This is a genomic window from Bradyrhizobium sp. 149 (genome assembly GCF_023073915.1).
In the GTDB taxonomy this organism is placed as follows: Bacteria; Pseudomonadota; Alphaproteobacteria; order Rhizobiales; family Xanthobacteraceae; genus Bradyrhizobium.
In genome coordinates this window covers 219,901-274,453 of sequence record NZ_JADPKK010000019.1, presented here as the reverse complement: position 1 = coordinate 274,453, position 54,553 = coordinate 219,901, and the positions used below count along the sequence as shown (strand labels likewise).

Below are 54,553 nucleotides of genomic sequence, written 5' to 3'. Positions count from 1 at the left end.
TCGAGCCGGCCAGCCGCATAGAGGCCGCCGACCACCGCACCGATCGAGGTGCCGACGACGACGTCAGGCACGATACCGTTGGCAAGCAGGGTTCTGATAATGCCGATATGAGCGAAGCCGCGCGCGGCGCCGCCGCCGAGGGCAAGGCCAATGACCGGCCGGCGGATACTACCCAAGCCAACTTTCTCGCCGCCCTTCTCGCTGTTCGAGCCCCGACCCTTCAATATGTCCAGCACCGAAACTCTCCTACGCCGGGACCCGCCATCAGACTAGGCACCGCACTCGCGCTCCGCCAGAACCCGGCCGAAGCATGGTTTATGCCGGTTTGGGAAGCGCACGGGGCAGGAGTATGGCGAGGCGCGGTTGCCTCCGGGGTAATCACGCAAGGGTAATCACGCAGGCGTCAACCGGGTTCCAAAAACCGTCCTGGACCGTATTTCTTGGGGTTTCAGAGGCTTGAATTTGCCGCGTTTTCGGTGAAAAGCAGATGGCATGACTCTCGGGGGTGACGGCATCATGGGATGGCGGCGCAGCGCATTGCTGCTGCCGACGCTGATCCTTGTTGCCTGCCTTTATACCTTCGGCCAAAATGCTGCGCAGGCGCAGCTTTTCTCCGATCGCCCGCCGCCGGTGCCGCCCGCTTCGGTGCCCGATCCCGGCGGTGCCGTCAGCCTGGCGCCGCCCTCGGGCCCGGGTGCCGGACCCCCGAGCCTGCCGCCGACCCTGATGCAGCCGACCACGCCCAGCATGCCGCCGCCCGCGGTCACGACGGTGCCGCCCGCCCCGCCGCTCAACGCGGCCGTGCCCGGACAGGGCGTGCTGTCGCTGACGGCGAAATACGGCAAGGATACCCCCCCGATCACCAGCGGTCTGGTCTGGCGTGTGTTTGCCGATCGTCCGGACGAGAATGGCACCTTCAAGCTGATCCGCGAGGACCGCAATGCCACGCCCAATATCGTGCTGCCGCCCGGCAATTACGTCGTGCACGTCGCCTTTGGCCTCGTCAGCGCGGTGCGCACCGTCAGCCTGAAGGCCGAGACCGACCGCGAGTCGTTCGTGCTGCCGGCCGGCGGCTTGCGCATCGAGGGCCGCGTCGGCACCAGCCGCATTCCGCAGAATCAGATCTCGTTCGCGATTTACAAGGGCAGCCAGTTCGAATCCGGCGAGCGCGCCTCCTTGGTGCCGAACGTCGCCGCCGGCGACGTCGTGCTGCTGCCGGAGGGCACCTACTACATCATCTCGAACTACGGCGACGCCAATTCGGTGGTGCGCTCGGACATCCGCGTCCAGGCCAGCAAGCTCACCGACGTCACCATCACCCACCGTGCCGCCGTCATCACGCTCAAGCTCGTCAGCGACCGGGGCGGCGAGGCGCTCGCCAACACCGCCTGGTCGGTGCTGACCCCGGGCGGCGACGTCATCAAGGAATCGATCGGCGCCTTCCCGCGCGTCGTTCTCTCCGAAGGCGAATACCGCGCCATCGCCAAGAACGAGGGCAAGGTCTACGAGCGCGGCTTCAACGTCGTCAACGGCGTCGACGGCGAAGTGGAAGTGGTTGCGCGGTAGGGCTTAAGCGGTGATGCCGCATGCGGCTCGACGCTGGCCTTCGTGCCTGGCGAACACTTCTCATTCAGCGCACGAATGTCCCATATCTCATTACCGCCAGTCCCCTCGCGTGTGCGGGAAGCATGCTCTTCACTACTCCTTTTGGTGGTCCGAGAATGCCCCTGTCAGCGCTATCAAGCCGGGTCGAAGCGCAGACGAACACCGGCACCACCGGCTTATTCCAGCGGCATCGCGACTTCGTGACTGCCAGTGCAAGATACCTGTTTCCGATAATCAATTTTATTCTCTTTCCATCCTGCTGCGTTATATGTCGGGCATCCCTCCAACGGAGGAGGCCGGAGTAGGCTCGCGCGTCTGCGAGACCGGCAAGGAGCAGGGGACCAAGCTCGTCGGCATGTTCGAAGTGATCCTCACCAGGCGTAAGCGGTTCGGCTGGCGGTGGCAGGTGTGCGACCAGTCAGGCAAGAAATTTGCCGACGGCTTCGAGCGGACCCGGCCATCCGCCAAATATCATGGCGAGCGCGCATTGTTTTTCCTGTTATCGCAGGCCCACCTCCGCAACCGCTCCGCGGCCTCCAGCGAGGACTAGCGGCATCCGCACGTGCAGCGCTCCGTAGCCCGAATTGCGCTTCGCTCCATGCGGGCTACGAGCTCCGCGAGAGCCGTCAGATATCGACGACCAGCTTGCCCCTGGTGGCACGATCGCGGATCAGCGCATAGGCATCGCCGGCGTTCTCCAGGGTGAAGCGCCGGGCATCGAGCGTCGGCACGAGCTTGCCGGCCTCAACCAGGCCCGTGGCTTCCGCCATGATCTCTCCGTGATGCGCGCGGCCTTTGCCAGACAGCAGCGGCAGCAGCGTGAACACGCCGGAATAGGTGGCGGCGCGGAACGACAGCGGTGCAAGCGAATGCATGCCCCATCCGAGCGCGCTCACGACGTGGCCGAAGCGGCGTACCGCCTCGAAGGAGGCGTCGAGCACCTTGCCGCCGACGGTGTCGTACACAATGTCGAAGCCGCGGCCGCCCGAATGCTCTGCAACATAAGTCGGGATGGCGGTATCGCGATCAATGAAGGTCGCGCCAAAGCCTTCGATGCTGGCGCGGTGCGATACCGAGCCGGTCGCGAACACATCTGCTCCGAACGCGCGCGCGATCTGGATCGCGATGTGGCCGACGCCGCCTGCGCCGCCATGGATCAACACCTTCTGGCCGGCCTTCAGCGCCGCGCGGTCAATCAGCCCTTCCCAGGCCGTGATGAAGATGAGGGGCAGGGCGGCTGCCTCCCGCATGCTGAGATTGACAGGCTTCAACGACAGCAGGTCGGCGTCGACAGCCCCGTATTCGGCGAGCGATCCCTGAACACCGCCGACGCCTCCGGTCATACCATAGACCTCGTCGCCCCGCTTGAACCGTGAGACGTCACGCCCGGTCTGTTCGACCACCCCGGCGAGATCGAGCCCGAGAATTGCGGGCAGCGGATGACGCGCATGCGCCGCCGCGCCGGCGTGAATCTTGGTGTCGAGCGGATTGACTCCGCTCGCGCGTATCCGCACCAGCACCTCGCGCGGGCCGATCTCGGGCGTGGAGATGGTTGAGAGGCGCAGCGGCGCGTTGTGGGTCTCCAGGACGGCCGCGCGCATTGTCGATTGTCTCGTCATGATCGTCTTGCTCCGTTGTCGGCCTCCAATATGCTCATGAGTTTTTGCATGGGAAGGAGCAAGAATGTACGATTGTCGTGCGTTTTTGTATGAGGGGTCTCCGATGGACTGGAGCGATCTGCGCATCTTCCTGGCGATTGCGCGCGAAGGCACGCTCGGCGCGGCCGCACGGAAGATCGGCCAGACCCAGCCGACGATGGGGCGGCGGCTTCGTGCGCTCGAACAGTCGCTCGGACAGACGCTATTCCAGCGTACGACGGATGGTTTCGTGCTGACCGACGAGGGCACAGCTGTGCTGCACCATGCCGAGCGGATTGAAGAGGAGGCGCTCGCTTTGGAGCGGCGTGCGTCCGGCGCGGCGACGCAGCTTGGTGGCTTGTTGCGCCTGTCGTCGTCGGACTGGTTCGGGACGGTGATGCTGTCGCCGGTGATCGCGGCCTTCGGCAAGCGCCATCCCAAGGTGACTATCGAGCTTCTGACCGATGCACGCCTCTACAGCCTGCCGCGTCGCGAGGCCGATCTCGTCTTTCGCATCAAACCGTTCGACGAGCCCGAAGTGATCTCCCGCAAGCTGCTCCACATTCCCTACGCGCTCTACGGCAAGAAGGGCAGCAAGCCGCCACGCGCCGGCAACGGAAGCGGTGTCCGCGTCGTGACCATGAATGCAGAATTTGCCGACATGCCCGATGCCCTCTGGCTGAAGCGCGTGCTGCCCAATGCGAACGTCGCCGCACGTAGCAACAACAGGCAGGCGCAGGCGGAGCTCTGTGCGAACGGCGGCGGGTTGGCGGTGCTGCCGCGTCCGCTCGGTGACAGCGATCGCCGGCTAGTCGCGCTCGATATCGGCGCGGCGCCGCCCGGCCGCGACACGTTTGTGGGCTATCACCGCGATCTCAAGCGCCTCGCCCGCCTGCGCGCGTTGCTCGATCTCGTGATCGAGCGATTGGCAGGGTAGTCCGGGTCAGCGAAGCGATACCCGGGACTGTGCTTAGCGAGAATCCCGGATGTCGCTTCGCACATCCGGCCCCAAGATATCGCGTTGCCCGTCGGGCAAAACACCCAAATTGTCGGTCAACGCACACCATAAAAAATATTCCGCTTTACCGAAATTCGGAAACGGCGTATGTGTCGCCGCAACCCGGCCCAAGGAAGAGGGGCGTATCGCGATCGTCACGAACGCGGGCCGGACGGCTGTGGACGTGGGTCACATCGGCGCGAATGGTTTCGCAGGGCGGAGAGCCGTGAGCGAAGGCGTCGCGCGCACGACCGGTGTGATCGGCGTACGGCGAAATCGTGTGGTCCTGGCGCCCGGGGTCTGTGCGCCAAGTGTTGCGGTGATGTGGCGGCCCGACCGGGCGCGCGCATCAGCCATCCGCAAGGCGACGGGGGCAATAGTGCATCGCTCCCCGGGGAGAGCACGACATAAGTCGTAAAGCCACTACGCAGGGAAGGTCGGATGTTGGGCTTCACCTGTATGCCGCTGTGCAATTTTGTTACGACAACTTCGCACAGTGGACCGCGGGTGCCAGCCGGCACCCGGTCTTCCCTGCGCCCTCTTTCAATTTCGAGGGTGAGACGACGAAGCAAAGCTCGGGCGAACAAGCCGCGAGAATGCGAAGGTGTGTCCGCGATTGGGAATGCGAATTGAAAGCGCGACGCTGCCGCCCACAAACTCCGTCATTGCGAGCGCAGCGAAGCAATCCAGACTGCCACTGCGGGAAGATTCTGGATTTGCTTCGCTGCGCTCGCAATGACGATGCTTGAAGCAGCTATGCGCCGAAAACTTCGCCCTCGTGCCGCGGACGCAGCGCAGCGCCTCTTGGCGGTGCGCTGCAGGGCCGGGGCCCATGCAACAGCGAACGGCGTGGCTTTCTGGGGTCCGGCTCTGCGCAGCAGCGTAAGGCGCTGCAGCGCGTCCGGGGACACGAGAGCAGAGGACGCTGTTGCGACACACTCGGTCATTGCGCTCGCAATGACGATGTTGATGCAGTTGAGCGCGGACGCGCTCGGCGCATTTGCACAACCGGATCAGCCCGACTGGCTGCGCGCCGAAGCCAGCAACGAGGTGCAGGGCTTCTTGTTCAGCGCGGCGCGGTCCGCCGCCGAGATCCCAAAGCTGCTCGCCGATTTCGGCCAGCGGGCTTCACGGGCGGCGTAACCCGGACGGATAACAGTCATAGACCAGCGCCTTGAAGGCAGGCGTGATGCGGCTACGCTCGTTCTGGGTCTGCTGCATCAGAAGGTAGACCATATCGAGCTTGGGATCGACGCCGAAATAGGTGCCGCTGCCACTGTCCCATTTCAACTCGCCGAGCGAGCCCGGTGGCGGCGGTTTGGCGTTGCCGGGATCGGTCCGCACCGCGAGGCCATAACCATAGCCGAAGCCGTCCCCCGGAAAATAGAAGTAATCGCGTCCGACGCCCGAGCCCGGCCCGACGTGATCGGTAGTCATGGCCTTGAAGGCCGCAGGGCTCAGATAGCGCTTGCCGTCGAACTCGCCGCCGTCGAGCAGCATCTGCGAGAAGCGCCGATAGTCGGTGATGGTCGAGAGCAGCCCGCCGCCGCCGGACTGCCATTCGGGATGGTCGAGCCGGTCGCGCTCGGCGGCAAGCAGGATGTGGTCGTTCGGCAGCGGCCGCGCCATCCGCGCAAGCTCGTCCTCGGTCGCCAGAACGAACTTGGTGCTGCTCATGCCGAGCGGATCGAAGATGCGCTGCTTGAGGAATTCGTACAGCGTCTGGCCCGAGATGATTTCGATGACGCTGCCGAGCACGTCGGTGGAATGACCGTAGCGCCACAGCGTCCCCGGCTGCCGCGCCAGCGGCAGCTTCGCGACGCGTTGGGCGAATTCCCGGTTGTTGAATTGACCTTCGAAGATGTTGGCGGCCTTGTAGGCCTGCTCGACCCATTTGCCGCCGATATAATCGTAGCTGATGCCCGAGGTGTGCCGAAGCAGATCCTCGATGTTGACGGGCCGGACCGGGGCCACGAGATCCACCTTCAGCGTGCCGTCGGGGTTGGTGACCTCGAGGCCCACCTTGGTGCCCGCAAAGAGGGGAATGTATTTCGACACGGGGTCGGTGAGCGCAAGCTTGCCCTCGTCGATCAGCATCATCGCGCCGAGGCACGTGATCGGCTTGGTCATCGAGTGGATGGCGAAGATCGTATCGGGCGTCATCGCGAGGCCCGTCCTGGTGTCGCGCACGCCAAAATTCTTCAGATAGATCGGCTTGCCGTGCTGCTGAACCAGGATCACGGCGCCCGGCAACCGGCCGCTCGTGACCTCGTTGTCAAAGTACGCTGTGATGCGGTCGAGCCCGTCGGACGACGGCGCGGGGATGTCGGCGGCGCGGCTTCGCGCCATCGTGCCGGCCAGCAGCGCGGCTCCGACCAGAAATTCACGACGCTTCATCCGGCTTCCTCCCTCGCCGGGATCAAAGCCGCAAGACCTCGAAGGCGTCAACAAGCCTTCGATTAAAATCGCGTCACGATTTCAGAAAGGACCGGTCGCGGACGGTCTTCGCTCGGCTTGGTCGGCTTGCCAATATGGACGAAGCCGGCGAGTTTCTCGTCCGGTTTGAGGCCGAGGCCATCCAGCACGTCGCGATCAAATGAGAACCAGCCGGTCAACCAGCAGGCGCCGTAGCCGAGCGCGGTCGCGGCCGTGACGATGTTCATGACGCTGGCGCCGGCCGACAATTCCTGCTCGAACGCCGGCACCTTCGGATGCGGCTTGGTGAAGCTGACGATGCCGATCACCAGCGGCGCATCCGTGAGGCGTTTGCGCTCGGTTTCGACATCGGCCGCAGGCGCACCCGGATTCTTCCGGGCAAACACTTTCGCGATCACCTCGCCGGCGCGCTGGCGCGCATCGCCCTCGAAGATGATGAAGCGCCAGGGCGCAAGCTTGCCATGGTCGGGCACGCGTGCCCCGATGGTGAGGATCGTCTCGAGATCGGCCGGGGAGGGGCCGGGTCCGGACATCTCGCGCGGCTTGACCGAGCGGCGGGTCTTCAGGAGTTCGATGGCGTCGGGCACTGCGGTTTCCTCTTCGGCTGGTCGTCGGGCGTGCAGTCCCCACATAGGAATGCACGCCCGCAACCGAAAGCGAGTTTAGACCGATTTCAGAAGTCAGGCCGCGTCCCGCGCCCGCTTCACATCCGGCGGGGTGGCCTCCTCGACCAGCGCGGCGAGCGCCTCCACCGTCGTCATCACGCTCTGCCCGTCGCTGCCGAGCCGCCGGATCGAGACCGACTGCGTCTCGGCCTCTTTCTTGCCGACGACGAGCAGCGCCGGGATCTTGGCCAGCGAGTGCTCGCGGACCTTGTAGTTGATCTTTTCGTTGCGCAGGTCGATCTCGGCCCGAAGCCCCGCACGCCGGACCTGTTCCAGAACCTGTTTGGCGTATTCGTCGGCTTCCGAGGTGATGGTGGTGACCACCACCTGCACCGGCGACAGCCAGAGCGGGAAGTTGCCGGCATAGTGCTCGATCAGGATGCCGATGAAGCGCTCCATCGAACCGCAGATCGCGCGGTGCACCATGACCGGCGGCTTCTTGCCGCTGTCGTGGTCGATGTAGAACGCACCGAATCGTTCCGGCAGGTTGAAGTCGACCTGCGTGGTGCCGCACTGCCAGTCGCGGCCGATCGCATCGCGCAGCACATATTCGAACTTCGGCCCGTAGAAGGCGCCTTCGCCCGGATTGATCTCTGTCTTGATGTGATTGTTCTGCGACTGGATCTCGCGCAGCACCGTCGCCATCACGCGCTCGGCGTGATCCCACATCGCGTCGGTGCCGACGCGCTTTTCCGGCCGGGTCGACAGCTTCACGGTGAGATCGCCGGTGAAGCCGAAATCGGCGTAGGTCGACAGGATCAGCTCGTTGATCTTCAGGCATTCGTCGGCGAGCTGGTCCTCCATGCAGAAGATGTGGGCGTCGTCCTGGGTGAAGCCGCGCACGCGCATCAAGCCATGCATCGCGCCGGACGGCTCGTAGCGGTGTACCACGCCGAACTCGGCGAGGCGCAGCGGCAGGTCGCGGTAGCTCTTCAGGCCGTGCTTGAAGATCTGCACGTGGCCGGGGCAGTTCATCGGCTTCAGCGCAAACCAGCGCTTGTCCTCGGCCTCGTCGCCGGCCGACTGCGCCGCGAACATGTTCTCGCGGTACCAGCCCCAATGGCCGGAGGTCTCCCACAGCGACTTGTCGAGGATCTGCGGGGCGTTGACCTCGCTGTAGTCGCCGGTCAGGCGCCGCCGCATATAGGCGATCAGCTGCTGGAAGATGGTCCAGCCCTTGGCGTGCCAGAACACGACGCCCGGGCCTTCCTCCTGGAAGTGGAAGAGGTCGAGCTCGCGCCCGAGCTTGCGATGGTCGCGCTTTTCCGCTTCCTCGATCTGCTTCAGATACGCATCGAGGTCCTCCTGCTTGGCGAACGCCGTGCCGTAGATGCGGGTCAGCATCGGGTTGTTGCTGTCGCCGCGCCAATAGGCACCGGCCACCTTCATCAGCTTGAAGGCGTTGCCGACCTTGCCGGTCGAGGTCATGTGCGGGCCGCGGCAAAGATCGAACCAGTCGCCCTGGTAATAGATCTTGATCGGCTCGTTGCCGGGGATGGCGTCGACCAGCTCGACCTTGAACGCCTCGCCCTTGTCGCGGAACACCTGCTTGGTCTTTTCGCGATCCCAAACCTCCTTCGTAAAAGGTTTGTCCCGCGCGATGAGCTCGCGCATCTTCTTCTCGATCGCGGCAAAGTCTTCCGGCGTGAACGGCTCGTTGCGGAAGAAATCGTAGTAGAAGCCGTTCTCGATCACGGGACCGATGGTGACCTGGGTGCCCGGCCACAGCGTCTGCACGGCTTCGGCGAGCACGTGGGCGCAGTCATGGCGGATCAGCTCGAGCGCGCGCGGATCGTCGCGGTTGATCAGCTCGATCCTGGCATCAGCTTCGATGGGATCATCGAGGTCGCAGACCACGCCGTCGAGCGCCATCGCGACCGTACGCTTGGCCAGCGACGGCGAAATGCCCTTGGCGAGTTCGAGGCCGGTGATGCTCTTGGCGTATTCGCGCCGGGCGCCGTCCGGAAAGGTGAGAGTGATTTTTTCCGGTGGCGTCACGGGCCTCAAATTGCTGAGGCTGTACTGGAAGCCGGATTCGGACTTGGGCTGTTCGGGCTTGGACGGGTCCTTGGACGAGTCCTGGGGCTGGTCGGTCATGGCTTTCTCCTGAGGCTCACTCCTGCGAACGAGCGCAGGTAAGCGGGAACGAGCGATATATCAGGCGATTCGGCCTGCGCAATCCGGCATTTCCAAGAAACTGGCGCGCAAAAGCCGGGGCGCCGCACGAACTATTCCGGGCGACGCCCTTTAACCGGTCGCGGGCCTGCTCTACATGCGTTTGCATGGAAAATACACGTGCCGGCCGTTTCGCCCCAACCGCCCTGATGCTCGGCAATCTCGTCACTGGCTGCTCGGTATTGGCACCGGCGGGAATGCTGCCGGAATTGGCGACCGGGCTCGACGTCAGCATCCATGCGGCCGGGCTCCTGATCACCTTCGGCGCCATCATCCTGTGCATCGGCTCGCCGCTGACGGCCTGGCTCACCAGCCGGATCGAGCGCCGGACGCTACTCACCACGACGCTGGCGGTGCTCGCTATTGGCAATCTCGCCTCTGCCTTTGCGCCCGACTATGCAAGCCTCCTCGTCATCCGCCTGGTGATGCTCGCGGTCGGCGCGCTCTATACGCCACAGGCCGCCGGCACGGCGGCGTTGATCGTGCCGGCGGCGCGTCGCGGCAGTACGATAGCCTACATTTTTCTCGGCTGGTCGCTCGCAGCCGCCGTCGGCCTGCCGCTGATCACCTTCATCGCCAGCCGCTATGGCTGGCGCGCGGCCTATGGCGGGATCGGCGCCCTCGGTTGCGTCAGCTTGCTGCTGTTGCTGATGCGGCTGCCGGCCGGGTTGAAGGGGACGCCGGTGGACCTGAAGACCTGGAGCGCGGTCAGCCGCAATAGGATGATCCTGATGCTGCTTGCGATCACGATGTTGCAGATGTCCGGGCAGTTCGTGGTGTTCACCTTCATGGGCCCGTTGCTCAAGAAGCTGACCGGCGCAGGGCCCGATGCAATCGGCATGGTGTTCGCTCTCTATGGCGTCTGCGGCTTCCTCGGCGTTGTCATCGCGACGCGCATCGTCGACACCTCGGGACCCTATCGCACCTCGCTGCTGTTCACCTGCTTGCTGCTTGCGGGAATCACGGGCTGGGCACTCGGCGCCGGCACGTTCGTGTTGATGGCGGGGGCAGTCGCGATCTGGGGCCTCGGCTTTGCCTCGACCAACTCGATGCAGCAGGTGCGGCTGGTCTCGGCCGCGCCACAGCTCGCATCGGCGACCGTCGCACTCAACACCTCCGTCCTCTATATCGGCCAGGTGGTCGGCTCTGCCGTCGGCGGACTGCTGTTCGCCCGCGAGCTCCTGCATACGCTCGGCTTCGTCGCGGTCGGGTTCGTCGTGCTGGCGCTGATCCTGGTGATCATGACCCGCAGCCGGCCGGCAACTGCCGCCCCGGCCTGAACGGAAGCGTGTTCGTGTGCGCAAGGTGCTTGGCAAACGGCGCGCCGGGGCGCTAGAAGGCCGGTCATGGGACCAAAGAGAGTTGACTGAGATGAGGATGATTCTGGCGGTTGCCGCGGTGCTCTATTCAGCCTCCGCTTTCGCGCAAGCCGACAAGCCACCAATGGTCGGGGACAAGCCGTTGGTGCAGGTCAAGCCCAAGGGGGCTAAAGCGGGCACTCCGGCGGGCACCAAGGAGGCCGCGGCGAAGCCGGCTGCGGCGTCGAAGGGCAAGCCGCAATCGATCGCGGCGCGGCTCCAGGCCTGCCTCGATCTCGATGACGGCACCAAGGACCGGCTCAATTGCTACGACGCGGTGATCGCACCGGCGCCGAAGCCGAAGCCGGCGAAGGCCAAGGGCTACGCCGATTGCCGTTTCTTCAAGGAAGAGGACGAGCGGCTGGCCTGCTTCAACGGCTTTGCCGAGAGCATTCCGAAGCTGCCAAAAACCTGAGCCAGATCAGGGGTTGGGACAGTTGTAGGCAGGCTTGGCTAAATACCGACTGGCGCAATACCGTGAGCTTACCGGCTCGATGCAGACGGATTGGTGGAGGCCACGCGCGTGAGCGCGAGTGATGGCGTCGCCGACATCTTCACCAGGATGTCCTTGAGCGGGTCGCGCGTCCAGGCTCGGGTCACATACTCGCGGTGGGTGATGCCGTCCCCGGTTTCGACGAACACCACGCTGCCCGGGCGCAACGGGCCGTCCATGTCCTCGGAGACGCTGATGCCCTTCTGCCGCAGCATGCTCATCAGCTCGCGGTCGCGCCGCGCGGTGTGGCGGGTGTAGGAGCTGACGAAGAAGCCGGAGCGGTGGCTCTCGATCCATGAGGCGAACTTGTCCATTTCGCCGTAGACGGCGTCGAGCAGCACGACGCCGCGGACCCGGTCGCTGATACCGCCGACCTCGAGGCTCCAGGCCGTCGGCAGGAAGCCGCCGCTGTAGCCAACGATCACGACCGGCATGTCGGCGAAGGCGCGGGCGCTGTTCGGATCGCCGGTGAGCCGGGCCAGATGGTTCGCGGATTCTTCCAGGAAGCGCTTGAGGCCGCCGGCCTGCCAGAATTTGCCGGCGCTGGAATCGGCGGCGTCAACCGCCATTTGCGGCGCAAGCAGGATGGCGTTGGCGCCGGAATCGGTGACCTGCTGCGGCACCAGCTGCCGATCACGCACGTCGCGCTCGAGCGTTGCGCCATTGCCGTGGAAGAACACCACGATCACGCCTGGCTTTCGCACGTCGAAATGTTCGGGCACGTGCATCAGGACGCGGTTATCGCTGTAGGTCTCGTCCTGCCAGAACACGCGTCCGGAATAGCTGCGGTGGCCGCGGCGGTTGCCCTTGGAGATGTTGAGGAACGGCGCGTCGGAGGCGGGGTTGTTGCCGAAATAGGGGAAGGCTGACGACTTCATGCTGACGAGCGTTGTCAGGTCCTCGCGCGCCGGTCGCTGGTAGGGGGCCTGCGGCGCGAGCGAAGCGACTTTGTAAGGCGCCTGCTCCGGCTGTGGCTGCTGCTGTACGGCGCGCTTCGGTGAGAAGTCGGACATCTGCCGCTGCAGAAAACCTTCGCTCGCGGATGGGAAGCGCTCCCTGAACTGGGGGGCCGGGAAGCGATCCTCGAACGTGTCGCTGCTTGCGACGTGCTGGTTTGTCTTCGCAACGACCTGGACGTTGGCCTGTGAGTTCGCTGCGAGCGCTGCCGGATTGGGCGCCTGGCCGCATTGAACCAGTGTGAGCGACAGCGGCACCAAGCCTGAGATCAGAGCCATCCGAAGCGCACGACCGCGCGCGCCGGACCTGGTCCGGTCGGCGCGAATGTCAGCTCTCAGTTTCGGAACGGCCCCGACCATCCACCCATGACCCCAAGTCATGACCACAAGTCCATCGGCAATCATTAAAGGCAATTGAGCCGATGGGCGTTTAGGCGACGTTAAGTGTCCGGAGAAACTTCCCCACATCCGGAACGCTCAAAGGGACCACGCAATCGTGTCGTGATTGTGGGGAAGGGAAACGGGGTATCCCGGTGTTTACGAAGGTTTATCGCCCAAGATCGTGCAGTAATGGTGTTTAACTACCGATTTTGTGCGCCTCATTTAACCCTTGTTAACCCTGCTTGAATTGACTGGACCAAACTGCACGATGCCTTCCCACGAGGCGTTACGCCTGAGGTTGAGGACCCCAATGACGGCATCAGATGCGGGTGCTGCGCCCTGGACCGGCCGGCTGACCGGAAGCGGGGCGGGGGTCTCCGTTCTGGTCGCAACCGCCATCGTCGTGGCCGATATGATTGGGGTCGGCGTCTTCACCAGCCTCGGCTTCCAGGTCAAGGACATCCCGTCCGGTTTTTCGATCCTCTTGCTGTGGACCGTCGGCGGCATCGTCGCGCTGTGCGGGGTGTTCTCCTACAGCGAGCTCGGCGCGATGTTTCCGCGCTCGAGCGGCGAGTACAATTTCCTCGGCCGCGCCTATCATCCCGCCTTCGGCTTTCTCGCCGGCTGGGTGTCGGCGACGGTCGGCTTTGCAGCACCCGTCGCGCTCGCCGCGATGGCCTTTGGCGAATACGCCAAATCGGTCATCCCCGATCTGCCGCCGATCCCGCTCGCCATCGCCGTGGTGTGGCTGGTCTCGCTAGTGCAATTGACCGGCGTCAGGCACTCCTCGTCGTTCCAGTTGATCTCGACCATCCTGAAGGTCGTGCTGATCGTTGCCTTCCTGGTTGCCGGCTTCATCGTCGGCGTGCCGCAGCCGATCGCCTTCACGCCGCAGGCGGGCGATCTTGCGCATATCGTCAGCGCGCCCTTCGCGATCGGGCTCGTATTCGTGATGTATTCGTTCTCGGGCTGGAATGCCGCAACCTACATCATCGGCGAGATGAACATGCCGCAGCGGGACCTGCCGCGTGCGCTGCTCGCGGGCACGCTGATCGTGCTCGTGCTCTACGTGGCGCTGAATGCGGTGTTTCTCTATTCTACACCGGTCGGCGCGCTTGCCGGTCAGATCGACGTCGCCAGCGTCGCCGGCAGCGCGATCTTCGGCAATCTCGGCGGCCGGATCGTCGGCGCGATGATCTGTTTTGGCCTGATCTCCTCGATCAGCGCGATGATGTGGATCGGTCCGCGCGTGATGATGACGATGGGGGAGGATATTCCGGCGCTGCGCGTGTTCTCGCAGAGGTCGGTGCGCGGCGCGCCTGCCTATGCCATCCTGTTTCAGCTCGCCGTGGCCAATCTGCTGCTGTTCACGCGCAGCTTCGAGGCGGTACTCGATTTCATCCAGTTTGCGTTGCTGTTCTGCTCGTTCTTCACGGTCGCCGGCGTCATCAAGCTGCGCATTACGGATCCCGATTTGCCGCGGCCCTATCGCGCTTGGGGATACCCGTTCACGCCGCTCGTTTTCCTGCTCGTGACCGCGTTCATGATGTACTATTTGTTGACCGAGCGGCCCGTGCAGTCGCTGGCGGGGATGCTGGTCATGCTCTCGGGCCTGTTGATTTATGCTGTTTTCCGCAGGCGGCCGGTCGCCGCTGGCACTTCATCACATCGCGAATAGACATGTTTCGACCCATGAGAATTGCGGCCGTCGCCCTCGTCTTGCTGGCTGCGGCCGTTTCGTCCGCGCGTGCCGCCGACGCAACCTTCGACGACATCGCGCGCTTCCTCGCGGGCATGCAGCCTTCGGCGGATTCGCCGCTGGTGCCACTCACGAAGGATCCGGGCTGGCAGCGCCACGCAAGGTTCCTCGACGGCGCCTTCGCCCAGCTCGAGCAGCGCCAGCTCTCGAAGATCCGCAACTGGGCCGACGTCAATCTGGCGGCGCCCAGGCCGACCATGTTTTATTTGTTCAGTGGCCCCGACTTCCTCTATGCCAACGCCTTTTATTCGAAGGCCAGCACTTACGTGCTCGGCGCGCTGGAGCCGGTCGGTGCGGTGCCTGACCTGACGCGGCTGCCGCGCGGTTCGGTCGGCGCCGCGCTCTACAATGTCGAGCGCTCGCTCGGCTCGATCCTGAGTTTTTCCTTCTTCATCACGAAGCAGATGAAGGTCGACCTGCACGCCAACCAGGTCAACGGCACCTTGCCGATCCTCTATGTCTTCCTCGCCCGCTCCGGCAAGACCATCCGCAACGTCGAGATGGTCGCGCTCGACGACAAGGGCCGGATGCATGTCGGCAACGACAATCCAGGACCGAACGCGACGCGCGGCGCCCGCATCACCTTTGCAGGCCCCGACGGGGAAGCGCGCACCCTGTATTATTTCTCGACCGATCTCTCCAATTCAGGTGCACGCGCAGCCGGCTTCCTGAAATTCTGCGAGACGCTCGGCCCCGGCAACAGCCTGATCAAGAGTGCATCCTATCTCTTGCACTCCGGCAACTTCACCGTCGCGCGCGACTGGTTGCTCGCCAACAGCGCGACCATCGTCCAGGACGATTCCGGCATTCCGCTTTCGAACTACAACGCGCGGCAATGGCGGTTCTTCCCGTTCGGCCGCTATCTCGGACCGATCGGCGAATTCCCCGGCCGCTATCAGGAGCGCTACGCCGCGCTGTTCACGCGCGCCCAGCCGATCGATTTCGGCGTCGGCTACCGCTGGCGGATGCACGAATCGAACTTGCTGCTGGCGGTGAAGGTGCCGGGAAGCGAGACGGCGCCCGGCGCGGAGACGACCTCATCCGCCGAGCCGTCGCCGAAACCGCCGCGTCCGAAGCGGCCACGTCCGCCTGAGCCGATCCCGCCGCCCGGGCGCTTTTTCTGGTCCCGCTGATTACCAGTGCACGCTCTGGCTTGGCACGATGAACGCCGTCGTGCTTGGCGGCGTGGCGAAACTCGTCGCCAGATACCAGCCAGAGCCGGCCACGAGCACCAGCAGGGCTATGATCGCGAGCATATCGAGTGTTCTGGGGTCGTGGCTTCTCGAACCACCCCGGGAATCCGGTCCAGGCCTGAAGTCAAAATGAGGGCTGATTTTCCAGCGCATTGTTGTTTCCTCCCGCGGGAGCATCACATCAACGCGAGGGAAGAGTTTCGGTTCCACTCAAGGTAGCGACGCGTAACGCGCCGCATCATGCCTGGGACGCGTTGACGCCGCGCCAGCGCGCGTAACGCCAGGGCAAGTACCAGCGTGCGCCTTGTGGCGCGGTGAGGGGCACGTTGTCGATGCCGGACGTGCCGAAGGGGTTGCAACGGAGCAGGCGCGCCAGCGTCATCCAGCCGCCGGCCCACAGCCCGAACCGTTCGATCGCCTCGTCACCATAGGCGGAGCAGGTCGGTAAGTGCCGGCAATTGTAACCAACCAGCGGCGAGAGCGTGTGGCGGTAGAGCCAGATCAGCGCGCGGCCGAATCTGCGCGGAAGCCGGAGCGCGCCTGCGACGGGATTAGAACAGTGCTCGCAGACTGAATGCTTCATGGGCGCTTTGCTGCGATCCTGGGCGAGATATTGCCTGGTTCCGGTGCAGGGAACTGTAAGCTGTTGTTTGTACGCCATATTTTGCGTGTTTTTTGGGAGCAGTGCAGCAAGTACCTATGGACGATCTGTATTCCCCCGGATACCATTTTTGTGACGCCCATGTGAGACTCATGGAACGTCAGAACGGGGCTTGCCTGAATCGCTTTGGCTTGGGGCTTGGGGAAGGGACCAGTTTGAAATTTCTGAAGGCGCTCAATCTTCGCGGCTGGTTGCTGGTGGGAACCGCCGCTTGTGGAGTCGTGCTGGCTGGCGCCGTCGCGACATTCGGGTCATCGGCCCGAGCCGGTGCTGCCCTCGAAGAGCGCAAACTGCCGATGAAGTTCGGCTGGGTCGCCTGCGAGCCGAATTGCCGGGGCTGGGTCAGCGCGATCGGCGTCATCACCGCTGACACGCCCAGAGAGTTCGAAGAGTTCTCCCGCGGGCGCCAGCTCGGCGGCGCCACCGTGGTGCTCGATTCCAGCGGCGGTTCCGTCAACGACGCGATCACGCTCGGCAGACGCTTCCGCAATCTCGGACTTTTGACCACGGTCGGCATCAGCATTCAGAACCGCAGCGGGCAGTCGGCCCGTCCGGCGGTCGCGCCTGAGGCCTATTGCGAATCCATGTGCGTGTTCCTGCTGCTGGCAGGCAAAAAGCGCTACGTGCCGGAAGCGGCCCATGTCCGCGTCCACCAGATCTGGATGGGTGATCGCGCCGACGACGCCAAGGCGGCGAGCTACAGCGCGCAGGACCTGATGATCGTGGAGCGCGACATCGGCCGGCTCGCCAAATACACGTTCGACATGGGCGGTACCGGCGATCTGCTGTCGCTCGCGCTCAGCGTCCCGCCGTGGGAAGATTTGCACGAGCTCGATGCGGGCGAGCTCAAGCTCACCAATCTCGTGACGACTGATCTCGTGGCCGACGTGCTGCCGCATGTTGACATCTCGGCGCCGGCAATGGCGGAGCTTGCACCGAAGACCCAGGCGAGGTTCGGTGTGGAACCGGAGCAGTCTGCCAAGTCGACCAAGACGGCGGAAGCCTTGGTGCCGACGGGCGGCGTGGCCACGCCCGGCACGGCGTCGCCGAAGTAGCCTTAATCTCTGATTCTTCCGGGCCCGGCGATGGGCGCGGAATCAGCTCCGGAATTAGCCTTGCGCCGCAACCGGCTGCTTCGCCTTCGCTTCGACCTGACCGATGGCATCGACCACGGCATCGAAGGTCAGGAGCGTCGAGGCGTGGCGCGCCTTGTAGTCGCGGACCGGCTCGAGGAACTTGATCTCTTCCCATTTGCCTTGAGGAGGCGCGCCGTTCTCCTTCAGCATCTTGCGAACAGTTTCGCGTAACTCACGGAGTTCGCTCGCAGTCGATCCGACGATTTGACTTGCCATGATGGACGAAGAGGCTTGTCCCAGCGCGCAGGCCTTCACGTCATGGGCGAAGTCGGTGACCGTGTCGCCATCCATCTTGAGGTCGATCTTGACGGTCGAGCCGCACAGCTTGGAGTGGGCGGTCGCGGTGGCATCGGGATCCGACAACCGTCCGAGCCGCGGAATATTCCCGGCCAGTTCGATGATCCGCTTGTTATAAATGTCGTTCAGCATGTGATGGAGTCCAGCACTTCCTCGCCGATCGGCCTTGGCGGGCGGCGTCCATGGTCCTATATAGTGGTGGAACTGGCGGAAAAACAGCCCAGCGGTGCGCCGGCGGTCTTTCAGATCTGCGCTGCCAGCGTACTGACCCAAGAGCCTTTTTCGTCAAAACGTTCTCTACAGGCGTTCGGCGGTTCGCCGCCCCCGTCTGCCGGTGACACTCCGGCCGCAAGGCCGTCGAACGGAGTAGACATGGACGCCACAATCAAATCCATCCGTCCCAACAAGCCCTCCGACCGGCAGCCCGAGAGCCGTCCGGCGGAGCTTGATCCTTCCGAATTCCTCGCCGCCGCCGTCCGCGCGGACCAGCCGCGCCCGGCGCGCGCCGAGGCGGAAGCGGCGGTGAAGACGCTGCTCGCCTATATCGGCGAGAACACCAACCGCGAGGGCCTGCTCGACACGCCGCGCCGCGTGGTCGAGGCTTTCGACGAACTCTATCAGGGCTACCACCAGTGCCCCGCCGAGGTGCTCGACCGTACTTTCGGCGAGACCGCCGGCTATGATGATTTCGTCCTTGTGCGCGACATCGAGTTCACCTCGCAATGCGAGCATCACATGATGCCGTTCTACGGCAAGGCGCACATCGCCTACACGCCGGTGGAACGCGTGGTCGGCCTGTCGAAGCTTGCGCGCCTCACCGACATCTTCGCCCGCCGGCTGCAGACCCAGGAGCACATGACCGCGCAGATCGCGGCGGCGATCGACGAGAGCCTCAAGCCGCGCGGCGTTGCCGTGCTGATCGAGGCTGAGCATACCTGCATGTCGGTGCGCGGCGTCGCCAAGCATGGCGCCTCCACCTTCACCAGCCGCTTCACCGGCATGTTCCGCGACAATCCGGCGGAGCAGGCCCGTTTTCTGTCCCTGGTGCGAGGCCTGCAGCGCTGACCTCGCGAACAGACCGGCGAGGGCGTTGTGTCCGCTCACTCCCATGAGACCGAGGAAGGTCTCGCCTTCCTTCCCAGGTTCGATGCGGCCGGCCTCGTGACGGTCGTCGCGACCGACGTTGCCACGGGCGACGTGCTGATGGTCGCGCACATGAATGACGAGGCGTTGCGCAAGACCATCGCGACCGGCGAGGCCTGGTACTTCAGCCGCTCGCGCAATGCCTTATGGCGAAAAGGTGAGGCGTCGGGTCAGACCCAACGTGTGGTCGAGATCCGCACCGATTGCGACCAGGATGCGGTGTGGATCCGTGTCGAGCAGATCGGCGCGGCGTGTCACACCGGCCGCCGGTCCTGCTTCTATCGCAAGGTCGAGGCCGAAGACGGCGGCGCCAGGCTCATCTTCGTCGATGCGGAGCGGCTGTTCGATCCGGATGCGGTGTACAAGAAATAACTCGCCATCATTCCGGGCTCGCGCGACGCACGCCCCGGAATGACGGCATCCCTCCGATTAACCCCGCATTAACCATACCTGTCCCACGGTAAGACGACAGTGCGCCGAATTGCCGGCGCCGCTCAACGCCGCGCGGGGCGGGCACTTCATCATGTCGGTTGACAATTCCAGTGCCTCGCAGACGGCGGTTCTCGATCCGTCGCGGGCACGCGTCGCCGGCGCGATCAAGCAGGCCTCGAACGTCGCGGGCGTTAGCTTCCAATACATGCTGACGACCGCCAAGATGGAATCGGATTTCGATCCGAAGGCCGGTGCCACCACATCGTCGGCGCACGGGCTCTACCAGTTCATCGACCAGACCTGGCTCGGCACGGTGAAGGAGGCGGGCACCCAGCTCGGCTATGGCAGCTATGCCGACGCCATCAGCAAGAGCTCGTCGGGCACCTACACCGTCGATGATCCGGTGATGAAGCGGTCGATCATGAAGCTGCGCGACGATCCGGAAGCCGCATCCAGCATGGCGGCGGCGCTGACGCAGTCGAACAGCTTCAAGCTCACCGGCCTGCTCGGCCGCAGGCCGAGCGACAGCGAACTCTATATGGCGCATTTCATGGGCGTCGGCGGCGCCGCCAAGCTGATCGCCAATGCCGAGGACAATCCGCAAGCGGTCGGTGCGCGGTTGTTTCCCAACGCGGCGTCCGCCAATCGCTCGATCTTCTACGCCAAGGACGGCCGCGCCCGCAGCGTCTCCGAGGTCTATTCGGTACTGGACGCGCGCTATGCGAGCGCTGCAAACTCGAAGGTGACCCGGAGCGCGATGGCGATGTATGGTGGCACGCCGTCGACCACGCAGGTCGCGAGCGCCAACGGCGTACAGCCTGCCGTGCCGCTGATCGACAATGCCGCGTATCTCCAGACCTTTCCGAACGCACGCGCGGTGACGCCAGTCAGCGCGACGGCGCCAACCACGGTCGCGGACAATGCACCGAGCACGCCGGTGTTTCGCTCGATCTATCAGCCTGGCGATGCCACCCAGCCGGTCTCGACGACCGTGCAGAAACTGTGGGGCAACAACGCCTGGCTGACCTCCGTCGCATCGGCAACGCCCGACGTGCGGCCGCCGCAGCCGCTCGATCTCTTCAGTGATCGCAGCGGCACGTTCTCAAGCTGATACGCGCTCTCGTGTCCCGGACGCGTCGCAGTGTGAAACGCTGCTGCGCAGAGCTCGGCGTGTGACCGCGCGGCCTTTGTTCCCTTAACAAAACGTCAATAAAACCAGCCAGTTATGGTGAACGCTTTGTTAAGCGTCGTGGTTTATTTTGTGTTGCAGGTGACAAGCCGTCACCGCTTCGTCTTCGTTGCGTAAGCCGGAAGCACCATGATTGTTCGGCAGTTCATCAATTGGATCAGGACGGCGCCTGCCGGCGAGCGGGCCGAGGCAACGCGGGCGCTGGCCCGGGCCTGGCTGATCTCCGACCTTTCCCATGACGACCGGATTGCCGCTGAAGGCGCGCTTCTGATGCTGCTCGACGATCCCTCGCCGCTGGTGCGGCAGGCGATGGCCGAGGCTTTTGCGCGCAGCACTGAGGCGCCGGCCGCGATCATGCGGGCGCTGTCGGCGGACCAGCCGACCGTCGCGTTGCCCGTGCTCGAACATTCTCCGCTGCTGATCGACGCCGATCTCGTCGATATCGTCGCCACCGGCAACGACGAGGTGCAGTGCGCGGTCGCCCGCCGCATCGCGCTGCCGGTATCGGTCTGCGCCGCCATTGCCGAAGTCGGCTGCGCGGCGGCAGCGCTCGAGCTGATCGAAAATCCTCATGCCGAGCTTGCGCCGTTCTCCTGGGATCGCATCGTCGAGCGTCACGGCCATCTCGCCGCGATCCGCGAGGCGATGCTGGTGCTGGAGGATCTGCCGTCCGCAACGCGTGCCGCGCTGGTTGCGAAACTCTCCGAGACGCTGGCGCAATTCGTCGTGGCCAGGAACTGGCTGAATGCCGACCGCGCCGAGCGCATCGCGACCGAGGCGCGTGACCGCTCCACCATGAACATCGCGGCGCGCTCGCGCGGCGAAGACATGCAAGGTCTTGTTCGGCACCTGCGCATCACCGGCCAGCTCACCGCGGGTCTTGTTCTGCGCGCGCTGCTATCCAGCAATCTCGACCTGTTCGATGCGGCGCTGGCTGAACTCGCCGACCTGCCGCTGGCACGCGTGTCCGCGCTGCTGCACGATCGCGGCGGCAATAGCCTGCACGCGCTGCTCCGCCGTGCCGGGCTTCCCGAGGCGACGTTTGCGGCCTTCCAGGTCGCGCTCGATGCCTGCCACGAGCAAGGCTTCGTCGACAGCGACGACAATGCGGCGCGGCTGCGCCGCCGCATGGTCGAGCGTGTACTCACTCATTGCGAGACCGACCGCGGCGCGACCGAGCCGTTGATGGTCCTGCTGCGCCGCTTCGCCACCGAATCCGCGCGCGAAGAGGCAAGGCTGTTCTGCGACGAGCTCATCGCGGACGAGGCGGTTGGTCCGGTCTATGACGATCTGATTGCGGCCTGAATCGTAGCTTGTGTCGCGCCGGCGAAGGCCGGGGCCCATCCGGCGAGGTCTCGCAATCGGAGCGAGATAGCCGTTGCCTTTTGCAACAATTTCCGCCGGTGGTTATGGGTTCCGGCCTTCGCCGGAACGACGCCTATGCTTACCCCGCCGGCGCGATGCTCGGCGCCAGGATCACCTCGAGATGGTCGGGGCGGTCGCTGTTGACGCGGGCGAGATAATCGTCGGCCACCTTGCGCAGGCGCCGGCTGAGCTCGGCGGAGACGCTGATGCTGTCGAGCCTGGTGTTCTCGTGCACGATGGCGAGGATGGCGTTGATGTGGTGCGTGAACAGTTCGGCCGGCACCTTTTCCAGATCGGGCGCGTGCTCGATGACGCGGCATAGGCTTTCAGCTACTCCCGCCGCCGCCGGATAGCCGAAGGTCGCCGCATCGCCCTTGATGTCGTGCGCGGCGCGGAACAGCTCGTCGCGCCTGTCCTTGGTGAAGCCGTCGTGCCGAATGGCGACATAGGCGGCCGACAGCCGGTTGATCTCGGTCGCCATCCAGTCCTTGAACTCGCCAGCGAGGCCCGCGAGCGCCTGTTCGGCGCGGCCAATCGGATCATCTATGTCCTTCTCTTCGACACGACGCAGGACCGACCGCAGCGGATTGGGCTGCGTGATGATTTGGTGCGTGGCGAAGGCCGTGATCTCGATGTCTCTTGCGCTGTTCTTCGCCATGATATCGGCCTCGATCGTGAGAGACGTTGCGCTAGATGGAGGAGCGGGCCTTGTCGAGCAGAGAGGGCTGCTGCAGCACCTCGTGCTTCTCGCCGACGCGGCGCTCGGGGCCCATATACGCGGAGTTGGTGTTGCGGCGCCGGTCCGGGCCGAAATAGGTCTTGGTCTTGATGAACGGGCGGGGACTGGCAACCACGTTGAGGATGCGCTGATAGAGCGCCTTGGCCGAGATCGGCTTGGCCAGAAATTCGGTGACGCCGGCATCGCGCGCGACCGTGACGCGGCGCTTCTCTGAATGGCCGGTCAGCATGATGATCGGCGCGTAAGGATTGCCCTTGGATTCCGGCTGCCGGATCATCTGCGCCAGCTCGAGCCCGTCGAAGATCGGCATCGCCCAGTCGGTGATGACGATGTCGGGCACGTAATGGCTGTACATTTCCAGCGCCGTGGCGCCGTCCTCGGCCTCGTAGACTTCACGCGCGCCAAAGGAATGCAGCAGCGTCCGCAGGATGCGGCGCATGTGCGGATTGTCGTCGCAGACGAGGAAACGCAGCTTGTTGAAATCAATGCGGAACATGGAGCCCGGGCCGAAGCGATCAACTTTCGTTAACCATATCTCGCCGGGAGTTAATGAAGGGTTGCGATCGGCCGTCCGGCGAGGCGGCTTAGGAGCCGAACTGCTCGCGCAGGATGCGCTCTTCCAGGCTGTGACCGGGGTCGAACAGCATGCACATCGAGATGGTCCTGTCGGACAGCACCTCGACGCGGCGGACGTCGCGCACCTCGTCGTGGTCGGCGACCGCCGCCACGGGGCGCTTGTCGCCCTCCAGCACCTCGATCACGACATAAGCCGTGTTCGGCAGCAGCGCGCCGCGCCAGCGTCGCGGGCGGAAGGCGCTGATCGGCGTCAGCGCCAGGAGCGCGGCGTTGATCGGCAGGATGGGTCCCTGGGCGGACAGATTGTAGGCGGTCGAGCCGGCCGGCGTTGCCACCATGATTCCGTCGGCGATCAGCTCGGACATGCGCTCGCGTTCGTCGATCAGGATCCGCAGGCGCGCGGCCTGGTAGGTCTGCCGGAACAGGGCGACCTCGTTGATGGCATGATGCAGGTGGACCCGGTCGTTGGCGTCGGTCGCGCGCATCAGGAGCGGGTTGATCTCGGATTCCTGCGCCGCCTCGAGACGGGCCCGAAGATCGACCGTCGAGTACTCGTTCATCAGGAAGCCGACGGTCCCGCGGTGCATGCCGTAGATCGGCTTGCCCGTATGCATGTGCTGATGCAGCGTCTGGAGCATGAGCCCGTCGCCGCCAAGTGCGACCACGATGTCGGCGTCCTTCGGGTCGCAATTGCCATAGTCCCCTGTGAGCTGGCCGAAGGCGGCTTGCGCCTCGTTGCTCGGGCTGGCGACGAAGGCGATCCGGTCGTATCGCGCTGGCTTGGTCATGGCTTCCGGGGCAGGGCCGCTGGCTGGAGAAAGTTCCGCCGGGCTCGTCTAACGATCTGGACCTCGATTGTCGAGGATGACCGCCCTTCACCGGAGACCGGCAACTGTCCATCCTGATTTGAGGACGAAACCGGGTCGATTTGTGCCCAACCGGGCTCTTCAGGCACCGCTGGACCCATGATCCCCCAAACCGTCGCAATTCCGCGCTACTCTTGCGATCCGCACCGGTTCTCGCAGCCGGGCAGGGAGAACGATCATGACTACGACTATGCCGGCGCTGCGCCGCGCGACCCTGGTGCTGGCGGTGTCAGCATTCGCATTCGCCGGATTTGCGCGCGCGGACGATCCGCCGCAGCCGCGCGCCGAGGCGGCGGCCCCAGCCGGACAGAAGGGCGGACGCGGCGGCGCACAAAGCGCGTCGCAGAATTCATCGTCATCCGCCGAGCCGCACCGGCTTCCGTCGGATTCGACCACGAAGCAGACGCTCGATCTTCCCGGCCGCACCCTCAATTTCGCTGCGACCGCCGGTTCGATCCGCGTGTTCGACGGCAAGGGCGAGCCGCTGGCCGACATCGCCTATACATCCTATGAGCTCGACGGCGCCGACCGTGCGACGCGCCCCGTGACCTTTCTGTTCAACGGCGGGCCCGGTGCGTCGTCGGCATGGCTCCAGTTCGGCGCGGCCGGGCCATGGCGACTGCCGCTCGATGGCGAAGCGCTGTCGCCGTCCGCCTCGCCCGAGGTGAAGCCGAACGCGGAGACCTGGCTCGATTTCACCGATCTCGTCTTCATCGATCCCGTCAGCACCGGCTACAGCCGCTTTGTCGCGAGCAGCGAGGATGCGCGCAAATCGTTCTACTCCGTCGACGGCGACGTCAATTCGATCGCATTGGTGATCCGCCGCTGGCTCGAGAAGCACGACCGGCTGACCTCGCCGAAATACGTCGCCGGCGAAAGCTATGGCGGCATTCGCGGACCGAAGGTCGTGCGCCAGTTGCAGCTCCAGCACGGCGTCGGCGTCAGGGGATTGATCCTGGTGTCGCCGCTCCTGGACTTCCGCGAGTTCACCGGCACCAGTCTCCTGCAATATGTCGCGACGCTGCCAAGCTATGTCGCGGTGGCGCGCGAGGCCAAGGGAGCGGTCAAGGGGGCCATCAAGCACGCTGATCTTGCCGACGTCGAAGCTTACGCGCGCGGCGAATTTCTGGCTGACCTCGTCAAGGGCGAGGCGGACAAGGAGGCGACCAATCGTCTTGCCGACGAGGTCGCCGAGCTCACCGGCATTGACCAGGCGGTGAGCCGCCGGCTTGCCGGCCGCTTCGACGTTGGCGAATTCCGCCGCGAGTTCGACCGCAGGAACGGCAAGGTGACCGGGCGCTACGATGCCTCGGTGCGCGGCTTCGATCCCTATCCGGATTCGAGCAGCTCGCGGTTCGGTGATCCCTCCGGCGATGCGCTGCAGGCGCCGCTGACGAGTGCCGCGGTCGATGTCCTCTCGCGCAAGCTCAAGTGGCGGCCGGACGGCTCCTACGAGGTCCTGAACGGCGCCGTCGAAGGCCACTGGGATTTCGGCCGCGGCATCAATCCGCCGCAGTCGGTATCCGAACTGCGCCAGATCCTCGCCACGGATGCGAAGCTGAACGTGCTGGTCGCGCACGGCCTGTTCGATCTCGCCACGCCCTATTTCGGATCGAAGCGGGTGCTCGACCAATTGCCGGCCTTCGCAACACAGCGGGTCAAGTTCGTCGCCTATCCCGGCGGCCACATGTTCTATTCGCGCGACGGCTCGCGCCAGGCGTTGCGGAGCGAGGTGGAGACTCTCATTCGGGAGTAGGCCGTCGCTTGCGCGGCTTGTATCTCCGCGCGATCTCGCGCGCTACGACGGCCGCAGGCTTGATGTTGGCGCCCGCAAGCCAGACGTCGCTGATCCTCCCGCGTCTGTCGCGGACGCGGCGCACCGGCTCGCCGTGGCTGGAATAACCGACGGCCCAGGCGAGCTTGCCGGTGTCGCGGCCGGTGACCTCGATCTCGGCGGCGTCCATGAACGGGTTGTTGAACTGGGGATTGGCGACCAGCACGCGGTTGCCCGCGGGCACCAGATCGGTCGCGCCCCAGATCGTCCACCAGCGCCCCGTCCAGTCGCGCACGCGGCGGTCGGGTGCGCCTCGAGTCTGAAAGACGCGCAAGATCTGCATCGCGCCGTCCATCCAGAAAGGCGCCGCGCCGTCGATGGAGTTGCTGAGCATGCTGATCGCGAGCTCGCAAGCGGGGATGGAGCAGGTCCGGGAGATGTACCCTTGAAAGCCGCCGCCATGGCCGAACCAGTCCCAGCCGTCGGTCTTGCCGGCGTTGACGCCGAGGCCGTAATAGCCTTCGAAGCTTTGCGGGACGCGCCAATGGTTTCGCGTCATCTCGCGGCGGCTCGCGACCGATAGCACGCTCTTTTTTGCATTGGGCGCGAGCTGCGCGAAGAAGCGGGCCGTATCGGCGGCGGTCGCGACGAAGCCGGCGGCGGATGCCATGGCGTGCGCGGGATTGTCGCCGGGGATCACGCATCGCTCCCCGTACGGCAGCTTGCGGGTGTGACCGCGCGCGAACGACGCGCCCTTGGGAAGCGGCGCGTCCGGCTCGGTCTCACGCAGGCCCGCGGGTTCGATGATCTCGCGCTTGATCCAGACCGGGTAGGGCTCCTTCGTCACGGCCTCGATCACGAGACCGATCAGGCCAAAGCCGTGATTGGAATATTTGAAGCGCGTGCCCGGCTCGATCGCGGTCGGCAGCTTCAATTCCGCGAGCAGCTCGCTCGCGTCGAGATAGGGACGGCTGTCGATGAACTGGCCGGAATCGGCGCCGTCGCGCGTCAGTCCTGCGCTGTGCGAGAGCACTTGCGCAATCGTCGTTTCGGCGACGTGCGGATGCAGGCCGGCGACATGTTGGCCTACGGGATCGTCGAGCCGGAGCTTGTGCTGCTCGCGCAGCTTCATGATGCCGGCCGAGGTGAAGCTCTTGGAGTGCGAAGCGATGCGGAAGCGGTGGCGCGGGGTGAGCTTCTCGCCGGTGTCGAGATTGGCAACGCCGAACGCGTGTTCGGCGACAATTTCGCCGCGATGGGCGATCGCTAGGATGACGCCGGGCTGTTGAAACGTCGTCTGCTGGAATTCGATCCAGGAGCCGATGTAGTCGATCGCGGATCGCAGCCATTTATCCATTGCGCACCAATTGGCGAGGGGGGTGGATTGGTGGGCAAGCTAGCCGAGAACGCAGAATGGGCACAACCCTGAGGTTGTGCCCGTTCGCCTCGTTAGAAGATGCAATGTCTTTAATAGACGAGGGTTGCGCCGGTCGGCTTGTCGAGCGCGGTGGCAAGCGAGCGATACTCGGAGCTGTCGATGCCGGCGAGCGAGGCGATCTTGTTCAGGTGATACTGTGCCTGCTCGCGGTTGCCCTGCTCGAGCTGCCAGAGGCCGTAATACTGCCAGGTGCGGACGTGGTTCGGATCGTCCTTTAGGGCAAGCTCGTAATAGACCTTCGACGATCGGTAGTCGCCGAGCTTGCGATAGGAGTAGCCGATCAAATTGGCGACGTCGGCGACGTCGTCGCGCTTGAGCGACTTCAGCTGGCCGATCGCGCCCGTGTAGTCGTGATTGTCGTAGACCGTCGTGTAGGCGGTGCGATAGGCGGCAAGGAATTTCGGATCGCTGACGGAGGAGCTCTTCTTCTTGCCCTTCTTGGTCGAGGTGTCCGACGCCGGCGGCGAGGAGGGGGTGTCGCCACCTGCGGCATAGGCGCTGGTCAGAGCCGGCCCGGCCGCCAATGTCATGGCGACAAGCCCCGGCACAAGAAGCGTTGAGAGTTTTCGCATCCAAGTTCTCCCGTATGGAATGTGGCGATCCTACACGATTGCCCAGAGACCGGAACACCCGGCGGGCAAAAACATTCCCGGCCGGCCCGGTCTATTCGCCCTGCCGCAGATGACAAACTTGTCATGGAGATGAACGGAAGCCTGCGATGGGCTTCAGATTGGGTTCAGTGCGCCGCGCCTAGGCTCTCACCTACGATCTAGGGTTTGGCGAGAGGGTGCCGCCTCAAGATCCTTCCAAGAGGAGACCAACCATGTTGAAGACCATTTCCGCAGCCTTGCTCGCAGCTTCCGTGATCGCAGCCCCGGCTTTCGCCGCCGAGGTCGGCAAGACCACCACGACCACGCCGGTGATCAAGGCGGACCAGAGCCAGACCAAGGTGTCGACCACCGCCGCCAAACCCGAGGCCGGCGTCAAGGCCGATGCGAAGGCCTCTGACGTCAAGGCTTCCAATGCCAAGGCCGCCGACGTCAAGTCTACCGATATCAAGGCGGGCGCCAAGCTGGACACCAAGTCGAAGGCGATGAACGCCAACGCCGCGGTCACGCCGGACGAGCACAAGACCGTGCGCACGCATCGCCACCACCACAAGCACCTGGCAGCGAAGAAGTCGCTGAAGGCGCAGCCGGAGGTGACCAAGCCGGCCACGATGGACAAGCGCAGCTAACGCCTAACCCGCGCGGCGGCTTCCAGCATTGCCCCGCCGCCGCGTAAGGAATTCAGGCCCGGCCCGCCGTCACGCCTTGCGCGAAAGCGCGAGGTGCTGGCGGCGGGCCGGTACGACTATGCTGAAGCCCGCAAGCAACTTCCGAAAGTCTGAACTTGCGAAAGTTTGACTGCGCAAGTTTTGACTGCCAATTTTGGCGGCCGCAAACAAGACCTCGAAAACAACCTCATGCACGGTAGCCGGTGCTAGATAAATCAATGGATTGACGGAGGCGGCTCTGCGGATTTTGCGAAGCCGTTTGACTCGTCGGGCAAAACACCGGTAGACATGCGTCATTGCAACCTTGGAGCTGAACGTCTCCGAGACTGATCGAGCGGAGAGCGTAAGCTGTGCGGCGACTGGCGAAACGCGCGGTGAGCTTGGCGTTGACCCTGGCTTCGATCCTGACATTGCCGCTGGCGCTCACGGGATGTTTCGGCAGCGACGGTGATCGCCCGTCTCTGATGGAAGGGACCCAAGCCGGAGGTCCGCAGCCGTTCCCGGACAATTTCCGCGGCGACACGCTGGCCCTGATGCGCGCCTATCTGAACAATCCGGTCGGCGTGCGCGAGGCCAGCATGGCCGAGCCGGTGCAGCGCGAGGTTGGCGGCCGGCAATTCTATGTCAGCTGCCTGCACTTCACCCCACGCGAGACCGACGGCAGCTACAAGACCATGCGTGAGCGCGCCGTCATCTTCGTCAACGGCCGGGCCGATCGTGTCATCGACAAAGCCAGCGAGCTGTGCGCGGGCGCGGTTTACGTACCCTTTCCGGAACTGGAAAAGATGGCGCGGTAGCGCAAAGTCCGCCTTCATCGGCTGGTGATAGGACAAAGGCCGCCGGAGCTGGCAGATCAACTTTCGGCGAGCTTTGAACGGGGTGGTTTCGCCTTGCGACAGATTGCTACGGCAGTCTTGCGCAGGCGACGAAAAGCAGTCGGCACAAGCCCATTTGACGGAACAAAATCGCCTTGTTGCCGCTCCGTCACAGTAACGAACGATCAACGTTCCGGCATCGCCGCGAAGCAACCCAATTCACGCCACGTTGTTTCCTGAGTGTTGTAAATGAAAGAACGGGGATGATCATGAAGACGATTTTGCTGGGCGCAGTCGCCCTGCTTGCGCTGGCCGCGCCGGCTGCAGCAGCCGACATGCAGGCGCGCACCTACACCAAGGCTCCCGCCGCTACGCCGCCGCAGGTGATCTACAACTGGACCGGTTTCTACATCGGCGGCCATGTCGGCGGCGCCTTCGCCGGCGACAGCAGCTTCCAGTCGAGCGACGCCCGCTTCCTGGGCGGCGTGCAGGGCGGCTTCGACTACCAGTTCGCGCCCAACTGGGTCGTGGGTGTCGAGGCCCAGTATTCCTGGCTGCCGACCAACAACAACGGTGCCACGTTCCCGCTGGGCACGCAGGTGACCTCCAACACCGACCAGCTCGGCTCGGTGACCGGCCGCATCGGCTACACCTGGGGACCGGCCCTGCTCTACGCCAAGGGCGGTTATGCCTGGCGCAATGGCGGCCTCGGCGTGAACATCGCCGGCGTGCCACAGGCCTTCACCGCGACCGGCAATAGCAAGGACGGCTATACCGTCGGCGCCGGCCTCGAATACATGTTCGCGCCGAGTTGGTCGGCCAAGGCCGAGTACCAGTACTACAACTTTGGCAGCACGACCTTCACCTCCGGCCCGGCCGACATCGTCGGCGTCCGCGGACGGGAAGACGAGCATACCGTCAAGGTCGGCGTGAATTACCGCTTCGGCTGGGGCGGTCCGTCGGCCTCACGCTACTGAGCCGCCGGCAGCAAACCTGGATCTGACAAAGGCCGGCTCTTCCCGGCCTTTCGTTTGCCAGCTGTTTGCATTGCGTGAACCATCTGGCGCGTCATTTGCTAGCAAACGTTTCGGCGGGCGCCTTCTCACGCGCGTCATGGGGCTCGAGTAAAGCAAAAATAATTCTTCCCGCTTACGGAACTCGCGCTCCGGAAAGCGTTATATGAGAATTACGGGCAGGTGGGACGACGGACATGCGTATCTTGGTGTCGGCAGTGGCGCTCTCGTGCTTGGTCGGTTTGCCGTGCTCTGCCCAAACAATCCTCAAATCCGAGCCTCTGATGCTGGCACCCTATGAGGTCGCCTTCGTCAAGGACGTCTCTTGCCCCTCCGGCAAGGTGCTGAAGGTCACCGGCGCGATCCGTGGGCTGCATCGCCGGAGGGCCTGCGTGGCTCTGGCTGGCGAGCAGGCCTCGCTGGCGACCGCGACGCCCTGAGATTTCGCCCGAGATTTTCGGCCCGAGATTTTCGCCTCAGAGTTTCTTGGCTCCGACTTCCCGGCTTCCGGCCGGACCTCACGAATTCAGCTCGAGCTCCATCCTGGCCTGGCTGTCGGCCTCGGCCTTGTTCCTGGCGGGGTCCTCGCCCTGTGCGGCGCGGCACGGCTTGATCTCGTAATCGTTGTCGAGCACCCGGCGTGGCCCGGGGCGATCGTCGTCGGCACTGACATCCACCACGAGGCCACTCCGCTGCGCGAGCTTCCAGACATCGGAATCGCTCGGGTAGGCTTTGCTGATCTGGGCGTCGTTGCAAAACAGCGCGTACGGCATTCTTCCCGCTCCCGGAAAGCGCGTTAACGACTTTGCGGGAAGAGGGTTCCGATCAGCCGGTCGATCACGCGGCCGTGATCGAGGCCGCCGGGCCGTGAGTCCTTAACGAGTCCTGAATCCCGAAAAAAAGAATCCCCGGGACTCGGTTGGCGGAATCAGCGGATGTTTTCGGTCATGACGACCGACCTGAAAACCTCTTGCGGGCACATGCTGCTGCCCCTGACGCTGGCCCTGTTCGGCGCCTGCGCGGCCAATCTCTGGCTGGTGTGGTCCTGGCTTTAGGCCCGCGACGGCAGGCCGGGCTTTACTTTTCAGCCGGGGGACGGGGGGAGGCGTCGCGGATGCCGGCGCGCAGTTTGGTCAGGGTGGCCGCGCAATATTCCTCGCGTTCGCGCTCGAACCGCTCCTGATGCTTGCGGAAATTGGCGATGCGGGCGTGCATCTCGGTGCGGACGTCGTGGCTCGCCACCCGGGGCGGCGGGAGAGGGAGGGGCTGAGGCGGCGGAGCTGCCTGGAATGGCTCGGCCTCGACGACGGTGTTGACGGTGACGATCTGCACCGGTCCGGCCGCTGCCGCCATCGGGATCTCCGGTGGATGCAGATCATCCTTTTTGCCGGTTACCGATTGGACGAAGGCCATTGTCTGCGCGATCAGCGCGTCGCGTTCCGCGATCCACTTCATGGTGCACCCCTGTTGCACCTATTCCAGCAAAGCTGGCCGGCCGAATCAAGAAGGGTGTTCGGGTGGGGATTGCATATTTTTCCCGGCCGCCCGACAGTGGGGAATGGATGCCAAAGCAGACCATTCGGCCGAGGCGGAGGGCTTGAGACTCGTCCGCGCGTTCCTGTCGCTCCCGCCGGACAAACGGGCGGAGGTGATCGCGTTCGTGGAAGAGTTGGTGCGCGAGCAGGGACGGCCCGAAGAGGGCAATGAAGTCTCGCCGAGGTGAGCGCTACCGCTCCCGCGGATTGACGTTGGGCTCAAACGGCGCCCCGACCACCCGAACCTGTGTCGGCGCGGTCACGTCGATCGGCGTCCTTTCGGCCATCTGCCTTGCCGGAGCCCGCCCCAGTGTCGGCTCGAACAGCGCAACTGCGCCAGCCACGGCGCCACAGCACAGCGTGACCGTCGACAGCAGAAACATGTTTCGGTTTTCTTCCCTGATCCGCATGGACGGACAACGGCTGACGCCGGCGACCGGTTCCGGGCCGGTTCCTATCAGGTCGCGCCCGCAGGGCGGAGGCTTACGCCAGGCTTACCCGGAGACCCCAAAAGGTTGTTTTTCCGTAATGCTGCTCGGGATATCTGGCATCAAATCTTAACGTCCACCAGTTCCAATGCACGCTGCTGGGAATATGCTTCGGCGGAAAATCGTTGGGACGGCTGCAATGAGCGTTTTGAACAATCTGAAAATCGTCTGGAAGGTCGCGCTGATCGTGGCCGTAATGGGCTGTGCCATGGTCGCCGTGGCCGGCTTCGGGACGCGCGAACTCTCGGCGACCGTCGACGGCTTCGCCGAGCTCTCCGCAGCGCAATCCTCGGCGCTCAACCTGACACGGGCCCAGCGCCGCGCGGAGACCTATCATGCCGCGCTCTATGCGGTCTTCACCGAGGCGACGGAGGCGGGCAACGCCAACCGCCTCAAGACCGCGACCCAGAATCGCGACGAGATTCGTCAATTCCTGGAGGCGGCGGAGCAGGACGATCCGACGCGTGCGAGCCAGATCAAGAGCATCGGCGACCAGTTGAAAGCCGTGTTCGCCGGCTGCGATCCGGTGCTGAAGGCAGGCTCGCTTGCCAGCAGCCCCGAAGAGAATGCAAAGGCAGCCGAACGTGCGCACAAGGAGTGCGATCCGGTGATGGATGCGGCCCTGGGGCGCATTGCCCAGTTCGTGGGCGAAACCGCACAGGCGGTCGCCAAGCGCAAGGACGCCCTCAACCGCGACGCCAGATCCGCGACCTGGACCGTGATCGGCGTCAGCGCCGGCGGCCTGGTCCTGGGCATCGCGATCGCGCTGTTCATCGGTCTCAACGCGATGTCCCGGCCGATTGCCCGCCTCAAGCTCGCCATGGAAGGTCTTGCCCGCAACGATCTCAAGACCGAGGTGCCCGAGAAGGACCGGCGCGACGAGATCGGCGACATGGCCAGGACCGTCGAAATCTTCAAAACCAACGGCATCGAGGTCGAGGGCCTCAAGGCTTCGCAGGTCGAAACCGAGAAGCAGGCCGCCGAGCAGCGCAAGCGCGATATGGTCAACCTTGCCGATGGCTTCGAACGGGCGGTCGGCGAGATCATCGAGACGGTGGGCTCGGCGTCCACCGAGCTCGAAGCGTCGTCCTCGACGCTGGCCACCACCGCGCAACGCGCGCAAGAGCTGACCTCGGTCGTCGCGGTCGCGTCGGGCGAAGCCACCAGCAACGTGCAGTCGGTTGCGACGGCCACTGAGGAGCTGTCCTCCTCGGTCAACGAGATCAGCCGGCAGGTGCAGGAATCCGCACGCATGGCGGGCGAGGCCGTCGGCCAGGCCCGCACCACGACGGTGCGCGTCAGCGAGCTCTCGGTTGCCGCGACGCGCATCGGCGCCGTCGTCGAGCTGATCAACACCATCGCCGGCCAGACCAACCTGCTGGCGCTCAATGCCACGATCGAGGCGGCACGTGCCGGCGAGGCCGGCCGCGGCTTTGCGGTCGTTGCCGCCGAGGTGAAGACGCTGGCCGAGCAGACCGCGAAGGCGACCGGCGAGATCAGCCAGCAGATTTCCGGCATTCAGACCGCGACCCAGGAATCCGTCAACGCGATCCGCGACATCTCCGCGACGATCGAGCGGCTCTCGGAAGTGTCGTCGACCATTGCCGCGGCGGTGGAGGAGCAGGGCGCCGCGACCCAGGAGATCTCGCGCAACGTGCAGCAGGCCGCCCACGGCACCCAGCAGGTCTCCACCAACATCACCGACGTGCAGCGCGGTGCGGCCGAGACCGGCTCGGCCTCCTCGCAAGTGCTGTCCACCGCCAAGACGCTGGCGACCGACAGCAACCGGCTGAAGGACGAAGTCGGAAAATTCCTCCGGACGGTGCGCGCCGCGTAGTTCTGCGCGGCGGCGTTCGTCCGCAGCGGCTCCTATCCTGCCAGCAGGAAACTGAGCGCGAGTACGAGCAGCACGGCCGTCATGACGACGGCCGTCGCCGCGCCGGCGGCGATCCTGGCCCTTTCTTTGGCGGTGGTCGGGCGCATCGTTGCTGCAATCTACCTCATGTTGAACTCTGATCCGATCTGTGGTCAGTAGCCGCGCCCGCGACGCGCGCGGCCAATATGCATTCCCGAAGGTCGCCCCATGAACGACGATGTCAGCGACGGCTGGGCCGAATCCGCGATCGCCTGGATCGTCGAGCAGGGCGAGGACGGCGACTATGGCCGCCGCTTCGTGCTGGACGCGCCGATGCGGGCGCGGATCGAGGGGCGAGGCTTCCGCAATGCGCTCGACGTCGGCTGCGGGGACGGGCGCTTCTGTCGCATCATGCAGCGCGCCGGCATCCGCACTACTGGCGTCGATCCGACCGAAGCGCTGCTCGCGCGTGCCATGGAGTTGGACCCGCAGGGCGACTACCGGCTCGGCCGAGCCGAAACAATGGAGGTGGATGCCTCCTATGACCTCGTCGTCAGCTATCTCAGCCTGATCGACATACCCGATCTCGCTGGAGCTATCGCGAAGATGGCGGCAGCGCTGCGGCCGGGCGGTACGCTGCTGATCGCGAACCTGACCAGCTTCAACACCGCCGGTCCGCCCGAGGGCTGGACGCGTGACGGCGATGGCGCCTTGCGCTTCATCATCGATCATTACATGGACGAGCGGCCGACCTGGGTGACTTGGCGCCGCATCCGAGTTCAGAACTGGCATCGTCCGCTCAGCACCTACATGACGCTGCTGCTGGATCACGGACTCCAGTTGCGTCTGTTCGTCGAGCCGCAGCCTACGGGCGGTGATCCCGACAGAATTGCCCGTTACCGCCGGGTGCCGTTTTTCCACATCATGGAGTGGCAGAAGCCGGCTTGAGGGACGAGGCCGGCGATTTCGGACGCGAAGCCGAACTGCTAGTGTGTTCGCGACGGAATCTTGATTTGGGGTCCGCCCTATGATCGCCGATCGACCATCCGTGCTCGCCCACGAGCGCTTCGTCGCCGATCGCGAGAATTTTGCCGGCCTCGATCTGGCCGCGCGGTTCGAGCGGATCGAGCAGACGAACCTGTGGGGCGCCGCCAGTTCGGTCTCCGGCCTCGGCTCGGAAGATCTGGCGACGGCTGCGATCCGGGATGAGCTGCCTCCACTGCTGCAGCGGCTCGGCGCGCGCTCGCTGCTCGATGCGCCCTGCGGCGACGCTGGCTGGATCGGCCGCGTGAAGCTGGATCTCGACTACACCGGCATCGATATCGTGCCGTCGCTGATCGCGGCCAATCGCCGGCGCGTGGCGGGCGGCGAGCTGTCCGGCCGGTTTCTCGTTGCCGACATCACGCGCGATGCGCTGCCGCGCGCGGATGTTATTCTGTGCCGGGACTGCCTGGTGCATTTGAGCTTCGATAACATTGCCCGTGCCGTTGCAGGCTTTCGCACGAGCGGCGCGCATTTCCTGCTGGTCACGACGTTCCCCGAATGGGACGGCAATCGGGATTGCGAGGACGGCGACTGGCGGGCGTTGAACATGGAGAGGGCGCCGTTCGACTGGCCGGCACCGCGCGCGCTGATCAACGAGCGTTGTGATGAGGGCGGTGGCGGCTGGCGCGACAAGAGCCTCGGGCTGTGGCGGCTGGATCAATTGTAGCCCGGATTGCGCTCCCTTTGTCTGGACCATGGAACCGGCCGACTCACGAGGGAGGAGTGAATCCCGATGATCCATGCCCGATGTCGTTGCGGCGCTCTTGCGCTGTCGCTTCCGGGGCCATCAGACCTCGTCGTTGCCTGCCATTGCATCGACTGCCAGCGCCGAACTGGCGCGCCGTTCGGTGTTGGTGCGTTCTATCCGGCGGAGGACGTCACGATCTCGGGAGCGGCGAAGGAGTACGTCCGGACAGCCGCATGCGGCGGTAAGGTCCGCAGCTATTTTTGTTCCGACTGTGGTTCAACGGTCTATTGGAAAGCAGACAATCTGCCTGCGATGATCGGTGTTGCTGTTGGTGTGATCGCAGACCCGAATTTTCCCGCTCCGATCAAATCGGTTTTCGAACGATCTAAACATACCTGGATCGAGATCTCCGGCGCCCAGCATTTCCAGCAGAGCAGCGTCCAGAAGAATTCGGACTGAGGGCTCCCGCGTCAAGAGCTGGTGCCGGCTGAGGGGATTGAACCCCCGACCTTCGGTTTACAAAACCGCTGCTCTACCGCTGAGCTAAGCCGGCGACGCCTGGAGAAGCGGGCAGGGCCGGCGTACGCCGGGGCCGTCCGCCCGTGCGCGCCGCAATACCAGACTTGACCGGAAAGTGCCAGAACCCGCGATCCTCGACCCAACATGAATCAGGCGGCCCGCAAGAGCCGCCTGATCAGTCACTTTCGTCAAACCGCCTTACTGGCAGATGTGCCGGCGGCCGTCGTCGCCCTTGAACCAGGTGCCGGGGGTGCAGACGAAGCCGTTGCGTTGGGCATAGCTGCGGGTGTCCCACCCACGATTGTCCCAGCGATTGTCATAGGCGTAGGCGTCGTTGGTGGCACGGAACGGGGCCGTTGCGATTGCGCCCGCAGTCCCGATGGCTGCGCCGGCCACGCCAGCGGCTGCTCCGACCGCGCCAGCGGCGACGTCGGTCGGCCAGAAGCCGGTGCGGCTCCTGTTCCAGTCGTTATTCCAGTCGCCATTGCTCTGGCGATAGGACACGCGGCGATGCCGATAGCCGCTGTCGGTGTACGGATTTCCCGGTCCGACGTTCTGGCAGTTGGCGTTGGGGAATTGCGCCGCGCAACGGCCGGGATTGGTGATCACCGCCTGCGCCATGGCAGAGCCTGCCACCAGGGTCGCCGCGACCGCCGTGGCTCCGAGAAGTTTGATATTCATGATTGTTTGGCTCCCGTTTTGGTTGACGGGAGCTAAACGCCGAAGACGCCGGACGTTCCGGTGAAACCGGCGGATTTTCGCGGCTGGATAGTCAAACGGATGTGAGCACGCGCCATGGTTTCGGACCGCAGAGTCCGGCGGCGTTAATGCTTCGCTAGTTCGCTTTGCAGCATTTGAGCGGCGCGCAATCCTTACACATTAGCCTTACCGGCATTTGGTGAGAGGGCCTTAACCCTCTCTGCGGCGCTCTCGGGTAGGTTGTCGCCGGATAATTGGGGTCCCGCTTATGCGCGCTGTGGCGCTCGCTGCCTTCCTGATCGGACTACCCGCGACGGCGTTTGCCGGCGGCGGTTTCGATATCGTCGTTCCCGGCCGCCCGGGCGTGCCCATCATCATCAACAACATCGACGCGTCCTATAGCGTCATCGAGGGGACCTGGGGCCTGGGGAAGAACGTTCAGGTGCAGCCCACGATCTATGGCGGGCGCTATGTCGCCGAGCGCCAGCCCACCGATGTCGGCCACTACTACCCGACGCTGGGCCTGCGGCCCGGCTATGGCCGGCTCGAGGTCGAGCCGCCCGCAAACCGCAAATTGCCCAAGCCCGCCGAGAGCTATTACCAAAGCTGGGGCGCGCAATCGGCGCCGCTGCCGCCGCAGATGGACGTGCCCGTCAATCCGCCGCCGGTGATCCTCGCGCCTGAGATCAACGACCACCCGCGGCGTCCTCGGCCGCGGCCGCGTGCAGAGCTGCCCGGCAGATCGCCGGGTTAAGAAACGAAAAAATCCAACAAACGAAAAATCAACAGGAGAGAGTAATGCGTCAGATGATTTCGGGACTGATTGCGGCGGCTGCCGTGATGTTCACCGGGGCCGCGCCCGCCGCGGCCTGCGGCTTCAATCCGTGCCAGCCGGTCGCGCCGGTCTATTCCGGCTGCAACACGGGCTGCGGCGGCTATGGCTACGGGGCCGGCTACGGCTATGGCGCCTATGAGCGTCTCGCCGAGCCCACTACGCAATATTACCACGTCAACCAGGGGCCGACCTACACCGGCCCAGGCGCCTTCGCGCCGTATCCGACCTATCGTGAGGACGCAGTCGTTGCGCCCGCCAATTACGGCTACGGCCGTGGCTACGGTTACGGCAACGGCTATGGCTATCGCGCCGCCGCGGTCGAAGGCCCGGCCGCTTATCCCTACCAGCGTCCGTATTACCGCCCGTATCGCTATGGCTATGGCCCGCGTCAGGGCTATCTGCCCCGCGTGCACTATGGCTACGGTCCGCGCTACGGCTACGCCCGTCGTTACGCCCCGGCGCCTTACTATGGCGGCCACCGCGTGCTGCGCCGCTACTACTGATCTCTGATCGATTGAACAACGAGACGCCCGTCCGCGCGATGCGGACGGGCGTTTTGTTTTGCTAGCGCTTCATCAGCCCGAGCCGGCTCGCGCCGACATAGAGCGAGAGCACGGCGGCATTCGAGACGTTGAGGCTCTTGATCTCGCCGGGCATGTCGAGCCGCGCCACGACGCTGCAGGTCTCGCGCGTCAATTGCCGCAGACCCTTGCCTTCCGCACCCAGCACCAGCGCGAGCGGCTCGCGCAGGGTGACCTCGGAGAGATCCGCGCTGCCTTCACTGTCCAGCCCGACGGTCAGGAAGCCGAGCTCGTTCAGCGTGGTCAGTGCGCGGGCGAGGTTTTGCACTGTCACCATCGGGACGAGCTCCAGCGCGCCGGAGGCGGCCTTGGCCAGCACGCCGGTCGCTTCCGGACTGTGGCGCGCGGTGGTGACGATCGCCTTCACGGCGAAGGCCGCAGCCGAGCGCAGGATCGCGCCGACATTGTGCGGATCGGTGATCTGGTCGAGCACCAGCACCATTCCGTCCTGCGCCAAATCCTCGATGTCGGGCGAGGGCAGGGGATCGGCCTCGGCGAGCAGGCCCTGGTGCACGGCGTCGGGCGAGAGCAACCGGTCGATCTCCTGGGGCCGGACGATCTCGGGCGTGACGCGGGTTGCGAAGTTTTCGTCCGCGAGGCGCTTCGCAGCGTTCTCGGTCAGAGTGAGCTTCCGGATCTGCCGCTGGGGGTTGGCGAGCGCCATGGTGACGGTGTGCCAGCCATAGAGGATGACGGGCCCGTCGGGTTGCGAATCGCGGTCGCGCCAGACCGGCCGGCCGGCCGATTTTCCGGGTCTGTTGAAGGGCTTAGACCCGCCGCGGGGCCCCCTTGGGGTGAATTTTCGATCCTTCATGGGCTCGCTTGTGTCACGGGTCCCGGAATATGGCAATTTGGGTGGCTTCGGCGGCGATTTTAGCTGTTCGCCTCGGTTGACTTTACCCCATCGCTTCGCCGATAACCGCGCCCGGTCGCGCCCCCATCCGGGCTGTCGCGGCCTTCACGTTCCATGGCCGTCTTCGGTCGCCGGCAAGGTCCGGCCCGATTGTGCTGCCGTCGAGCGGGGGAGTGTCCCGAGTGGCAAAGGGAGCTGACTGTAAATCAGCCGCCTTATGGCTTCGCAGGTTCGAGTCCTGCCTCCCCCACCATCCTGCTTCGCGCTGACGCGCTTCGCAGGATTGCAGCCTCTAACTGCGCGAAGCAGGATGCCCTCCGAAGCCTTGGCGAAGGAGGGCGGCATCGTGCACTACGTCTATCTTCTGGAAAGCGGCGCGTTGGGCGGTCAGCGCTATGTTGGTCTGACGACAGATCTCAAAAAGCGATTGGCCGATCATAACGCAGGCAAATCTCCGCATACGTCCAAATACATGCCTTGGCGGCTGGTAACCTATGTGGCATTTTCCGACATCGAGAAGGCTAGAGCCTTCGAACGCTACTTGAAGTCTGGCTCGGGCCACGCGTTCGCGAAGAAGAGACTCTGGTGAGCGAAAGGGGAAGGCGGACTTTCTCCTCACCCCATCATCTCCCGCACCATCGGCACCACCTTCCGCCCATAGAGCTCGATGCTCTTCATCAGCTTCTCGTGCGGCAACGACCCCGCCGAATACTTCAGCTGAAAGCGCGACATGCCAAGTGCCTTTGCCGTCTTGGCGATCTTGCGCGCGACCGTCTCCGGCGCGCCGACATAGAGCGAGCCGTGCTCGGCCTCGTTCACGAACTCGTCGCGGCCCATCGGCGGCCAGCCGCGTTCCTTGCCGATGCGGTCGCGCATCGCCTTGTAGTCGGGCCAGAGTTCCTCGCGTGCCTGCTCATCGGTCTCGGCGACATAGCCGGGCGAATGCACGCCGATCGGCTGTGCCGGGCGGCCGAACTCCTTGAACGCGCGATGGTAGAGATCGACGAAGGGTGCGAAGCGCGCGGGATCGCCGCCGATGATCGCGAGCATCAAGGGCAGATCGTAATGCGCGGCGCGCACCACCGATTGCGGGCTGCCGCCGACGCCGATCCAGGTCTTCAGCGTGCCGTTCTCGACCGGGGGATAGACCAGCTGACCCTTAAGCGGCGGACGCAGCTTGCCTTCCCAGGTCACCGGTTTCTGCGACCGCAGTGCTGCGAACAGGTCGAGCTTCTCCTCGAACAGCGCCTCGTAGGCCCGCAGGTCGAAACCGAACAGTGGAAAGGACTCCGTGAACGAGCCGCGCCCGAGGATCACCTCGGCGCGCCCGTTCGAGAGCGCGTCCAGCGTGGCAAAGCGCTGGAACACGCGGATCGGATCGTCCGAGCTCAGCACCGTCACGGCCGAGCCGAGATGGATCCGCTTGGTCCGCGACGCGATGGCGGCCAGCACGGTCTCCGGCGAGGAGATCGCGAAGTCGGCGCGGTGATGTTCGCCAAGGCCGATGAAGTCGAGGCCGAGCTCGTCGGCCAGCACCGCTTCGTCGACGACGTTGCGGATCACCTGCGCATGCGGAAGCATCGTGCCGGAGGCGTCCCTGGTGACGTCGCCAAAAGTGTCCAGTCCGAATTCCAGCGGTGCGGTCATTGATGGGATCTCTGCGGCGCGGCTTGCGCGCCTGTCAATGTGGGAGGGGATTGCTTTACGTTGCAGCTAGGCAGTGCAGACCGCTGCAACAATGCTGCTTCGAGAAACCCACGGTTTCCGCATTTTCATCGTGACGGCCCTTGCGCCCGCGGCTTCAGTCGGACCTGGCGAACGTCTCGACCAGGGTCTCGCGCAGCCAGCGCTGCGCCGGTACGGTGTCGTTGCGCTGATGCCAGAACAGGCTGACGATGCGCGGCGGCGCCTTGAGCGGAATCGGCATGGCGTGCAGGAACGGCGCGTGGCGGGATTGCGAGCGCAAATCGCTTGGCAGCACAGCGATCAGGTCGGACTGGCGCACGACCTCGTAAGCGGCGCCGTAGTGATTGACGGTCGCGACCAGGTTGCGCGACAGCCCGCGCGAGGCAAGGAAGAGGTCGTAGGACGGCAGGGTCTTGCCGGCGAGGCTCACATCGACGTGCCCGGCATTGAGGAAGCTGCGCGTGCCCAGCCGCTTCATCGCCGCGAGCGGATGGCCGCGCCGCATGAAGCAGGCGTAGTCGACGGTCCACAGCGAGCGCGAGCGGATGGCGGCCGGCTGCTGCGCCTCGTTGACATAGACGCTCAACACGCAATCAACGCGATTGTCCTCGAGCTGATCGGCGATTTCCAAAATGGTGTTGGGAACGGTGTGGATGCGCGCCTTGGGCGCGACCTTGCCGAAATGGTTCAGCAGGTTCGGCATCACCAGCGAGGCGACGTAATCCGACATCGACAGGCTGAACTCGGTCTGCGCACGGGCGGGATCGAACACCTGCTCGTCGAGCGCGCCGCGGACGCTTTCCAGCGCCTCGCCGATCGGCCCCCACAGCACCACGGCGCGCTGGGTCGGACGGATGCCGGTGCCGGACCTGACGAACAGGGGATCGCCGAGCGCGTCGCGCAGGCGCGCGAGCGCGTTGCTGACCGCCGGCTGCGTCATCAGAAGCGCGTTGGCAGCGCGCGTGACGCTGCCCTCGGTCATCAGGGCCTCGAAGACTTTCAGCAGGTTGAGGTCGAGCGAGCGGAACGACAGAACATTCACCACAGTGATGTACTAGATCATGATTATAAATTATGACGATAATATCTCTTTGTCTATGGTTCCCAGGGATGAGCGGAGTGCCGGGCCGCCAGACAGAGGGGGACTTTCATGTCGATGATCTCGGCGCGCATCGAGCGCCTTCCATTCGCGCGCTTCCATAAGCATCTGCTGCTGATGGGCGGGCTCGGCTACATGTTCGACGCGATGGATGCGGCGGTGCTCGCCTTCATCCTGCCGGTGCTGCGCACGGCCTGGAATCTGTCGAGCGTGCAGATCGGCGTGCTCGGCAGCAGCACCTATATCGGCTTCCTGTTCGGCGCCTTGCTGGCGGGCACCCTGGGCGACCTGATCGGTCGCCGCGCGGTGATGATGTCGGCACTGGCGCTCTATTGCGCCGCATCCATCGTCAGCGCGGCCGTTGATACATGGCCATCCTTCTTCGCCGCCCGGGTCGTCGCCGGCATGGGCACCGGCGCGGAGAGCGCGATCATTGCGCCCTATCTGGCGGAATTCGTCGCACGGCGTTACCGCGGCAGCTTCACCGGCGCGCTGGCCGGCTTCTTCTCGTTCGGTTTCGTCGCGGCGGCCTTGCTCGGCTACTTTATCGTTCCCGCCTATGAGAACGGCTGGCGCATCGTGCTGGTCATCACCGCCGTGCCGGTCGTCATGCTGTTGTGGTGGCGCCGGGCGCTGCCGGAATCGCCGCGCTGGCTGGAAAGCCGGGGCCGGGAGAAGGAAGCCGAAACCGTGCTGGACAGGATCGAAGCCGGCTTTGTGAGCCAAGGCCATGTCCTGTCGCAACCGGTGGTCGAAGCCACGGCGCCTGCCGGGACCGGTGGGACGCTGCTTGCGAATTTTGCGGCGCTCCTCGCCGGCCGCCAGGCGCGCATCACCATCATGACCTGGATCATGTGGCTAGCGATCACGTTCAGCTATTATTCCTTCTTCGTCTGGATCCCCGGCCTTCTGGTCCAGAACGGCATGAGCATCACCAAGAGCTTCGCCTATTCGATCGCGATCTATTGCGCGCAGATTCCCGGCTATTTCAGCGCCGCGTATTTCAACGAGCGCATCGGCCGGCAGGCGACGATCGCGACCTACATGGTGCTCGGCGGCGCGAGCGCGCTCGGGCTCGCGTTCGCGCAGAGCGACCAGCACATCATGGTGGCGGGAATCTTGCTGTCCTTCTTCATGAACGGCACTTACGCCGGCGTCTATGCCTACACCGCCGAGGTATTTCCGACGTCGGTCAGAACCACCGGCGCCGGGCTCGCCTCCGCGATCGGCCGCATCGGTGCGATCGTGTCGCCGATCCTGGTCGGCTATCTCTATCCGAATTTCGGCTTCGCCGGCGTGTTCGGCCTCACCACAAGTGTGCTGCTGTTGGGCGCGCTCACCGTGGTGCTGATGGGGGTGCCGACGCGCGGCCGTTCGCTGGAAGAGATTGCGGCGGGCGAAGTCGCATGAGGGAGACGAAACGCCGATCCGATCCGCTGCTCTGCGCTGTGGCAGCCGCGCAGGGCAGGGCGGATCAGCCGAATGCCCTGTTCTCGGCGCTGGACGATGCCCTGAAATCGGCGATCGGACACAAGCTGTTCACGATCCTCACTTATGACGACGACACGAGGGAAGCAGCGCGGGTGTATTCCAATCTCCCCGGACCGTACCCGGCGGGCGGACGCAAGCGCCTGGCGCTGGGGCCGTGGACCGAGGCCGTGCTCGACCGCGGCGAGGCTTATATCGGCCGCACCCGGGACGATCTGCGCGAGGTGTTTTCCGATCACGAGCTGATCGCCTCGCTCGGCTCGCTCAACCTGCTCCATGAGGCAGGCTGGTACGGCGAGGACGACGTCGCTGCGTGTCTTCCGTTCGCCCAGCTCACCTTGCCGGCACTGCTTGCGCCGGCCCATTTTTGACAGGACGCCGCGATGGCCAGCATCCTCTTCAAGAACGCCGCGCTCCTCGATCCGCTTCAGCCGGACCTGCTGGAGGGACATCACGTCCTGGTCGAAGACAATTCGATCAAGGAGGTCTCGGACCGGCCGATCCAGGTCATCGCCGACCGCACCGTCGATCTCAACGGCAAGACGCTGATGCCCGGCCTGATCGACCTGCATGTGCATGCGATCGCCGTGGAGCTCAACCTGGCGCAGCAGGTGCACATGCCGAACGTGCTGGTGACGCTGCGCTCGACGCTGCTGCTGCGCGGCATGCTGCGGCGTGGCTTCACCACTGTCCGCGACGCCGGTGGCGCCGGCCATGCGCTGAAGCAGGCGATCGAGACCGGTCTGACCGACGGTCCGCGGCTGTTCGTCTCGGGACGTGCGCTCAGCCAGACCGGCGGGCACGGCGACATGCGGGCGCGCTCCGACTACCTCGCCAGCGACGCACCGTGTCCGTGTTGCGTGCGCGTCGGGGCGCTGGCGCGCGTTGCCGATGGTGTCGACGGCGTGCGCAAGGCGGCGCGTGAGGAGCTCCAGATGGGCGCGGACCAGATCAAGATCATGGCCTCCGGCGGCGTCGCTTCACCGACCGACCCGGTCGGCGCCTTCGGCTACTCCGAGGACGAGATCCGCGCCATCGTCGAGGAGGCGCGCGGCCGCCAGACCTATGTGCTCGCCCACGCGTACACCGCTGCCGCGATCGAACGCGCGGTGCGCTGCGGCGTACGCACCATCGAGCATGGCAATCTGGTCGATGCTCCGACCGCGGAGCTTATGGCCGAGAAGGGCGCCTATGTGGTGCCGACGCTCGTCACCTACGAGGCGCTGGCCAACGAGGGCGCCCAATATGGCCTGCCGCCGGAGAGCGTCGCCAAGATCGCCGATGTCCGCGACGCCGGCCTGCGTTCGCTCGCGATCTACCGCGACGCCGGCGTGAAGATGGGATTTGGCAGCGACCTGCTCGGGCCGTCCCAGCGCCTGCAGAGCGACGAATTCCGCATCCGCGCCGAAATTCTCGGCCCGCGCGCCGTCATCGCCAGTGCGACGTTGATCGGCGCCGAGGTGCTCGGCATGGAGGGCAAGCTCGGCCGCATCGCGCCCGAAGCCATTGCGGACCTGCTCGTGGTCGACGGCAATCCGCTACGCGATGTGGCCTGCCTGCTCGGCCAGGGCGAACACATTCCGCTGGTGATGAAGGCGGGCAAGGTCCAGTTCGATCGGCTGGGCGCGTAGCTAATCCTATTTCGAGATACGCACGACCATCTTGCCAAGCGCCCCGCGCGTCTGCATCGTCCTGAACGCTTCGCGGAAATCATCCAGCGCGAAGACGCGACCGACCACAGGCTTCAGCTGGCCCTCGGCCAACCAGGCCGTCAGCTCCGACATCAGGCGCTTCTGCACCTCGGGCTCGCGGATTGGAATCTGCGCGAGGTCGACGCCGAGCAGGGCGCCGCCCTTCAGCAGCGGCAGATTGAACGGCAGCGCAGGGATTGCACCGGCGGCAAAACCGACCACGAGATGACGGCCGCGCCAGGCGATGGAGCGAAAGGCCTGCACCGAGACTTCGCCGCCGACGGGGTCGAAGATCACGTCGGCGCCGTGTCCTCCGGTCAACTCCTTCAGCGTGTCGCGCCAGCCGGTCTGCGTGTAGTCAACCACAGCGTCGGCGCCGTGCTGTCGCGCGAACTCGCGCTTGTCTGGGGTCGATGCCGCTGCAATCACACGGGCGCCGAGCAGCCTGCCTATCTGGACAGCCGCGATTCCCGTGCCGCCGGCTGCGCCCAGCACCAGAAGCTGTTCGCCTGCGCGGAGCGAGGCACGTTCACTGAGCGCATAGAGGGCGGTCAGATAGTTGGCGCGAAACGAGGCGGCGACCTCGGCCGCGACGCCGTCCGGCAGGGGATAGAGCGCTTCGGGGGCGACGACGATCTCTTCGGCAAGCGCGCCCGAGCGCGTCATCCCCATCACGCGCATGCCGGGTTGATAACCTCCCGGCGCGCTCGGAGCTTCCTCCACCACGCCTGCAAACTCTGTCCCGGGAATGAAGGGAAGGGGATCCTTGGTCTGATAGAGACCCTGGATCTTCAAGCCGTCGACGAATCCGATTCCCGCGGCCTCTACCCGAATGCGCAATTCTCCGGGCCGCATGACCGGACCAGGAATGTCCTTCAGCTCGATTTGGTCGATGGGCGCGTATTGTTCGACAACGACGGCTTTCATGTCGGATCCCTGTTGTTCCAGTTATTCTGACAGGTCCCTGGACCGGCCTCTTGCGTCTACCGCCACATCCCCCGCATCCGCGCCCCAATGTCGATCTTCGGCCCCTGCGCCGCGGTGCGGGCCGCGCCCGCTGCGGCTTTCGGCCAGGCGGTGCGCTCGAACAGATAGACCAGCTGCTCCGGGATAAAGCGGGTGCGCGAGGCGTAGACGTGGCGGTCGCCCTTGGCGGCCTGGCCGTGGGTGAAGAAGCGCTGCGGCACCACGAGGTGCAGATCGTCCTTGGCGCGCGTCATCGCGACATAGAGCAGGCGGCGCTCCTCCTCGAGCTCGGCGCTGGTGCCGGCGCCGAGATCGGAGGGCATGCAGCCGTCGACAACGTTGAGCACGAACACCGATTTCCACTCCTGGCCCTTGGCGGAGTGGATGGTGGAGAGGATCAGATAGTCCTCGTCGCGCAAGGGTGGCCCGGATTTGTCGCTGGTCGCATCCGGCGGATCGAGCGTGAGCTCGGTCAGGAATTTTTCGCGCGAGGCATATCCGCTCGCAATCTGCTCGAGCTGCATCAGATCGGCACGCCGCGTCTCCGAATCCTCGTGGAGGCGATCGAGATGCGGTTCGTACCAGAGCCGCACGCGTTCGAGATCGGCCGGCCATTCCGAATAGCGCAAGTTTTCGATGGTGCGGACGAAGTCGGTCCAGTCCGCGCCGGTGCGCGGCGGCACCGGGAGCTGGCCGAGCGCGGCGAGTGGATCGGTGCTCTCCGCCATCTGGTCGAGCACACGCTGCGCCGTCGCAGGTCCAATGCCCGGCAACAGATGCAGGATGCGAAATCCGGCGACGCGGTCGCGCGGATTCTCGGTGAAGCGCAGCAGCGCCAGCACGTCCTTGACATGCGCGGCATCGAGAAACTTCAGCCCGCCGAACTTGACGAAGGGGATGTTGCGGCGGGTCAGCTCGATCTCCAGCGGGCCCGAATGCGAGGACGTCCGGAACAGCACCGCCTGGTGCTTGAGCAGCGCGCCTTGCTCGCGGTTGGCCAGCACCTCCTCGACGATGTAGCGGGCCTGGTCGGTCTCGTCGTGCACGGTGACGAGCTGTGGTTTTTGCGCGGACGCGCGGTCGGTCCAGAGGTTTTTTGTGAAACGCTCGCGCGCCAGGCCGATGACGCCATTGGCCGCCGCCAGCACGGGTTGCGTCGAGCGGTAGTTGCGGTCGAGCGTAATCATCTCGGCGCGGGGCGAGAAGCTTTGCGGAAAATCCAGGATGTTGCGCACGGTGGCGGCGCGGAACGAATAGATCGACTGCGCATCGTCGCCGACCACGGTGAGGCCGCGTCCGTCCGGCTTCAGCGCCAGCAGGATCGAGGATTGCAGGCGGTTGGTGTCCTGATATTCGTCGACCAGCACGTGATCGAAGCGGCCGCCGATTTCTTCGGCGATCAGCGCATCGCTCATCATCTGCGACCAGTAGAGCAGGAGGTCGTCGTAATCGAGCACGTGCTGGGCCTGCTTGGCCTCGACATAGGCCGCGAACAGGCCCTTCAGCTCGGCCGCCCAGCCTGCGCACCACGGATAGTGCTGGCCCAATACCTTCTCGATCTCCATCTCGGCATTGACGCAGCGCGAGTAGATCGACAGGCAGGTGCCTTTGGCCGGAAAGCGGCTCTCCGTCTTCGACAATCCGCGCTCGTGCCGGACCAGGTTCATCAGATCGGCGGAATCCTCGCGGTCGTGGATGGTGAAGGCGGGATCGAGGCCGATCCGCTCGGCATATTCGCGCAAGAGCCGTGCGCCAATGCCGTGGAACGTGCCGGCCCAGCTCAGCGCGTCGCGCATGATCGCGGCATTGTTCTCGCCGAGCACTTTTCGGGCGATGCGTTCGACCCGGCCGGCCATCTCGGCCGCGGCGCGGCGCGAGAACGTCATCAAGAGGATGCGGCGCGGATCGCTGCCGGCGACGATCAGGTGCGCGACGCGATGGGCCAGCGTATTGGTCTTGCCGGAGCCGGCGCCGGCGATGACGAGCAGGGGCGCGCCAACGGTCGCACCATCGGCCACGCCATGCTCCGCGGCGCGGCGCTGCTCCGCATTGAGCGTGTCCAGATATGTCGCCACGAATCGCCCCGGTGAAACGGCAAGAGTCGGCGATCTCGCGGCGAATCGCAATGCGGCTGGACGGAACCGGTGTTAAGACCTAGGGACAAGACAGCCCAAGTTCCAGCCTGAGAGCCCGCACCCGGCATGACCGAGCTCAAGCCCAACCAGTTCGAGATGCGGCGGCTGGAATCGCTCAGCAATACGATTTTTGGCGTCGCCATGACGCTGCTCGCCTATGATCTCCCCAGGGCCGCGGTCTTCACCAGCGCGCCCGATTGGAACGATCTCGCCCGGGTCTATTCCGGCAAGCTCGCGGGTCTCGCCCTCAGCTTCATCATCGCCGGCGTGTTCTGGATCAGCCATCACCGCCGGCTGGCGCGTCAGCCCGTCGGCAGCCGTGGCGCGGTGATCCTCAATCTGTTCTTTCTGCTGTCGATCGTGCTGCTGCCGGTGACCAACGGCCTCTACACCAACTACCCCATGAGCAGTGCGGTCGCCGTGCTCTACGGCTTGCACCTGACTGCGATCGCCGGCCTCAATGCCTGGCTGTGGTGGAGGATCCTGGGCGGCTGGCGCCACGAAATCATGGCCTCGATGTTTCCGCTGCTGGTGTTCATCCCGGGTACGATCGTTGCGGCGTTCGCGCCGCATGTCGCGCCGTTCGTGTGGTTCATCGCCTTCGGCGGGCTGCTGATCCAGCGCTTCTATGTCAATCCGGCCGAGCCGGGCACGTGAGGCGGTTTACCCTTGTGTCGCGCCGAACCCGTCTGCCGGCACGTAGAGCTTGACCGGGCGGATTTCGTAGACCGCAGTCGGATTGACCTGACGCAGCGTCCGCGCCGCCGCGATCGCCTCTTCCTCCGTGTCGTATTCCACGAGGTGGAAGCCGAGAAGCTGCTCCTTGGTCTCCGCAAACGGGCCGTCCAGCACGATGCCCGCGCCGGGGCCGCGCAAGGTGCGGGCCTTTCTGGTCTCATCCAGACGGGCGGCCGGTCCGAAATGTCCGCTTGCCCTTAGGGGCGCTTGAACCTCGACGACTTTGGCAACGACCGCCGCGTCCTTGTCGGGCGTCCACGACAAGATCTCGTCTTCCACGTGATAGGCCAGGATGGCGTAGAGCATCGTTACCTCGTCGATTTTGCTGCGCGCAGCCCAAAGGACGTATCACTATGGCTGGGGCCGACAAGGGCGGTGAGGAAAATATTGCGTCGTGGAGGCCTCGATGAAACCGTCCTGAAACCCGATTGCGGCCCGGCGAGGTGAACGCCGCCCCAAGCCGAGACGACTGATGGCCACAAGAACACGGAAGGCCATCGGAGGCGGCAATGTCGGGGCACACCATCAAGACCAATTGCAAGATCATTTGCGACGCGCGGCGGGCGGCACAATTGGAGCCTGCCGATTTGCACGACCAGAGCGGTCACCATCGCTATTACGGCAGCTTGGTCGAGAATGGCGGCGATCGCATCACCGAGAGCCGTCGGGGCAAACGCCCGCGCGCTCTCAATGTCTGCGGCTTCTGAAGCGTTCGGCGAAATCTCTTTCGACCATGGACGTCCTGCAAATACCAATCGCGGCGATGCCGTTCCTGCTCGTGCTGACGAGCCGGACCGGCAAGGCCATCGCGCCGTGCCTGCTCGCGAGCGTCTTCACGGTGCTGCTCGGCGGGGAGCCGCACCGCGCAGTCATGGCCTGGTGCGTCGGCATCCTGATTGCCGCCGTGGCATTGCGCGAGCGGCTTCGCGTCGGTTGATCCGGCGCCGTCACGGAGCGCTCAGGACCTGCCTGACCAGCGCCTCGCGCAGCGTCGCCAGCTCGCCACTCGCCTCCATCTGCGCGATCACCTTGCCGACCTTCGGCACCAGAGCGCGATGGCGTTCGTGCAAATAGTGGTAGATGTGGATGCGCTCGAGCGGCGGCGAGAGCGCGACGATCCTGTCCTGCAGATTGAGCTTTCTCACCGCGACCAGGCCGCTGAAAATATCGGTGACCATCACGTCGAAGCGGTCGGCGTCAAGCATCCTGACCATGTTATCAAGGCTCGCGGTCGCCGTGACGCGGGCCATGCCGCGGGTGCCGGCCTCCGACGAGCCGACGCCGCGAACGATACCGATGCTGTGGTCCCTGATCGAATTCCAGCCCGCGACGTCGAAACGGAGTTTCGTCGAAAACACCGCCGGCTCGATGTAGTTGATTGCGGGTGTGACCTGGACCAGCGTCGGATAGTCGCGGGAGAGCGTCCCGATCCGCTGGATCTCGCCATCGACCTCGCCGGCGCTCGACAGTGCGAGTGCGCGCTTGCCGGGGACGTCCTCGAACTCCAGCTTGATGTTCAGCCTGGCATAGACGGCCCGCAGCATCTCGCCGCCGACATATTGATCGGGAATACCGGCGATCCGCGCCAGCCGGATCAACTCCTGCGCTTGCGAGGGACCGGCTGCGAACAGTGACAGGCAGACGACGACTATCCGCCACATCAGGCGTCTCCCTCGGTCGTGCATTGCAACCACTGGATTCGGGCCCAGGCGCGATCTACCTGGAAGTGCCTGCACGGCACCGCGCTGCTCGCCGCCCGTCCTGCAGGCGACCTCCGGACTTTCACCGATGTCATTCTAGCACGCGAAGTGGTAGTTTGCGTCAGAATCCTGCTGCTGGGCGCAAGACATGACCCCGCCGACCTCAAGGCGCCCATGGGCCGACAGGATCGCTGCGCGCATCGCGTGAAGGGAAAGTCTCAACCATCGATTTGCTCGCGGCTGCGACCGGCCGACGGGAGCAGGGTGCCGTCATCTTCGGGACATGGTGCATGGGCAATGCAGGTAACGAGGACTCCAGACGCCGCCGCGCCATTGCCCCGGCGGCCGCCACGCAGGATTCGACTGGCCGGAATTTGAACGGCATCGGCGCTGCCCTTGCGCCGCCGATGATCGGGGCGCTGCCGTCGCGGATCTTCAACTGGTCGCGCAGCGGCGTCGGACCGCGCCTCCTGGCTGCCGTGCTGCTGTTCTCTTCGATCGTAACGCTCATGCTGACGGCACTCCAGCTCTATCTGGACTACAATCGTGAGGTCGGCGTCATAGAGACACGGCTTGACGAGATCGGTCGCAGCACCACCGGCAGCCTCGGCGAGAGCCTGTGGAATCTCGATCAGAACCAGCTCAAGCTCCAGCTCGACGGTATCCTGCGGCTGCCCGACATCCGCGCCGCGGAAGTCCACGAGATCGCCGCTCGTCCCAACCCGATCCATCTCGCAGTCGGCGAGCCGAGCGCCCGCTCGATCGTGACGCGCGACTATCCCTTGAACTACAGCGTGCAGGGGACCGCACGCCCGATCGGCGTGCTCCACGTCGAGGCGACCCTGACCGACGTCTATCAGCAATTGCTGAACCGCGCCCTCGTCATCCTGGCCAGCCAAGCGGCAAAGACATTCCTCGTCTCACTGTTCATCATCTACATGGTCCATCTGCTCGTGACGCGGCATCTGGTCGCCATCGCCGAGTTCGTCAGCAAGTATAGCCTGACGCGGCCGCCGCCGCCTTTGCGCCTGGAGCGCCGGCCGCCCTACGATGCCGACGAGCTGGACAAGGTGATCGACGCCTTCAACGCGATGTGCGCGAACCTCCAGCGGGCCTATGGCGAGCTGCGCGAGGCCAATGCCAATCTCGAGCGCGACCTGGCCATTCGCCGGCGCGCGGAAGCGGACGCACGGGCGAGCGAAGAGCGTTTCCGCGACTATGCCGAGACGGCATCCGACTGGTTCTGGGAGACCGGACCGGACCATCGGTTTACTTACCTCTCCGACCGGGTGACTGCCTTTGGCATGGACCCCAAAGTGCGGATCGGCACGCGCCGTACCGATGCCGCGCTCGATCGCGAGACCGAGCCCGAGAAATGGCGCGCGCACCTGGCGACGCTGGACCGCCACGAGCCGTTCCGGAAGTTCGAATATCGCGGGCGCGACACCACCGGGGGAATGCATCATTTCAGCGTCAACGGCAATCCAGTCTTCGACGCCGACGGACGCTTCACGGGCTATCGTGGCTCCGCGACCGACCTCACCGCGCAGCACGAGACCGAGGAGCGGCTGCGTCAATCGCAAAAGATGGACGCGATCGGCCAGCTCACCGGCGGGGTCGCGCACGATTTCAACAACGTGCTCACGGTCATCACCGGCACCATCGAGATCATCCAGGAGGGGCTTGCGGACAAGCCTCAGTTCGCCGCGATCGCGCAGCTGATCGACGATGCGGCCGCGCGCGGCGCGGAGATCACTTCGCAGCTTCTGACGTTCGCGCGCCGCCAGCCGCTCGAGCCGCGCGAGATCGACGTCAACGCGCTCGTGGTCGAGACCGCGAAGCTGCTGAAGCCTATGCTCGGCGAGCATATCGAGATCGTGACCCGGCTAGCGGACGATGCCTGGACCGCGATGGCCGACCCGTCGCAGCTCTCGTCCGCGATCGTCAATCTCGCCGTCAACGCCCGTGACGCGATGCCGGGGGGCGGCAGGCTCACGCTCGAGACCGCGAACCGCGACCTCGACGGCACGAGCAGTGCCGGCGACGGCGACGTGATGCGCGGTGCCTTCGTGATGGTCGCGGTCACCGACACCGGCCACGGCATCCCTGCCGACATCCGCGAGCGCGTGTTCGAGCCGTTCTTCACCACCAAGGGCGTCGGTCGCGGCACCGGGCTTGGGCTGAGTATGGTCTACGGGTTTGCCCGCCAGACCGGCGGTACCGTCGCGATCGAAAGCGAGGAGGGACGCGGCACAGTGATGCGGCTGTTCCTGCCGCGATCGAAGGGCGAGGCGCCGGCCAGAACGGCACCGGTTCAGGCGCTCGCGGCGGCACGCGGGCACGAGACGATACTCGTGGTCGAGGACGACCCGCTGGTGCAGGGCTATGTCATCGCCCAGCTCGGCACCCTCGGCTATCGCACGCTCGCCGCCAGCGACGGCGCAGCCGCACTTGCGCTGGTCGATCAGGGCGCCAGGTTCGATCTGCTGTTCACGGATATCATCATGCCGGGCGGCATGAACGGGCGGGAATTGGCCGACGCAGTCCGGATCCGCCGCCCGGGGGCGAGGGTGCTCTACACCTCCGGCTACACCGACAACACCATCGTCCACGAAGGCCATCTCGATCCCGGCGTGGCGCTGCTCGGGAAGCCATACCGGAAAGCGGAGCTGTCGCAGAAGATCCGCGAGGTGCTTGCGGGCGAGCCGCCGGCCTGAGCGGCGCCCGTCAACGAAAAAGGCGCGGCGGGGAGGCCCCGTCGCGCCCGATTTCTTGCTCGCTGGTCCAGGGCTGAGAGCGCCCCGATGCCAAGCCTCTACTAAAAGCTTAGCGGGCGATCCCAGCGAGGTGACAGCGCTTGGTAAGAGACACTGGATCACCTCCTTTCGTTGGTTTCGGAAGACCTCAATATAGGCAGCAATGCCGCCGTTGTTAAGGGGAGGCGGGTCGGGAGGAACCAGCGGCTGTTCGCAAGGCCGGAAGGCCCGAAAGCCGTCTCCTGGGCAGTTGATCCTGGGCAGTTGAGACCGCCGTCCGGCCGTGTTAGGGAGCCCCTGTCGCGGGTGTAGCTCAATGGTAGAGCAGCAGCCTTCCAAGCTGAATACGAGGGTTCGATTCCCTTCACCCGCTCCATCCCCATCATGTCCGGCCCGGAGACATCGGTAACAGGTCGTACCTAAGAGATGGGTGACAACCTCGTGCCGAACGGGTTGTCGAGGGGTTGCAGGGTTTTCTGCGCCAGGTCGAAGTATCCGAGATCATAGTGCATGAAGCTGACGAGCCAAATGCCGTCGTCGACTTCCTTGATGCCGATTTTCTGCCCCGCCAGCACGGTTGAGACGTTGATCCGCTTGCGATGCAGGCAGAGCTGGCCGCAGGCGGTGACCAGCAGTTCGCGATCGTGGAATGGATAGATCAACTCGGGCAAGCCAGCGTAAGAGCGTGGTCAGGCGACATAGAGTTCGGCGGGGCATTTCATATCGAGCGCCTCGTGCGGCCGTTCGGCATTGAACTCGCGGACGAAGACATCGAAGCGTTCCTGCTGCATCACACTATTGGCGCGGCGGTGTCCTTGGTCG

58 protein-coding genes, 3 tRNA genes and 1 pseudogene (1 of these 62 cut by a window edge) are annotated in these 54,553 nt (G+C 64.8%); 35 read left to right on the top strand and 27 right to left on the bottom strand.

What is annotated here, in order from left to right; all coding sequences use genetic code 11:
• A protein-coding gene (locus tag IVA88_RS12985; RefSeq protein WP_247497644.1) for a patatin-like phospholipase family protein crosses the window boundary here: on the bottom strand, positions 1–236 show its start. Its footprint begins 805 nt before the window's first position; 236 of the gene's 1,041 nt are visible here — the first part of the coding sequence; it begins with the start codon at positions 234–236; its stop codon lies off the left edge, out of view.
• A gap of 256 nt (positions 237–492) precedes the next feature.
• Here IVA88_RS12985 and IVA88_RS12980 point away from each other — a divergent pair, with 256 nt between their 5' ends.
• Together IVA88_RS12980 and IVA88_RS12975 are read left to right on the top strand one after the other, a co-directional pair.
• On the top strand, positions 493–1,566 hold the full coding sequence (locus tag IVA88_RS12980) for a hypothetical protein (protein WP_247497643.1): 1,074 nt from the start codon (positions 493–495) through the stop codon (positions 1,564–1,566).
• A 307-nt stretch (positions 1,567–1,873) separates the two neighbouring features.
• Positions 1,874–2,155 carry a hypothetical protein gene (locus tag IVA88_RS12975; RefSeq protein WP_247497642.1) on the top strand — a complete coding sequence of 94 codons (282 nt, stop codon included), beginning with the start codon at positions 1,874–1,876 and terminating at the stop codon, positions 2,153–2,155.
• Positions 2,156–2,231: 76 nt separating this feature from the next.
• Here IVA88_RS12975 and IVA88_RS12970 read toward each other — a convergent pair whose 3' ends face one another.
• Positions 2,232–3,224 (bottom strand): zinc-dependent alcohol dehydrogenase family protein, encoded by a 993-nt coding sequence (locus IVA88_RS12970; protein WP_247497641.1) that lies wholly within the window; start codon positions 3,222–3,224, stop codon positions 2,232–2,234.
• 103 nt (positions 3,225–3,327) lie between these two features.
• On the opposite strand from IVA88_RS12970, the gene IVA88_RS12965 reads away from it, so the two are divergent.
• A complete protein-coding gene (locus tag IVA88_RS12965) occupies positions 3,328–4,179 on the top strand; it encodes a LysR family transcriptional regulator (RefSeq protein WP_247497640.1) in 852 nt (283 codons plus the stop codon).
• Between the two features lie 1,017 nt (positions 4,180–5,196).
• The gene (locus tag IVA88_RS12960) at positions 5,197–5,382 is read left to right on the top strand and encodes a hypothetical protein (RefSeq protein WP_247498024.1); all 186 of its coding nucleotides are present in this window, start codon (positions 5,197–5,199) and stop codon (positions 5,380–5,382) included.
• Here IVA88_RS12960 and IVA88_RS12955 read toward each other — a convergent pair.
• From IVA88_RS12955 to thrS, 3 genes are all read right to left on the bottom strand, one after another.
• Positions 5,368–6,636, bottom strand: a complete 1,269-nt coding sequence (locus tag IVA88_RS12955) for a serine hydrolase domain-containing protein (protein WP_247497639.1) — start codon at positions 6,634–6,636, stop codon at positions 5,368–5,370. The two genes, IVA88_RS12960 and IVA88_RS12955, sit on opposite strands and share 15 nt — an antisense overlap.
• Before the next feature lie 62 nt (positions 6,637–6,698).
• Positions 6,699–7,262, bottom strand: coding sequence for a nitroreductase (locus IVA88_RS12950; protein ID WP_247497638.1), 564 nt, complete (start codon positions 7,260–7,262; stop codon positions 6,699–6,701).
• A 93-nt stretch (positions 7,263–7,355) separates the two neighbouring features.
• A complete protein-coding gene (thrS, locus tag IVA88_RS12945) occupies positions 7,356–9,437 on the bottom strand; it encodes a threonine--tRNA ligase (RefSeq protein WP_247497637.1) in 2,082 nt (693 codons plus the stop codon).
• A gap of 185 nt (positions 9,438–9,622) precedes the next feature.
• On the opposite strand from thrS, the gene IVA88_RS12940 reads away from it, so the two are divergent.
• Positions 9,623–10,795 (top strand): MFS transporter, encoded by a 1,173-nt coding sequence (locus tag IVA88_RS12940; RefSeq protein WP_247497636.1) that lies wholly within the window; start codon positions 9,623–9,625, stop codon positions 10,793–10,795.
• A 91-nt stretch (positions 10,796–10,886) separates the two neighbouring features.
• Positions 10,887–11,288 (top strand): hypothetical protein, encoded by a 402-nt coding sequence (locus IVA88_RS12935; protein WP_247497635.1) that lies wholly within the window; start codon positions 10,887–10,889, stop codon positions 11,286–11,288.
• A 68-nt stretch (positions 11,289–11,356) separates the two neighbouring features.
• On the opposite strand, the gene IVA88_RS12930 is transcribed toward IVA88_RS12935, so the two are convergent.
• Positions 11,357–12,682, bottom strand: coding sequence for an alpha/beta hydrolase (locus tag IVA88_RS12930; RefSeq protein ID WP_247498010.1), 1,326 nt, complete (start codon positions 12,680–12,682; stop codon positions 11,357–11,359).
• Positions 12,683–13,013: 331 nt separating this feature from the next.
• Between IVA88_RS12930 and IVA88_RS12925 the strand changes: the two genes are divergently transcribed.
• On the top strand, positions 13,014–14,381 hold the full coding sequence (locus tag IVA88_RS12925) for an amino acid permease (protein WP_247497634.1): 1,368 nt from the start codon (positions 13,014–13,016) through the stop codon (positions 14,379–14,381).
• 2 nt (positions 14,382–14,383) lie between these two features.
• Positions 14,384–15,595: a hypothetical protein gene (locus IVA88_RS12920; RefSeq protein ID WP_247497633.1), complete on the top strand. Its 1,212-nt coding sequence runs from the start codon at positions 14,384–14,386 to the stop codon at positions 15,593–15,595.
• On the opposite strand, the gene IVA88_RS12915 is transcribed toward IVA88_RS12920, so the two are convergent.
• Together IVA88_RS12915 and yidD are read right to left on the bottom strand one after the other, a co-directional pair.
• Complete coding sequence (locus IVA88_RS12915; RefSeq protein ID WP_247497632.1) at positions 15,596–15,808, bottom strand: hypothetical protein; 213 nt, start codon at positions 15,806–15,808, stop codon at positions 15,596–15,598.
• 85 nt (positions 15,809–15,893) lie between these two features.
• Entirely contained in the window at positions 15,894–16,238 is a 345-nt protein-coding gene (gene yidD / locus IVA88_RS12910) for a membrane protein insertion efficiency factor YidD (protein ID WP_247497631.1), read from the bottom strand.
• Positions 16,239–16,471: 233 nt separating this feature from the next.
• Here yidD and IVA88_RS12905 point away from each other — a divergent pair, with 233 nt between their 5' ends.
• A complete protein-coding gene (locus IVA88_RS12905; protein ID WP_247498009.1) occupies positions 16,472–17,371 on the top strand; it encodes a hypothetical protein in 900 nt (299 codons plus the stop codon).
• 54 nt (positions 17,372–17,425) lie between these two features.
• On the opposite strand, the gene IVA88_RS12900 is transcribed toward IVA88_RS12905, so the two are convergent.
• A complete protein-coding gene (locus tag IVA88_RS12900) occupies positions 17,426–17,881 on the bottom strand; it encodes an iron-sulfur cluster assembly scaffold protein (RefSeq protein ID WP_247497630.1) in 456 nt (151 codons plus the stop codon).
• A gap of 240 nt (positions 17,882–18,121) precedes the next feature.
• Between IVA88_RS12900 and folE the strand changes: the two genes are divergently transcribed.
• The 4 genes from folE to IVA88_RS12880 all read left to right on the top strand — a co-directional run bounded on the left by folE (position 18,122) and on the right by IVA88_RS12880 (position 21,818).
• Positions 18,122–18,814: a GTP cyclohydrolase I FolE gene (gene folE / locus IVA88_RS12895; RefSeq protein WP_247497629.1), complete on the top strand. Its 693-nt coding sequence runs from the start codon at positions 18,122–18,124 to the stop codon at positions 18,812–18,814.
• A 27-nt stretch (positions 18,815–18,841) separates the two neighbouring features.
• Positions 18,842–19,264: a phosphoribosyl-AMP cyclohydrolase gene (gene hisI, locus IVA88_RS12890; RefSeq protein ID WP_247497628.1), complete on the top strand. Its 423-nt coding sequence runs from the start codon at positions 18,842–18,844 to the stop codon at positions 19,262–19,264.
• A gap of 109 nt (positions 19,265–19,373) precedes the next feature.
• Positions 19,374–20,435: a lytic transglycosylase domain-containing protein gene (locus IVA88_RS12885; protein ID WP_247497627.1), complete on the top strand. Its 1,062-nt coding sequence runs from the start codon at positions 19,374–19,376 to the stop codon at positions 20,433–20,435.
• 207 nt (positions 20,436–20,642) lie between these two features.
• Positions 20,643–21,818, top strand: a complete 1,176-nt coding sequence (locus IVA88_RS12880; RefSeq protein ID WP_247497626.1) for a DUF2336 domain-containing protein — start codon at positions 20,643–20,645, stop codon at positions 21,816–21,818.
• 139 nt (positions 21,819–21,957) lie between these two features.
• On the opposite strand, the gene IVA88_RS12875 is transcribed toward IVA88_RS12880, so the two are convergent.
• From IVA88_RS12875 to IVA88_RS12865, 3 genes are all read right to left on the bottom strand, one after another.
• Positions 21,958–22,536, bottom strand: coding sequence for an Hpt domain-containing protein (locus IVA88_RS12875; RefSeq protein WP_247497625.1), 579 nt, complete (start codon positions 22,534–22,536; stop codon positions 21,958–21,960).
• A gap of 31 nt (positions 22,537–22,567) precedes the next feature.
• On the bottom strand, positions 22,568–23,113 hold the full coding sequence (locus IVA88_RS12870; RefSeq protein WP_247497624.1) for a response regulator: 546 nt from the start codon (positions 23,111–23,113) through the stop codon (positions 22,568–22,570).
• Positions 23,114–23,201: 88 nt separating this feature from the next.
• A complete protein-coding gene (locus tag IVA88_RS12865) occupies positions 23,202–23,981 on the bottom strand; it encodes an NAD kinase (RefSeq protein WP_247497623.1) in 780 nt (259 codons plus the stop codon).
• Positions 23,982–24,237: 256 nt separating this feature from the next.
• Here IVA88_RS12865 and IVA88_RS12860 point away from each other — a divergent pair, with 256 nt between their 5' ends.
• The gene (locus IVA88_RS12860; RefSeq protein ID WP_247497622.1) at positions 24,238–25,815 is read left to right on the top strand and encodes a peptidase S10; all 1,578 of its coding nucleotides are present in this window, start codon (positions 24,238–24,240) and stop codon (positions 25,813–25,815) included.
• On the opposite strand, the gene IVA88_RS12855 is transcribed toward IVA88_RS12860, so the two are convergent.
• Positions 25,802–27,190, bottom strand: coding sequence for a serine hydrolase domain-containing protein (locus IVA88_RS12855; RefSeq protein WP_247497621.1), 1,389 nt, complete (start codon positions 27,188–27,190; stop codon positions 25,802–25,804). The genes IVA88_RS12860 and IVA88_RS12855 overlap by 14 nt on opposite strands.
• A 110-nt stretch (positions 27,191–27,300) precedes the next feature.
• Positions 27,301–27,843, bottom strand: a complete 543-nt coding sequence (locus IVA88_RS12850; RefSeq protein ID WP_247497620.1) for a tetratricopeptide repeat protein — start codon at positions 27,841–27,843, stop codon at positions 27,301–27,303.
• 251 nt (positions 27,844–28,094) lie between these two features.
• On the opposite strand from IVA88_RS12850, the gene IVA88_RS12845 reads away from it, so the two are divergent.
• The 4 genes from IVA88_RS12845 (at position 28,095) to IVA88_RS32575 (ending at position 30,815) form a co-directional block, all read left to right on the top strand.
• Positions 28,095–28,508, top strand: coding sequence for a hypothetical protein (locus IVA88_RS12845; protein WP_247497619.1), 414 nt, complete (start codon positions 28,095–28,097; stop codon positions 28,506–28,508).
• Positions 28,509–28,948: 440 nt separating this feature from the next.
• Positions 28,949–29,344 (top strand): hypothetical protein, encoded by a 396-nt coding sequence (locus IVA88_RS12840; RefSeq protein WP_247498008.1) that lies wholly within the window; start codon positions 28,949–28,951, stop codon positions 29,342–29,344.
• Between the two features lie 287 nt (positions 29,345–29,631).
• Positions 29,632–30,339: an outer membrane protein gene (locus tag IVA88_RS12835; RefSeq protein ID WP_247497618.1), complete on the top strand. Its 708-nt coding sequence runs from the start codon at positions 29,632–29,634 to the stop codon at positions 30,337–30,339.
• Between the two features lie 233 nt (positions 30,340–30,572).
• Complete coding sequence (locus tag IVA88_RS32575) at positions 30,573–30,815, top strand: hypothetical protein (RefSeq protein WP_346657589.1); 243 nt, start codon at positions 30,573–30,575, stop codon at positions 30,813–30,815.
• A gap of 78 nt (positions 30,816–30,893) precedes the next feature.
• Here IVA88_RS32575 and IVA88_RS12825 read toward each other — a convergent pair whose 3' ends face one another.
• Positions 30,894–31,148 carry a hypothetical protein gene (locus tag IVA88_RS12825; protein WP_247497616.1) on the bottom strand — a complete coding sequence of 85 codons (255 nt, stop codon included), beginning with the start codon at positions 31,146–31,148 and terminating at the stop codon, positions 30,894–30,896.
• Positions 31,149–31,452: 304 nt separating this feature from the next.
• Positions 31,453–31,830 (bottom strand): hypothetical protein, encoded by a 378-nt coding sequence (locus tag IVA88_RS12820; protein ID WP_247497615.1) that lies wholly within the window; start codon positions 31,828–31,830, stop codon positions 31,453–31,455.
• A 103-nt stretch (positions 31,831–31,933) separates the two neighbouring features.
• Between IVA88_RS12820 and IVA88_RS12815 the strand changes: the two genes are divergently transcribed.
• The gene (locus IVA88_RS12815) at positions 31,934–32,098 is read left to right on the top strand and encodes a hypothetical protein (RefSeq protein ID WP_247497614.1); all 165 of its coding nucleotides are present in this window, start codon (positions 31,934–31,936) and stop codon (positions 32,096–32,098) included.
• A 3-nt stretch (positions 32,099–32,101) separates the two neighbouring features.
• On the opposite strand, the gene IVA88_RS12810 is transcribed toward IVA88_RS12815, so the two are convergent.
• Positions 32,102–32,293 (bottom strand): hypothetical protein, encoded by a 192-nt coding sequence (locus tag IVA88_RS12810; RefSeq protein WP_247497613.1) that lies wholly within the window; start codon positions 32,291–32,293, stop codon positions 32,102–32,104.
• Positions 32,294–32,537: 244 nt separating this feature from the next.
• Here IVA88_RS12810 and IVA88_RS12805 point away from each other — a divergent pair, with 244 nt between their 5' ends.
• The 4 genes from IVA88_RS12805 to IVA88_RS12790 all read left to right on the top strand — a co-directional run bounded on the left by IVA88_RS12805 (position 32,538) and on the right by IVA88_RS12790 (position 36,444).
• The gene (locus IVA88_RS12805) at positions 32,538–34,235 is read left to right on the top strand and encodes a HAMP domain-containing methyl-accepting chemotaxis protein (RefSeq protein ID WP_247497612.1); all 1,698 of its coding nucleotides are present in this window, start codon (positions 32,538–32,540) and stop codon (positions 34,233–34,235) included.
• A gap of 246 nt (positions 34,236–34,481) precedes the next feature.
• On the top strand, positions 34,482–35,201 hold the full coding sequence (locus IVA88_RS12800; RefSeq protein WP_247497611.1) for a class I SAM-dependent methyltransferase: 720 nt from the start codon (positions 34,482–34,484) through the stop codon (positions 35,199–35,201).
• A gap of 79 nt (positions 35,202–35,280) precedes the next feature.
• A complete protein-coding gene (locus tag IVA88_RS12795; protein WP_247497610.1) occupies positions 35,281–35,964 on the top strand; it encodes a class I SAM-dependent methyltransferase in 684 nt (227 codons plus the stop codon).
• A 66-nt stretch (positions 35,965–36,030) separates the two neighbouring features.
• A complete protein-coding gene (locus tag IVA88_RS12790; protein WP_247497609.1) occupies positions 36,031–36,444 on the top strand; it encodes a GFA family protein in 414 nt (137 codons plus the stop codon).
• A 19-nt stretch (positions 36,445–36,463) separates the two neighbouring features.
• On the opposite strand, the gene IVA88_RS12785 is transcribed toward IVA88_RS12790, so the two are convergent.
• A tRNA-Thr gene (locus IVA88_RS12785) sits at positions 36,464–36,538 on the bottom strand.
• Between the two features lie 164 nt (positions 36,539–36,702).
• Positions 36,703–37,185, bottom strand: a complete 483-nt coding sequence (locus tag IVA88_RS12780) for a hypothetical protein (RefSeq protein WP_247497608.1) — start codon at positions 37,183–37,185, stop codon at positions 36,703–36,705.
• 286 nt (positions 37,186–37,471) lie between these two features.
• On the opposite strand from IVA88_RS12780, the gene IVA88_RS12775 reads away from it, so the two are divergent.
• On the top strand, positions 37,472–37,957 hold the full coding sequence (locus IVA88_RS12775; RefSeq protein WP_247497607.1) for a hypothetical protein: 486 nt from the start codon (positions 37,472–37,474) through the stop codon (positions 37,955–37,957).
• Positions 37,958–38,001: 44 nt separating this feature from the next.
• A complete protein-coding gene (locus tag IVA88_RS12770) occupies positions 38,002–38,541 on the top strand; it encodes a hypothetical protein (RefSeq protein ID WP_247497606.1) in 540 nt (179 codons plus the stop codon).
• Positions 38,542–38,602: 61 nt separating this feature from the next.
• Here IVA88_RS12770 and rlmB read toward each other — a convergent pair whose 3' ends face one another.
• Positions 38,603–39,433 carry a 23S rRNA (guanosine(2251)-2'-O)-methyltransferase RlmB gene (gene rlmB / locus IVA88_RS12765; RefSeq protein ID WP_247497605.1) on the bottom strand — a complete coding sequence of 277 codons (831 nt, stop codon included), beginning with the start codon at positions 39,431–39,433 and terminating at the stop codon, positions 38,603–38,605.
• Positions 39,434–39,639: 206 nt separating this feature from the next.
• Between rlmB and IVA88_RS12760 the strand changes: the two genes are divergently transcribed.
• Together IVA88_RS12760 and IVA88_RS12755 are read left to right on the top strand one after the other, a co-directional pair.
• Positions 39,640–39,725 (top strand) — tRNA-Tyr (locus tag IVA88_RS12760).
• 93 nt (positions 39,726–39,818) lie between these two features.
• A complete protein-coding gene (locus tag IVA88_RS12755) occupies positions 39,819–40,061 on the top strand; it encodes a GIY-YIG nuclease family protein (RefSeq protein WP_247498007.1) in 243 nt (80 codons plus the stop codon).
• A 26-nt stretch (positions 40,062–40,087) separates the two neighbouring features.
• Here the strand turns inward: IVA88_RS12755 and IVA88_RS12750 are convergent, their stop codons facing one another.
• Complete coding sequence (locus IVA88_RS12750) at positions 40,088–41,119, bottom strand: LLM class flavin-dependent oxidoreductase (protein ID WP_247497604.1); 1,032 nt, start codon at positions 41,117–41,119, stop codon at positions 40,088–40,090.
• Between the two features lie 154 nt (positions 41,120–41,273).
• Positions 41,274–42,200 carry a LysR family transcriptional regulator gene (locus tag IVA88_RS12745; RefSeq protein WP_247497603.1) on the bottom strand — a complete coding sequence of 309 codons (927 nt, stop codon included), beginning with the start codon at positions 42,198–42,200 and terminating at the stop codon, positions 41,274–41,276.
• A 108-nt stretch (positions 42,201–42,308) separates the two neighbouring features.
• Between IVA88_RS12745 and IVA88_RS12740 the strand changes: the two genes are divergently transcribed.
• Genes IVA88_RS12740 through IVA88_RS12730 form a run of 3 tightly spaced genes read left to right on the top strand, consistent with a single transcriptional unit; the run spans position 42,309 to position 45,376 of the window.
• Entirely contained in the window at positions 42,309–43,667 is a 1,359-nt protein-coding gene (locus IVA88_RS12740; RefSeq protein ID WP_247497602.1) for an MFS transporter, read from the top strand.
• The gene (locus tag IVA88_RS12735; protein WP_247497601.1) at positions 43,664–44,116 is read left to right on the top strand and encodes a GAF domain-containing protein; all 453 of its coding nucleotides are present in this window, start codon (positions 43,664–43,666) and stop codon (positions 44,114–44,116) included. Before IVA88_RS12740 ends, IVA88_RS12735 begins: the two co-directional genes overlap by 4 nt.
• 12 nt (positions 44,117–44,128) lie before the next feature.
• Positions 44,129–45,376: an amidohydrolase family protein gene (locus tag IVA88_RS12730; protein ID WP_247497600.1), complete on the top strand. Its 1,248-nt coding sequence runs from the start codon at positions 44,129–44,131 to the stop codon at positions 45,374–45,376.
• A gap of 6 nt (positions 45,377–45,382) precedes the next feature.
• Here the strand turns inward: IVA88_RS12730 and IVA88_RS12725 are convergent, their stop codons facing one another.
• The gene (locus tag IVA88_RS12725; protein WP_247497599.1) at positions 45,383–46,363 is read right to left on the bottom strand and encodes an NADPH:quinone oxidoreductase family protein; all 981 of its coding nucleotides are present in this window, start codon (positions 46,361–46,363) and stop codon (positions 45,383–45,385) included.
• A gap of 56 nt (positions 46,364–46,419) precedes the next feature.
• Entirely contained in the window at positions 46,420–48,477 is a 2,058-nt protein-coding gene (locus IVA88_RS12720) for an ATP-dependent helicase (protein WP_247497598.1), read from the bottom strand.
• A 126-nt stretch (positions 48,478–48,603) separates the two neighbouring features.
• Between IVA88_RS12720 and IVA88_RS12715 the strand changes: the two genes are divergently transcribed.
• Entirely contained in the window at positions 48,604–49,194 is a 591-nt protein-coding gene (locus tag IVA88_RS12715; RefSeq protein ID WP_247497597.1) for a TMEM175 family protein, read from the top strand.
• A gap of 6 nt (positions 49,195–49,200) precedes the next feature.
• Here IVA88_RS12715 and IVA88_RS12710 read toward each other — a convergent pair whose 3' ends face one another.
• On the bottom strand, positions 49,201–49,581 hold the full coding sequence (locus tag IVA88_RS12710; protein WP_247497596.1) for a YciI family protein: 381 nt from the start codon (positions 49,579–49,581) through the stop codon (positions 49,201–49,203).
• A 203-nt stretch (positions 49,582–49,784) separates the two neighbouring features.
• Between IVA88_RS12710 and IVA88_RS12705 the strand changes: the two genes are divergently transcribed.
• Positions 49,785–49,982 carry a hypothetical protein gene (locus IVA88_RS12705; RefSeq protein WP_247497595.1) on the top strand — a complete coding sequence of 66 codons (198 nt, stop codon included), beginning with the start codon at positions 49,785–49,787 and terminating at the stop codon, positions 49,980–49,982.
• Between the two features lie 26 nt (positions 49,983–50,008).
• Entirely contained in the window at positions 50,009–50,212 is a 204-nt protein-coding gene (locus IVA88_RS12700; RefSeq protein ID WP_247497594.1) for a hypothetical protein, read from the top strand.
• 10 nt (positions 50,213–50,222) lie between these two features.
• Here the strand turns inward: IVA88_RS12700 and IVA88_RS12695 are convergent, their stop codons facing one another.
• Positions 50,223–50,936 (bottom strand): transporter substrate-binding domain-containing protein, encoded by a 714-nt coding sequence (locus IVA88_RS12695; protein ID WP_247497593.1) that lies wholly within the window; start codon positions 50,934–50,936, stop codon positions 50,223–50,225.
• Between the two features lie 329 nt (positions 50,937–51,265).
• On the opposite strand from IVA88_RS12695, the gene IVA88_RS12690 reads away from it, so the two are divergent.
• The gene (locus IVA88_RS12690; protein WP_247497592.1) at positions 51,266–53,692 is read left to right on the top strand and encodes an ATP-binding protein; all 2,427 of its coding nucleotides are present in this window, start codon (positions 51,266–51,268) and stop codon (positions 53,690–53,692) included.
• 341 nt (positions 53,693–54,033) lie between these two features.
• A tRNA-Gly gene (locus IVA88_RS12685) sits at positions 54,034–54,107 on the top strand.
• 43 nt (positions 54,108–54,150) lie between these two features.
• Here the strand turns inward: IVA88_RS12685 and IVA88_RS12680 are convergent.
• Positions 54,151–54,531: pseudogene (locus tag IVA88_RS12680) on the bottom strand (IS481 family transposase); the annotation flags it as partial.
• Between the last annotated feature and the right edge of the window lie 22 nt (positions 54,532–54,553).

Coding starts and splice junctions, on each gene's coding strand:
- IVA88_RS12980 (WP_247497643.1), top strand. CDS start 493: ATGACTCTCGGGGGTGACGGCATCATGGGATGGCGGCGCAGCGCATTG.
- IVA88_RS12975 (WP_247497642.1), top strand. CDS start 1,874: ATGTCGGGCATCCCTCCAACGGAGGAGGCCGGAGTAGGCTCGCGCGTC.
- IVA88_RS12970 (WP_247497641.1), bottom strand. CDS start 3,224: ATGACGAGACAATCGACAATGCGCGCGGCCGTCCTGGAGACCCACAAC.
- IVA88_RS12965 (WP_247497640.1), top strand. CDS start 3,328: ATGGACTGGAGCGATCTGCGCATCTTCCTGGCGATTGCGCGCGAAGGC.
- IVA88_RS12960 (WP_247498024.1), top strand. CDS start 5,197: ATGACGATGTTGATGCAGTTGAGCGCGGACGCGCTCGGCGCATTTGCA.
- IVA88_RS12955 (WP_247497639.1), bottom strand. CDS start 6,636: ATGAAGCGTCGTGAATTTCTGGTCGGAGCCGCGCTGCTGGCCGGCACG.
- thrS (WP_247497637.1), bottom strand. CDS start 9,437: ATGACCGACCAGCCCCAGGACTCGTCCAAGGACCCGTCCAAGCCCGAA.
- IVA88_RS12940 (WP_247497636.1), top strand. CDS start 9,623: ATGGAAAATACACGTGCCGGCCGTTTCGCCCCAACCGCCCTGATGCTC.
- IVA88_RS12935 (WP_247497635.1), top strand. CDS start 10,887: ATGAGGATGATTCTGGCGGTTGCCGCGGTGCTCTATTCAGCCTCCGCT.
- IVA88_RS12930 (WP_247498010.1), bottom strand. CDS start 12,682: ATGGTCGGGGCCGTTCCGAAACTGAGAGCTGACATTCGCGCCGACCGG.
- IVA88_RS12925 (WP_247497634.1), top strand. CDS start 13,014: ATGACGGCATCAGATGCGGGTGCTGCGCCCTGGACCGGCCGGCTGACC.
- IVA88_RS12920 (WP_247497633.1), top strand. CDS start 14,384: ATGTTTCGACCCATGAGAATTGCGGCCGTCGCCCTCGTCTTGCTGGCT.
- IVA88_RS12915 (WP_247497632.1), bottom strand. CDS start 15,808: ATGCGCTGGAAAATCAGCCCTCATTTTGACTTCAGGCCTGGACCGGAT.
- yidD (WP_247497631.1), bottom strand. CDS start 16,238: ATGAAGCATTCAGTCTGCGAGCACTGTTCTAATCCCGTCGCAGGCGCG.
- IVA88_RS12900 (WP_247497630.1), bottom strand. CDS start 17,881: ATGCTGAACGACATTTATAACAAGCGGATCATCGAACTGGCCGGGAAT.
- folE (WP_247497629.1), top strand. CDS start 18,122: ATGGACGCCACAATCAAATCCATCCGTCCCAACAAGCCCTCCGACCGG.
- IVA88_RS12880 (WP_247497626.1), top strand. CDS start 20,643: ATGATTGTTCGGCAGTTCATCAATTGGATCAGGACGGCGCCTGCCGGC.
- IVA88_RS12875 (WP_247497625.1), bottom strand. CDS start 22,536: ATGGCGAAGAACAGCGCAAGAGACATCGAGATCACGGCCTTCGCCACG.
- IVA88_RS12870 (WP_247497624.1), bottom strand. CDS start 23,113: ATGTTCCGCATTGATTTCAACAAGCTGCGTTTCCTCGTCTGCGACGAC.
- IVA88_RS12865 (WP_247497623.1), bottom strand. CDS start 23,981: ATGACCAAGCCAGCGCGATACGACCGGATCGCCTTCGTCGCCAGCCCG.
- IVA88_RS12860 (WP_247497622.1), top strand. CDS start 24,238: ATGACTACGACTATGCCGGCGCTGCGCCGCGCGACCCTGGTGCTGGCG.
- IVA88_RS12855 (WP_247497621.1), bottom strand. CDS start 27,190: ATGGATAAATGGCTGCGATCCGCGATCGACTACATCGGCTCCTGGATC.
- IVA88_RS12850 (WP_247497620.1), bottom strand. CDS start 27,843: ATGCGAAAACTCTCAACGCTTCTTGTGCCGGGGCTTGTCGCCATGACA.
- IVA88_RS12845 (WP_247497619.1), top strand. CDS start 28,095: ATGTTGAAGACCATTTCCGCAGCCTTGCTCGCAGCTTCCGTGATCGCA.
- IVA88_RS12835 (WP_247497618.1), top strand. CDS start 29,632: ATGAAGACGATTTTGCTGGGCGCAGTCGCCCTGCTTGCGCTGGCCGCG.
- IVA88_RS32575 (WP_346657589.1), top strand. CDS start 30,573: ATGCGTATCTTGGTGTCGGCAGTGGCGCTCTCGTGCTTGGTCGGTTTG.
- IVA88_RS12825 (WP_247497616.1), bottom strand. CDS start 31,148: ATGCCGTACGCGCTGTTTTGCAACGACGCCCAGATCAGCAAAGCCTAC.
- IVA88_RS12820 (WP_247497615.1), bottom strand. CDS start 31,830: ATGAAGTGGATCGCGGAACGCGACGCGCTGATCGCGCAGACAATGGCC.
- IVA88_RS12815 (WP_247497614.1), top strand. CDS start 31,934: ATGGATGCCAAAGCAGACCATTCGGCCGAGGCGGAGGGCTTGAGACTC.
- IVA88_RS12810 (WP_247497613.1), bottom strand. CDS start 32,293: ATGTTTCTGCTGTCGACGGTCACGCTGTGCTGTGGCGCCGTGGCTGGC.
- IVA88_RS12805 (WP_247497612.1), top strand. CDS start 32,538: ATGAGCGTTTTGAACAATCTGAAAATCGTCTGGAAGGTCGCGCTGATC.
- IVA88_RS12800 (WP_247497611.1), top strand. CDS start 34,482: ATGAACGACGATGTCAGCGACGGCTGGGCCGAATCCGCGATCGCCTGG.
- IVA88_RS12795 (WP_247497610.1), top strand. CDS start 35,281: ATGATCGCCGATCGACCATCCGTGCTCGCCCACGAGCGCTTCGTCGCC.
- IVA88_RS12790 (WP_247497609.1), top strand. CDS start 36,031: ATGATCCATGCCCGATGTCGTTGCGGCGCTCTTGCGCTGTCGCTTCCG.
- IVA88_RS12780 (WP_247497608.1), bottom strand. CDS start 37,185: ATGAATATCAAACTTCTCGGAGCCACGGCGGTCGCGGCGACCCTGGTG.
- IVA88_RS12775 (WP_247497607.1), top strand. CDS start 37,472: ATGCGCGCTGTGGCGCTCGCTGCCTTCCTGATCGGACTACCCGCGACG.
- IVA88_RS12770 (WP_247497606.1), top strand. CDS start 38,002: ATGCGTCAGATGATTTCGGGACTGATTGCGGCGGCTGCCGTGATGTTC.
- rlmB (WP_247497605.1), bottom strand. CDS start 39,433: ATGAAGGATCGAAAATTCACCCCAAGGGGGCCCCGCGGCGGGTCTAAG.
- IVA88_RS12750 (WP_247497604.1), bottom strand. CDS start 41,119: ATGACCGCACCGCTGGAATTCGGACTGGACACTTTTGGCGACGTCACC.
- IVA88_RS12740 (WP_247497602.1), top strand. CDS start 42,309: ATGTCGATGATCTCGGCGCGCATCGAGCGCCTTCCATTCGCGCGCTTC.
- IVA88_RS12735 (WP_247497601.1), top strand. CDS start 43,664: ATGAGGGAGACGAAACGCCGATCCGATCCGCTGCTCTGCGCTGTGGCA.
- IVA88_RS12730 (WP_247497600.1), top strand. CDS start 44,129: ATGGCCAGCATCCTCTTCAAGAACGCCGCGCTCCTCGATCCGCTTCAG.
- IVA88_RS12725 (WP_247497599.1), bottom strand. CDS start 46,363: ATGAAAGCCGTCGTTGTCGAACAATACGCGCCCATCGACCAAATCGAG.
- IVA88_RS12715 (WP_247497597.1), top strand. CDS start 48,604: ATGACCGAGCTCAAGCCCAACCAGTTCGAGATGCGGCGGCTGGAATCG.
- IVA88_RS12710 (WP_247497596.1), bottom strand. CDS start 49,581: ATGCTCTACGCCATCCTGGCCTATCACGTGGAAGACGAGATCTTGTCG.
- IVA88_RS12705 (WP_247497595.1), top strand. CDS start 49,785: ATGTCGGGGCACACCATCAAGACCAATTGCAAGATCATTTGCGACGCG.
- IVA88_RS12700 (WP_247497594.1), top strand. CDS start 50,009: ATGGACGTCCTGCAAATACCAATCGCGGCGATGCCGTTCCTGCTCGTG.
- IVA88_RS12695 (WP_247497593.1), bottom strand. CDS start 50,936: ATGTGGCGGATAGTCGTCGTCTGCCTGTCACTGTTCGCAGCCGGTCCC.
- IVA88_RS12690 (WP_247497592.1), top strand. CDS start 51,266: ATGGGCAATGCAGGTAACGAGGACTCCAGACGCCGCCGCGCCATTGCC.